The following is a 56593-nucleotide window of genomic DNA, read 5'->3' on the forward strand; positions in this document are numbered from 1 at the left end:
ACTCGTCCGTGTAGTTCTTCCTAGCCATCCCTTGAATTCTCGCTTCCCCAGCAACGTGCTGGAATCAGCGTGCCCAAGATCAGGGGTCAAGCGCCAGGTGGTCGTTTGCGCCACTTGTTTGCGCGCTGGGTGGAATAAGTGTCGCGATCGACGGCTTCGGGCGGGGTGAGGTGGTCGTTTGCGCCACCTGTCTCGCGAGGCCTCAACCGGGCCAGCCGTGGCGCCGCAGCGCGTCGGCGATGATCTGCGGGGCACGGGGCCGCGGCCCGCGGACCTGTGTGCTCACGAGTCTGATCACCTCATACCCGAGCCGGACGTATGCCGCGTGCTTCTGCAGGTCGCGGAGCCACTGCCGTCGGCTGACCCGGTGATGGTCGCCCTCGATCTCCACGAGCGTCCGGTACCCCGGGTGGGCCGCGTCGGCGATGCCGACGAGCGCGCCGTCGGGCGTCCGGATCTCGACGTCGAGGTCGGGCTCCGGGAGTCCGGCGTCCTGGCACGTCAGCCGGAAGTCCGTCTCGACGGCCGATCCACTTCCGACGCGGATGTCGCTCAGGGCGGCCAGCAGACGCCCACGATGGCGTCTTCCACGCGCCATCGCCGCGGACCGCAGCTGCTCGATCGTGGCGTGCTGCGCGTCCGGCATCGGTCGTCCCCGCTCGTTGCGCGGGATGCGCACGATCGCATCGCCCAGGATCACCAGCTCGCGATGCGTCAACTCTCCGCCGAGCATCGCCCAGATCGACGCCGGGCTCGCGACGCGCACGCCGTCGATCTCACGCGTGCTCACCAGCTGCGGGGCGATCTTCGTTCCACGGATACCACGGCCACGCGGAGCGCGCTGCGGCGCGACCACGCCGACGCAGAGTTCCTCCGCGGCGGGGCACGGCAGCATCAGGAGCGCGGCGGCCGACCGCCCCGCAACGAAGGCGTGCGCCGGCGCTACCTGGAAGTACGCCTGCGCGTCGGACAGGACTCGGGCGTGCTCGGCTCGATCCGCCGCGAGGGGGTCCGCGTCATGGGCCGATTCGGATGCCGGCGGCGCAGGAGCCGGCATCCGCCTGCGCACCCCGTGGTAGGGACGCTCGAGGTCGTGCGCGCGGAGCCGGCTGGTGGTGTGGCCCTGTGCGAGCGCGTCGGCGACGGTGAAACTCGCTCCGAGGCGGGCGCTGAGCGGTCGAGGTGTGATCGGCATCCTGCGAGGATGACGCCTGCGGCGCGCCTGTGGGGCTCGATCTCCCCGCTCTGTGGATGACCCGCAGACATCGCGGCCTGGGGAGAGGGCGGCGGCGCGCGCCGCCGCACTCCAGAAAAGGGGGCGCGATCTGCGGGCTCACCGAGGTTCAGGTGGTCGATTGCGCCACCGAAACCCCGACCGAGCGCGAGACCCCGCCCGAGCGCGAAAACCCCGACTCAGGATGTCGGGGTCTCGGGCCGTGCCGGCAGGCGCACCTCGAACACCGTCGCGCCGGGCTCGCTGTCGACGGTGATGGCGCCGTGGTGGGCCGTCACGATCGCCTTCGCGATCGACAGACCGAGCCCGGTGCCACCGGTCTGACGCGCCCGGGAGGTGTCGGCGCGCGCGAAGCGCTCGAACAGCTCGTCGGCGATGGCGGGGTCGATGCCCGGCCCGTTGTCGGCGATCCGCACGACGGCCTCGCCGTCGGCGACCTCGACGCTCGCGATGATGCGGGTGCCCGCGGGCGTGTGCACTCGCGCATTCGTCAGCAGGTTCGCGACGACCTGGTGCAGCCGCACCGCGTCGCCCGCGACGACAACGGGCTCCTCCCCGGCATCCAGCTCCCACTCGTGCTCGGGGCCGGCGGCCTGCGCGTCCGCGACGGCGTCGACGACGACGCGGGTGAGATCCACGGCGCCGTAGACGAGCTCCTTGCCCTCGTCCAGGCGTGCCAGCAGCAGCAGATCATGCACGAGCGTCGTCATCCGAAGGGATGCCGCTTGGATGCGCTCCAGTCCCTGCTGCGACTGGTCCGCGGTCGCTGCGAGCTGCGCCGTCGTCGCGCGGTCGCCGGCGTCGCGCGACAGCTTCAGCGAGCGCAGCGACAGCTCCGAGTAGCCGCGGATCGCGGCGAGCGGCGTGCGGAGCTCGTGACTCGCGTCGGCGACGAACGCCCGCATCCGCTCCTCGTTGCGCTGGCGGGCGGCGAGGGAGGTGTCGACGTGATCGAGCAGCGTGTTCAGCGCCGCGCCGACCCGGCCGATCTCGTCGGAGGCGTCGGCTTCGGAGGCCGGCACCCGCTCGGTGATGGTGACATCGCCCGAGTCGAGACGCTGCGCGGCGACCCGCGCCGCCGTGTCGGCGACCGAGCGCAGCGGCTTCAGGGACTGTCGGATGACCAGGGCGAGGAGCGCGGCGAGCACCAGCAGGCCGCCGACGGTCAACAGGGCCACGGTCGTGAGGATCTGCGCGACCGTCGAGGTCAGTTCCGAGGTCGGCATGCCGACGAGGTAGAACACCCCGCCCGCCGTGCCCTGGAACTTGACGCGATACTCTCCGACGTCCGCGACCGGCAGTGTTCCCCAGCCCTGCTCGTCGACGCCTTGCGGCATGAGGGCGGAGATCTCGCTCTGCGTCAGCTCCACGACGTTGCCGTCGTGGTCGACGTACGCGCCGGAGAGCCCGCTGAAGGTCTGGAGCACGAGCAGGGTGCCGTTCTCCTGGCGGCCCGCGCTCAGCACGTCCACCGCCGTGCTGCCGGGCTGGATCATGCGCTGGACGATGTTGGAGGCCTCCGACACCTGCGCGTTCAGGTTCTCGGCCATGATCGAGCGCAGGATGGTCCCCGTCGCGAACCCGACCCCCACGAGGATCAGCGCGACGAAGGAGACGACCGTGACGATGAGGCGGGTCTGCAGGCTCCAGCGATGCCGGGCGCGCGGGGCGTCCCGCGCGTCGGTCACGGCCGGGGCGGTGCTCACTGCGGCGCTTTGATCATGTAGCCGACGCCGCGCACCGTGTGGATGATCGGCTCACGGCCGGCGTCGATCTTCTTGCGCAGGTACGAGATGTAGAGCTCCACGACCGAGGAGCGCCCGCCGAAGTCGTAGTTCCAGACGCGGTCGAGGATCTGCGCTTTCGATACGACGCGGCGCTGGTTGCGCATGAGAAAGCGCAGCAGCTCGAACTCCGTCGCCGTCAGCTCGATCTCGGTGCCCGAGCGCTCGACTTCGTGCGAGTCCTCGTTGAGGGTCAGGTCGCCCACCCGCAGGATCGGGTCGGCGCCCTCCGCCATCGCCGTCCCGGCGCGGCGCATGAGCCCCCGCAGTCGCGCCACGACCTCCTCGAGGCTGAACGGCTTCGTGACGTAGTCGTCGCCGCCGGCGGTGAGTCCGGCGACGCGGTCCGCCACGGCATCCTTCGCGGTGAGGAAGAGCACCGGCACATCGTTGCCCGCGTGGCGCAGCCGTTGCAGGACGGACATGCCGTCGAGGTCGGGCATCATGATGTCGAGCACCATCGCGTCGGGGTCGAACTCGCGCGCCTGGGCCAGGGCGTCGAACCCTGAGCCGGCGCTGCGGACCTCCCACCCCTCCATGCGCAGGGCCATCGACAGCAGGTCGGTGAGCATCTGCTCGTCGTCGACGACGAGCACGCGCAGCGGCGAGCCGTCGGAGCGGTGAAGGGCGGCAGTGGGGGCGGGAGCGGTCATGTCCTCCATTCTCATGACGTCTCTGTGGAATGGCTATGGCTACGGCTATGGGAAACCTATGGATCAGGCGAGGATGCCGCCCCGCACCCGGCACGCGAGGCGGGCGCAGGCCATAGGTTCCGCATAACCGCGACCGAGGATCCGCATCACGAGCGTTCCTACCGTCGATGCGTCGGCGCCCTCTCGATCAGTCGGGGCGCCAGAAGGAGACCCATGTACTGGACGTACCTGCGCCGCGAGCTGTCGGGGCGCAAGAAGCAGACCGCGATCGTGGCGATCGGACTCGCCATCGCCATCGCGCTCGTCATCATCGTCAACTCGCTGTCCGCCGGCATCCGCGATGCCCAGGCGCAGGCGCTCGAATCCGTCTACGGCGTCGGCACCGACCTCACCGTCACCGGCGCCCAGACCGAGCCGGGCGCCGACGGCGGCGGACGGCCGCAGTTCGACTTCGACGAGGACGGGGGCAGCACGTCCGACGACGGCACGACGACCCTCAGTCAGTCGCGACTGACGACCGACTTCCGGCGCGGCACGCTCGACGCCTCGACGCTCGACACGGTAAGCGCGATCGACGGCGTCGCGGCGGCATCCGGCGCCCTCAGCCTCACCAACACGACCTTCTCCGGCGAACTGCCGCAGGCGCCCAGCGAGAGCGGGACCACCGACGGCCAGACCGGGGGAGAGGCCCCGCAGGAGGGCCAGGGCGGACCCGGCGGCGGCTTCGGCGGCGGATCGTTCGGCGTCGACTCGTTCACGGTGCTGGGCATCGACCCCGACGCCGACGCCGTCGGACCGATGTCGGCCGTCACCGTCAGTGACGGCCGCGCGCTCGAGGCCTCCGACGCCGGAGCCGACGTCGCCGTGCTCGACGCCACGTACGCGACGAGCGCCGGCCTCGCCGTCGGCGACACCATGGACATCGGCGGGACGAGCTTCGAGGTCGTCGGCATCGTGACCTCGGCCTCGTCGAGCGCCGACACCGCCTCGAACGTCTACATCCCGCTGGACGTTGCGCAGACCCTCTCCGGCGCCGGCGACGTGCTGTCGACGGTGTACGTGCAGGCCGCCTCCAGCGACGACATCTCCGCGGTGCAGACGGCGCTGCAGGATGCCCTGCCCGACGCGACCGTCAGCTCACAGTCCGACCTCGCCTCGACGGTCTCCGGCTCCCTCTCCAGCGCGAGCTCACTCATCACAAGCCTCGGCAGGTGGCTGTCGATCATCGTGCTCGCTGTGGCGGTCGCCCTCGCGGTGCTGTTCACGATCTCGGGCATCTCCCGGCGCACGCGGGAGCTCGGCACCCTCAAGGCGATCGGTTGGTCGAACTCGCGCGTCGTCGGACAGGTGGCCGGGGAGTCCGTCGTCCAGGCCCTCATCGGCGGTGCGGCCGGGGTCGTGCTGGGGCTTGTGGGTGTGCTCGTGATCAACCTCGTCTCCCCGACGATCTCATCGGCCCCGGCGACGACGGCCGGACAGGGCGGCCCGGGCGGCGCAGGCGGCACGGGCAACGGCGGCGGGATGGGCGGCGGGGGCTTCGGCGCCCAGTTCACCCAGACCGCGACCGACATCGTGCTGCACGCGCCGCTGTCGCTGTGGATCGTCGTGGCGGCCCTGCTGCTCGCCGTCGCGGGCGGCCTCGTCGCCGGCTCGTTCGGCGGCTGGCGCGCCGCGAAGCTCAGCCCCGCCGAAGCCCTGCGAGCGGTCGCGTGAGCGCGGCATCCCCCTTCCGCCCCGTGCGCACACCCCGACCGAGGAGACAGAGATGACCATGATCGACCAGACCGTGACGGATGCCGCGGCCACCCCCACCGTGCCGGCCTATCGGCTCGCCGGGGTCACGAAGACCTACCAGCAGAAGGGACGCGTCGTGCAGGCACTGAAGGGGGTGGACGTCGAGATCGCCGCCGGAGATTTCGTCACGATCCAGGGCCCCACCGGCGGCGGCAAGTCGACGCTGCTGCAGCTGCTGGGGGCGCTGGACACCCCAACCGCCGGACACGTCATGATCGGGGAGACCGACCTCGCCACGGCGTCCGCGAAGGATCTCGAGCACGTGCGGGCGCAAGAGGTGGGGTTTGTGTTCCAGGCATTCAACCTCATCCCCACCCTGACGGCGGCCGAGAACGTGTCGATGGGCCTGGAGCCGCTGGGCCTTGCTCCCGCGGAGCGGGCCGAGCGCGTCGCCGACGCCCTCGCACGCGTCGACCTGTCCGACCGCGGCGATCACCGTCCCGGTGAGCTCTCCGGGGGACAGCAACAGCGCGTCGCGATCGCCCGGGCCATCGCGAAGCGGCCCCGGGTGCTGCTGGCGGACGAGCCCACCGGCAACCTCGACGAGTACATGCGCGACGAGATCCTCGCGGTGCTCGAGCACCTGAACGCCGAGGGTCTCACCCTCGTCGTGGTGACCCACGACTCCGCGGTCGCCCGTCGCGCGCGGCGCCGGCTGCGGCTGGACAAGGGGACGATCAAGGACATCACCCGCTGACGCGGGCCGGTTCCTCACCGTGCCGACGTGCGGCTGGGCCTAGGGTGTGACTCATGGCCCAGCCGCACTGCGTCGTCTACCGCGACGGGACTGCCCACCCCACCGACGCCCCGCTGGACGCGGCGCTCGGCGATGCCCGACGAGACGGCGGGATGCTGTGGGTCGCCCTGACCGCGCCGAGTCCCGACGAGGTCCGGGAGGTCGCCGCGACGCTGGGCCTGGAGCGCCTGGGCGTCGCCACGGCGCTGCGCACCCACCAGCGCTCGAAGCTCGACCGCATCGGCGAGCACCTGTTCGTCGTGGCGCAGCCGGCGCTGTACGACGACGCGGCCGAGACGGTACAGTGCCGCGAGGTGGACGTGTTCGTCGGCCCCGACTTCTTCGTCGCCATCTCCCCGGACGGCGAGGTCGATCTGGAGCGGATGCGGCGGCTGCTCGACGAGCATCCCGAGATCGCCCAGCGCGGCCCGATGGGCGTGCTGTGGGGCATGTTCGAGTTCGTGACCCGCGGATACCGCGATGTGCTCGACGGCATCGAGCACGACATCGACGAGATCGAGAAGGAGCTCTTCGACGAGGGCACCGGTGTCTCGCGCCGCATCTTCGCGCTGCAGCGGGAGGTCATCGATCTGCAGCACGCGACGTCGCCGCTGGCCGACATGATGGACCGGCTGCAGCGGGTCGTCGGCGCGGGCTCACCCGACGCCGAGGCGCCCGGCTTCCGCGAGATCGCCGACCGGGCCCGCTACATCGATGCGCGCGTCGGTGCCTTCCGTCACACGCTCGATGACGCACTGACGATCCACGCGACGATCATCGACCAGCGCCGCAACGATCAGATGAGCGAGATGACGCGCACGAGCATCCAGCAGAACGACCAGGTCAAGAAGATCTCCTCCTGGGCGGCGATCGGCTTCGCGCCGACGCTCGTCGCGGGAATCTACGGCATGAACTTCCGCATCATGCCGGAGCTCGACTGGACGTTCGGCTACCCGTTCGCGCTCGGACTCATGGTCGCCGTCAGCGCCGGCCTGTACCTCGTCTTCAAGCGCAACGACTGGCTGTAGCCGCGCCGAGGGCGCCGGAGTCGCCATTGGCGCCGAGCGGCCCCCTTTCGTCGAGCGGGCCGGTTGCGTACCGTCCGCAACCGGCCCGCTCGCACGCAAACGGCGCTTTCGGCGAGACCCGTCAGTGGGTGTCTTCGGCCTCGACCTCGGTACGGTCGCCCGACCACAGGGTGTGGAAGGTGCCCGGCTTGTCGATGCGCTGGTAGGTGTGCGCGCCGAAGAAGTCGCGCTGACCCTGGATGAGCGCGGCAGGCAGGCGCTCGGCGCGCAGGCCGTCGTAGTACGCCAGCGACGACGAGAACGCGGGGGCGGGGATGCCGGAGGCCGCCGCCAGGGCGACGATGCTCCGCCACGAATCCTGTGCGCGGGTGAGCGCATCGACGAAGTACGGCGCGGTCAGCAGCACGGGAAGGTCCGGCGTGGCGGCGTACGCGTCGGCGATGCGGTTGAGGAACTGCGCGCGGATGATGCAGCCGCCGCGCCAGATCTTCGACACCGCCCCGAGGTCGATGTTCCAGCCGTATTGGGCGGCGCCGGCGCGGATCTCGTCGAAGCCCTGCGAGTAGGCGACGATCTTCGAGGCGTAGAGGGCGAGGCGCACCTGCTCGACGAACGCGTCGGCGTCGTCGACGGTGAAGGCGTCCTCGGCGGGGCCGGGAAGGCCGCCGGAGACCGCGCGCTGCTCGCGGCGGCTCGACAGCGACCGGGCGAACGTCGCCTCGGCGATGCCGGAGACCGGGACGCCGAGGTCGAGGGCGGTCTGCACCGTCCAGGCGCCGGTGCCCTTCGCGCCGGCCGAGTCGAGGATGACGTCGACGAGGGGCTTGCCAGTCTCGGCATCCACCTGGCGGAGCACCTCGGCGGTGATCTCGATGAGGTACGACTCGAGCTCGCCGGTGTTCCAGTCGGCGAAGATGTCGGCGATCTCGGCGGGGGTCTTGCCGGTGCCGCGGCGGATGAGGTCGTACGCCTCCGCGATGAGCTGCATGTCGGCGTACTCGATGCCGTTGTGCACCATCTTCACGAAGTGACCGGCGCCGTCGTGGCCGACGTGCGTGACGCACGGCTCGCCGTCGGGGGCGACGGCCGCGATCGACCGGAGGATCGGGCCGAGGGTGACCCACGCCTCGTCGGGGCCGCCCGGCATGAGCGAGGGGCCGTGCAGGGCACCCTCCTCGCCGCCCGAGACGCCCATGCCGACGAAGTTGAATCCGCGCTCGCGCACGGCCTTCTCGCGGCGGATCGTGTCGGTGAACAGCGAATTTCCGCCGTCGATGATGATGTCGCCGGGCTCGAAGACCTCCATCAGCGACTCGATGACGGCGTCGGTCGGGGCGCCGGCCTTCACCATGATGATCGCGGTGCGCGGCTTCTGCAGGCTCGCCGCGAACTCCTCGTAGCTGAAAGCCGGGACGAAACCCGCCTCAGGGTGCTCGGCGACCAGCTCGTCGGTCTTGGAGCGGCTGCGGTTGAACACCGCGACGGTGTTGCCCTCACGGCTGGCGAGGTTGCGTGCGAGGTTCGAGCCCATGACGGCCAGGCCGACGACTCCGATGTTGGCGGTGGGCTCACCGGCGGAGGCGGGCGCGGCGGTGCTCGCGGTGTCGGGTGTCTCGCGGGGCACGTCCTCGGGGGCGGGTGCCCCCTCGTGACGGGTGGTCGCCTCGTGCGGGGCTTGATCCTGATCGTGCGAGATCTTGGTCTCGGCCTGGTCGCCGCTGGGGGAAGAGTCGTTCGAAGACACACGCGCTCCTGTTGTCGGTCGGTGTCTCCAGCGTAGTCCCGTGCGGCAGGCGCGCCCCGCCGTGTGACGTCGCGCGGCGTGACACGATGGCGGCATGCGCATCGTCGTCATGGGCCCCAGCGGATCGGGCAAGTCGCTCGTCGGCGCCGCGGTGGCGGCGGCGCTGCGCGCGGAGTTCATCGACGGCGACGACCTGCATCCGCGGGCCAACATCGCCAAGATGTCTGCCGGTGTCGCGCTGACCGACGCCGACCGTGCCCCGTGGCTGGATGCCGTGGCCGCCGCGCTGCACCGTCCCCGCATCGTCGTCGCCTGCTCGGCGCTGCGCCGCGCCTACCGCGACCGCATCCGCTCGCTCGCGCCGGGCACGGTGTTCGTGGAACTGGTGGTGCCGCCGGCGCAGCTGCGCACGCGCGTGTCGCGGCGCGACCACTTCATGCCGGCGACCCTGATCGACTCGCAACTGGCCACGCTCGAGCCGCTCGCGAGCGACGAGGCGGGCTTCCGGGTCGCGAACGATGCCGACCTGCCGGCGGTCGTCGCGCGGATCACCGCGCTGGTGACGGGTCAGTCCTTGCGGTAGCCGGAGCGGCCCATCGACCAGAGGGCGCCGATGACGCCGACGGTGGCGCCCACCGTCATGAGTCCGACCAGCCACAGGAGTGCGTGCGACATCCAGCCGTAGTCCATGGGTACTCCTCGCGAGTGGGGAAGGGGTCGTCCTCATCGTACCGGGGTCACTGGTAGACTCGTGCCGTACTTCGGCGAGGGATGCCGCCCGCGAGGGCGCCGGCATCCGTGATCGACGCGGTGAGGCCTTGCGGGGCGTTCCTCACGCGCGTGCGTTCGAGTCGAGACCCAGACCCCAGATCAGGGCGGATCAGCCGCCCGCAAGGAGAATCATCATGTCGACCGAGACCGACACCAAGGTCATCGCCGAGGTCCGCGAGAACTTCGGCAAGGGATACGCCCGTCGCCTGCGCGCGGCCGGCCAGATCCCCGCCGTCATCTACGGCCACGGCACCGAGCCGGTGCACGTGTCGCTGCCGGGCCACCAGGTCTCGCTGCTCATCCGTCGCGCCAACGCGGTGCTCGAGCTCGAGGTCGCCGGCAAGCAGCAGCTGACCCTCGTCAAGGACGTGCAGAAGGACCCGGTGCACCAGATCATCGAGCACATCGACCTGCTCGTGGTGAAGAAGGGCGAGAAGATCCAGGTCGACGTGCCCGTCGTCGTCCTGGGCGAGCCCTTCGCCGGCACGATCGCGAACCTCGACAACGCGACCGTCACGCTCGAGGTCGAGGCCACCCACATCCCCGAGACCATCGAGGTCGACGTCGAGGGCCTGGAGGACGGCACGCACATCACCGCCGCCGACCTGACCCTCCCCAAGGGTGCGGCGCTCGTGACCGAGCCCGAGACGCTCGTCGTCGCGATCTCGGTGCCCGCCGCGACCATCGCCGAGTCGGACGAGATCGAGGCCGCCGACGAGGCTGCCGCCGAAGAGCAGTCCGAGGCCGCCGAGTAATCGGGAACGCAACGTCCGGAGCCCGCCGCCACCGATACTGGTGGGGCGGGCTCCGTCGTTCCCGTGTGCACCGCGAGTCGTGGGAGAGGACGCAGATGGCTGAGACCTGGCTGGTCGTGGGGCTCGGGAACCCGGGTCCCCGCTACGAGAACACGCGCCACAATGTCGGCCAGATGGTCATCGCGGAACTCGCCGCCCGCCGCAGCGAGACCCTGCGGGCGCACAAGGCGAACGCCCGGGTCGCCGAGACCTGGCTGCAGCCGGGCGCGGCCAAGCTCGTGCTGGCGACGCCGAACTCGTTCATGAACACGTCGGGCGGACCGGTGTCGCAGCTCGCGCGGTTCTACGACGTCCCGGCGGAGCGCGTCGTGCTCGTGCACGACGAGCTCGACATCCCCTTCGACTCCCTCAAGCTGAAGGTCGGCGGCGGACACGGCGGGCACAACGGCATCCGCGACGTCGCCAAGGCGCTCGGGACGGCCGACTTCCCCCGGGTGCGCGTCGGGATCGGCCGGCCGCCGGGCCGGCAGGATCCGGCGGACTGGGTGCTCGACCCGTTCTCCTCCGCCGAGCGCACGCAGCTGCCGCTCGTGCTGGACGAGGCGGCGGATGCCGTGGAGCAGCTCATCGGCGAGGGCCTGCTCGCCGCGCAGCAGCGGCATCACGCGCCGCGCGCGTAGCTGCGGCCCCGGTCAGCCCGATGCGCTGGTCAGCCCGACGCGCCGGCGGCGACGCCGAGGGTCACGGCGATCCCGACGGCGACGCCGTACGCGATCGGACCGAGGGCCGCGATCACGACGGCGGCGATGCCCTGCCCCCGGCCGCGGCGGGTGGCGATCGCGACGATGCCCTGGATGAGGGCCCAGATGCCCAGGACGGTCCCGGCCCAGAACCCGATCTCGGCCCACAGCACGAGTGTGCGCACGGGGCTCAGCAGCGCCAGCAGCGGCGTTTCGCTGAGGTTCTCCAGGCCCTCGGGCGAGATCCCGATGGCGTGGCGCATGGCGCGCTGGGCGGCGGTGAAGCCGGTGAGCGCGCTCAGCAGCGTCGCCCCGACGACGGCGAGGAGCGCGATGCCCAGTGCGCTCGCGCCGAGCGTCGCCCGCCCGGCCGCGGGCGGCTCCGCCGACGGGTACGGCGCACCGTATCCGACGGGCGCCGCGTACACGGGCGGAGCACCGGGGGCCGGCTGCACGTATCCCCACTGCGGCGGGGCCGGGGTCGGGGGCGGGTTCTCGGTCACGACCTCATCCTAGGGTCGGCCTCGCGCGGCCCACGGTCGGCTTCGCCTGGCCCACGGTCGGCCTCGCGGCGCCGGGGGTCGGCCAGCGCGGCGCCCGGGGCAGCGCGGCGGACCCCGGCGGCGGCCGTCGTGTCGGCCACGCGCCGTACACTCGTCCGGTGACAGTTTCCGGGATCGTGCGCGCCCTCTTGCAGGACGACGGCGAGGCGAGCGGGGTCCGCACCGCCGTCGACGCCGCCCTCGTCGACACCGACTTCTCGATGGTCACCGGCCTCGACGCGCCGATGCTGGCCGCGCTCCTCGAGCGTCGCCGGGCGAGCGGCGCTCCGGCGGCGCTGCTGGCGATCGCCCCCACCGGCCGCCGCGCCGAAGGGCTCGGTGCGGCGCTGCAGAGTCTCGTGCCCGACGCGCAGGTGCTGCATTTCCCCGCGTGGGAGACGCTGCCGCATGAGCGGCTGAGCCCGTCGACCGAGACCGTCGGCCGGCGGCTGGCCGTCCTGCGCGCCGCCGCGGCCTGGGAGGCGGCGGGCGGCACGACGCCGCTGATCATCACGGCATCCGTCCGGGGCGCGCTGCAGCCACTTGCCGCGGGTCTCACCGACGCGGGCGTGGTCGAGCTCGCCGTGGGCGCGCGCGGCGCCGGACTGGACACCGTCGTGCGTCGTCTCGTCGACCTCGCCTACCATCGCGTCGACATGGTGTCCCGCCGCGGCGAGTTCGCGGTGCGCGGCGGTATCCTCGATGTCTTCCCCCCGGTGGCCGACCACCCGTATCGCGTCGAGTTCTTCGGCGACGAGGTGGACCAGATCCGCGCGTTCTCGGTCGCCGACCAGCGTTCGCTGCCCGGAGAGGTCACCGCCGTCACCCTGCTGCCCAGCCGCGAACTGCTGCTGACGCCGCCGGTGCGCGCTCGCGCGGCGGACCTGCAGGACCGGTTCCCGGGGCTGCGCACCATGCTCGAGAAGATGAGCGAGGGCATCCCCGTCGAGGGCATGGAATCGCTCCTGCCGGCGGTCGCCGACGCCGTGGTCCCGCTCGTGGACTACCTGCCTCGCGGCACCGCGGCATCCCTCGTCGACCCCGAACGCGCCGTCGGGCGCGCCATGACGCTGGGCGAGACGAACCGGGAGTTCCTCGAGGCGGCGTGGAGCGCCGCCGTCGCCGGCGCCGACACCCCGGTCGACCTCGGCGCGGGCGACTTCCTCACCCTCCCCGAACTGCGGGCCGCGACCGCCGAGCGGGGCGGCGTGTGGTGGACCTTCAGCGGCTTCGACTCCGGCGCCGCCGCGGCGGAGGCGGACCTGCGACAGGCGGCGGACGCGGGTGCCTCCCCCCAGGTCCCGGATGCCGCGGCCGGGGTCGTGCGCGTCGCCGCGAACCCGGTGCCGTCCTTCCAGGGCAACGTGGAGGGGGCGACAGCGCACGTCGGCGACCTGGTGGCGGGCGGCTGGCGGGTCGTGATCGCGGCATCCGGCACCGGCCTCGTAGACCGCGCCCGCGACGTCCTCGCCGACCGCGGCATCGCCGCCCGCACCGCCGACGGCCTCGACGAGGCGCCCGAGCCCGGGGTCGCCGTCGCCGTGCTCGGGCAGCTCGAGAGCGGCTTCGAGCTGCCCGAGACGAAGCTCGCCGTGCTCACCGAAGCGGAGTTCTACGGCCGCACCATCGGCGCCGACGGCCGGGTCGTGAAGAAGCTCGCGTCGCGTCGGCGCAACGTCGTCGATCCGCTGCAGCTGAAGGCCGGCGACGTCGTCGTGCACTCCACGCACGGCATCGGCCGGTTCGTCGAACTCGTCCAGCGCGAGGTCTCCTCGGGCGGGCGCAACGCGGTCAAGACGACGCGCGAATACCTCGTGCTCGAGTACGCGCCGTCCAAGCGCGGGCATCCCGGCGACAAGCTGTTCGTGCCGACCGACCAGCTCGATCTGCTCAGCAAGTACGTCGGCGGCGACGCGCCGACGCTGTCGAAGATGGGCGGCAGCGACTGGGCCGCCGCGAAGGGCAAGGCGCGCAAGGCCGTGCGCGACATCGCCGTCGAGCTCGTCAAGCTGTACTCCGCGCGGATGTCGGCGAAGGGGTACGCGTTCGGCCCCGACACCCCCTGGCAGCGCGAGCTCGAAGAGGCGTTCCCCTTCGCCGAGACCCCCGACCAGCTGCAGACGATCGACGAGATCAAGGCCGACATGGAGCGGCCCATCCCGATGGATCGCCTACTGTCGGGCGACGTCGGGTTCGGCAAGACCGAGGTCGCCGTCCGCGCTGCGTTCAAGGCGATCCAGGACGGCAAGCAGGTCGCGATGCTCGTGCCGACGACGCTCCTCGTGAAGCAGCACCTCGAGACGTTCACAGAGCGCTTCGCCGGGTTCCCGGTGAAGGTGCGCGCGCTCTCGCGCTTCCAGACCGACAAGGAGGCGCGGGACACCCTCGCCGGCCTCACCGACGGCACCGTCGACATGGTCATCGGCACGCACCGCATCCTCACCGAGAAGGTGATCTTCAAAGACGTCGGGCTCCTCATCATCGACGAGGAGCAGCGCTTCGGTGTCGAGCACAAGGATGCCTTGAAGAAGCTCAAGACCAACGTCGACATCCTCGCGATGAGCGCGACCCCCATCCCGCGGACGCTCGAGATGGCGGTCACGGGCATCCGTGAGATGTCGTCGCTGCAGACGCCACCCGAAGACCGGCATCCGATCCTCTCCTACGTCGGCGCGCGCAGCGACAAGCAGATCGCCGCGGCGATCCGCCGCGAGCTGCTGCGCGAGGGGCAGGTGTTCTACGTGCACAACCGGGTGCAGTCGATCCAGCGGGTCGCGGCGCATCTCGCCGAGCTCGTGCCGGAGGCGCGCATCGCCGTCGCCCACGGGCAGATGGGCGAGCACGCGCTCGAGGAGGTCGTCGACGGGTTCTGGGAGCGCAAGTACGACGTGCTCGTCTCGACGACGATCGTCGAGACCGGGCTCGACATCTCGAACGCCAACACGATCATCATCGACCGCGCCGACAAGTACGGTCTCAGCCAGCTGCACCAGCTGCGCGGACGCGTCGGGCGCGGGCGTGAGCGCGCGTACGCCTACTTCCTCTACGACGACCTGAAGCCGCTGTCGGAGGCCGCCGCCGACCGACTCGAGACGATCGCGGTCAACAACGACCTCGGATCGGGCATGCAGGTGGCGCTGAAGGACCTCGAGATCCGCGGCGCCGGCAACCTGCTCGGCGCCGAGCAGGCCGGCCACATCGCCGGCGTCGGGTTCGACCTGTACCTCCGGATGATCGGCGAGGCGGTCGCGACGTTCCGCGGCGACGAGGTCGACGGACCCGCCGAGCTTCGCCTCGAGCTCCCGGTCGACGCGCGCCTGCCCGAGACCTACATCGACAGCGAGCGCCTGCGGCTCGAGGCCTACCAGAAGCTCTCCGCCGCGGCATCCCTCACCGCTGCGCCCGACGCGATCGACCTCGTACGCGAGGAGCTCGAAGACCGGTACGGTCAGGCGCCGGCCGAGGTCGACGGGCTGTTCCGCATCGCGCGGCTCCGCCGCCGCGCCGCGCAGTCGGAGCTCACCGACGTCGTGGCGATGGGGCCGAACCTGCGCGTGGCGCCCGCGCCCGCGGCGGACTCCCTGCGCGTGCGCCTGCAGCGGCTCTACCCCAAGTCGAAGGTGCTCGCGGGCGGCGAGGCGATGGTCGTGCCGCTGCCCGCCGCCGACGGCGCGCCGCTCGCCGACGCCGACCTGATCGCCTGGGTCGAGCAGCTGCTCGACCAGCTCTTCCCCCTGCCCGAACCCGCCGCCGAGGCCTGATCCACCGAGGCCTGATCCGCCGCGGCGGCCCCAGTCAGACGATCAGACGGTCAGACGGTCAGCGCGCCGGTCGCGATCATCGTCACGGCGGCGACGGCGCCGGTCAGTGCGGCGGCGAAGACGAGCCACTCCCAGGCCGCGAAGACTCGGCGCCGGGCGGCGCGCCGAGCGATGACGAACAAGGCCGTTCCCGGCACGAGGATCAGCATCGCCAGCAGCACGTACTCGCCGCCGGCCGCGTACAGCAGGAAGGCCGTGTACCCGGTCGCGAGCAGCGCGACGACGGTGTCGGCGATCCGCCGGGCCCGGCGCTGCGTGGCATCCGCTCTGTCGGCCAGCGCGACCCGCAGTCCGTACGCCGCGGTGAGGAAGTAGGGGATGAGGGCGAGCGCGCTCGTGAGGTTCAGCGCGACGTCGAACGCGTTGTTCGCGACCAGCACGACGAGCAGCAGCACCTGCACGAGCATGGTCGACATCGTGAGCGCGCCCACCGGCACGTCTTTGTCGTTCGTGCGGGCGAACGCGGGCGGCAGGTCGCCGTCGCGCGCCGCGACGAGGAGCACCTCGGCGGCCATCAGCGTCCACGACAGGTAGGCGCCGAGCACCGCGACGATGAGCGCGACGCCGATGAAGCCCGCGCCCCACGGGCCCACGACTTCGGCGAGCACGCCCGCCATCGACGGCTGCTGCAGCCGGGCGATCTCGTCGCGCGGCAGCACACCGAACGAGACGATCGTCACCGACAGGAAGATCGCGAGCACGCTGAGAAAGCCCCAGACGGTCGCGCGGCCGACGTCACGGCGGCGCCGCGCGTGACGCGAGAACGAACTCGCCCCCTCGACGCCGATAAAAGCGAACACGGTGAGCAGGAGCGTGCCGCGCACCTGTTCGAACAGCGGGATGCCTCCGTCGGCGGTGAGGTTCGCGGCGAAGACTGCCGGGTCGAACGCGAACACGCACAGGGCGATGAACACGACGATCGGCAGTACCTTCGCGACGCTGACGATGCGGTTGACCGCCGCCGCCTCGCGCGTGCCGCGGCGCACGAGCACGAAGAAGACCCAAAGCCCGGCGGAGGAGAGCGCCACCGCGAGCGGAGTGCTGCCGTCGCCGAGCGCGGGCACGACGGCGCCGATGGTCGACATGATGAACACCCAGTAGAAGACGTTGCCGGCGCACGCGCTCGCCCAGTATCCGAGTGCGGAGAGGAATCCGAGGTAGCGTCCGAATCCGGCACGCGCGTAGGAGTACACGCCGGCGTCGAGGTCGGGGCGGCGCTGCGCGAGGTGATGGAACACGAGCGCCAGCATCATGGTGCCGGTCCCCGCGAGAAGCCATGCCAGCGCGGACCCCGTGACGCCCGTCTGCTCGGCGAACGTGCCGGGCAGGGAGAACACGCCTGCGCCGACCATCGATCCGACGACGAGTGTCGACAGCGTGAAGGTCGACACCGTCGTACGGGTGGGGGAGTCGCGCGTGGGGGCCATGTGCCTATCGGGTGGAGGTCTCGGGTCGCCGGAGCCGAAGAATCCACTGTAGCCGCGTGCGTGCGCGCTGGGATGCCCGGGTCACGGCCTGCTCGACGCCGCGGGCGCCATGGCCATACGCTGGCGGATACCGGAGCGCTGCCCGAGACGGAGGAGGAACGGATGCGATTCGAGCACCTCGGGGCCGAGCCCCGCATCCACCCCGGCGCCGTCGTGGCGCCGACGGCCGTGATCTCCGGCGACGTGACGATCGGCGACGGATGCCAGGTGCTGCACGGCGCCGTCCTCACCGCCGAGGGCTCGCCCATCGTGATCGGCGAGCACGTCATCGTGATGGAGAACGCCCTCATCCGCGCGAGCGCCGTCCACCCTGTGCGCATCGGATCGCACGTGCTGGTCGGGCCCATGGCATCCATCTCGGGCGCGACGATCGACGACGACGTCTACCTCGCGACGGGCAGCCGCGTCGTCAACGGCGCTCGGATCGGTGTGGGGAGCCTCGTGCGCATGGGCGCCGTCGTGCACCTGAAGACGACGCTGCCGCAGGGAACCGTCGTGCCGCTCGGCTGGGTCGCGATCGGCGATCCGATGCAGCTGCTCCCCGCCGCCGAGGCCGAGGCGATCTCAGCGGCGCGCGAGGAGCTCGACTTCCCCGGGTTCGTGTTCGGTCTGGAGCGCTCGGCGCCCGACTACATGGCGCAGCTCACCGAGCGCTACGGCGCCGCCCTCGCCCGGCACGCCGGCGACCGCCGTCTCGACTGACGCGCGCCGCGGGCGCCGCTTCTGACGCCCGGCTTGAGCGCCGCTGGCCGCATCACGGGCGCAGGAGAAATCACCGAGGCAGGATGCCACGGGGCCGATTCGTCCTGCCTCCGTGAGATCTCCTGCGTCGGTGACGTGCCACCAGACGCCAGCCCGACGCGCTACCGACGCCTGCCCCGCCCGACGCCGGCCTCACCCCGTGTTCTGGAGCCCCGCCGAGACGCCGGAGACCGACAGCAGCAGCAGCCGCTGCCACCCGGGCAGCTCCGCCTCGGACACCTCCCCGGTGCGGAGCGTGCGGAGCGCGCGCAACTGCAAGAGGGAGAGCGCGTCGACGTACGGGCTGCGCATCTTCACGGCGCGCTGGAGCACGGGCTTGTTCGCGAGCAGGTCGTCGCCGCCGGCGATCTCGACCACCCATCGCCGGGTGAGGGCCATCTCGTCGGCGGCGAGGTCGGCGAGGTCGGCGCGGTCGCCGAGGTCGAGGTAGCGGCGCGCGATGCGCTGATCGGCCTTCGCGAGGCTCATCCCGACGTTGTCGATCACGGTGCGGAAAAGGGGCCACTCGTCGTAAGCGCGGCGCAGCAACTCGACGTCGCCGACCGCGTCGAGCGCGGTCCCCAGACCGAACCAGCCGGCGAGGTTGATGCGAGCCTGCGACCACGCGAACACCCACGGGATCGCCCGCAGGTCTTCGAGCGACTCGACCGACAGGCCGCGCCGAGCGGGCCGCGAGCCGAGGGCGAGCATCCCGATCTCCTCCATCGGCGTCACTGTCGCGAACCACGGCGCGAAGCCGTCGGCCTTCACGAGCGAGAAGAACCGCTCGCGAGAGGCGCGGTCCATCGTCGCCGCGACGTCGGCGTACCGGTCCGCGGCCTCGCGGTTGTGCTGCTCGATCGAGGGCGCCGAGGCCAGCAGCACGGCCGCCGCGACCTGGTCGATGTGACGCATCGCGATGTTCGGGTCGCCGTAGCGCGCGAAGATCACCTCGCCCTGCTCGGTCAGCTTGAACCGCCCGTCGACCGAGTGCGGCGGTTGCGCGAGGATCGCCGAGTTCGCGGGGCCGCCGCCGCGACCGAGGGCGCCGCCGCGACCGTGGAAGAGGGTGAGCTGGATGCCTTCGTCCTGCGCCCACGCGGCGATGAGGGCCTGCGCCTCGTAGAGCGCCAGATTGGCCGCGACAGGACCGACGTCCTTCGACGAGTCGGAGTAGCCCAGCATGACCTCGAGGCGGCGGCCCGTGGCATCCAGCCGTTTCGCGAATTCGGGATGCTGAATGATCTCGGCCATGATCTCCGGCGCGGCCTGCAGGTCGGCGAAGGTCTCGAAGAGCGGGATCACATCGAGCACCGGGGGAGTGCCGCCGGGGCCCGCGGCGAAGCGGGCGAGCTCGTGCACGGTGGCGAGGTCGTGCGCCGACTGGGTGAACGAGACGATGTACCGGCCCGCCGCGCCGGGGCCGTAGCGGTGCTGGATCTGGGCGATGGCGCGGAACACGTCGAGCACCTCTTCGGCCTGCGTGCTGAGAGCCGCCCCCTCGTCGCGCGCGGCGACGCACTCGGCGAGCACCTTCGCGTGCACGGCCGAGTGCTGGCGCACCTCGAGCTCGGCGAGGTGGAACCCGAAGGTCTCGACCTGCCAGATGAGCTGCTGCAGGTGGCCGTAGGCTTGCCGGGGTGCGCCGGCCGCCACGAGCGAATCCTGCACGATGCGGAGGTCGGCCAGCAGGTGCGCGGGGTCGCGGTAGGCGAGGTCGGCGTCGCGGCGGCGGGTCGCGGTGATGCGCCGGGTGATGAGCAGCATGACGCGCTTGTGCGGCTCGACTTTGGCGCGCTTGGCGGCGTCTGCGGCACCGTCCTCATCGGCCGAGGACAGGCGCTGCAGGAGCGCGTCGAGCTCGGCGGCGGGCGGAGTCGTCTCGGCCGAGAGCGTGAGGGTCTTCGTGATGCGGTTCGCGGAGTTCTCGAGGCCGAGCAGGATGTGCTCCGACGCGATGCCGGCGGCCTTCTTCGTGATCGACGCGGTGACGAACGGGTTGCCGTCGCGGTCGCCGCCGACCCAGGTGCCCAGGCGCACGAAGGGGCGGACGATCGGCGCGCGGCCGCCCGCGGCGGGGCCCTGCAGGGCGTCGTCGACCCGCCGGTAGACGTGCGGCACGGCGGTGTAGAGGGTCTCGTCGAAGACAGCCATGATGGCGCGCACCTCGTCGACGGGCGTCGGCTTCTCGGCGCGCAGCGGCGCGGTGCGCCAGAGGGTGTCGATCTCTTCGAGCATGCGGCGCTGGGCGCGCCGCTCGTCGGCACCGCCGCGCAGCGACGCGTCGTACTCTCCGAGCAGGGTGACCAGGCGACGGATGCTGTTGGACACGGCGCGGCGCCGCGCCTCGGTCGGGTGCGCAGTGAAGACGGGGTGGAAGCGCAGGGCCTGCAGACGCTGCAGCGCGGTGTCGTCGCCGACCTCGGCGGCCAGGCGCACGAAGGCGGCGGCGACCGAGTCGGCGGCATCCTCCTTCTCGGGCCGGCCGTCGCGCTCGCGCAGCACCCGCACCCGCTGGTGCTCTTCGGCGAGATTCACGAGGTGGAAGTAGACCGTGAAGGCGCGGGCGACCTCGTCGGCGCGCTCGATCGAGAACGAGTCCGCGATCGCGGCGGCCCGCTCGAAGGCCTCGGGCGACTCGTCGGTGTAGGCGGCGATGGTCGCGAGGCGCAGACGTTCGACGTCGTCGTAGAGGCCGGGCGAGCCGCTTTCGCGCAGCACCCGCCCGAGGAGCGCCCCGAGCATGCGCACGTCGGCGCGCATCTTCTCGGGCAGCTCCTGCTCGGCTTCGCCACGGCCGACGAGGTCGATGGCTTCGGTGCGAGTGAGTTCGTGCATCCCCCCACGCTAATGGCCCGGTGTTTCCGTCGTGTCACGCGGTAGGATCGGCGGAGGTGTGCCGGGAAGTCTGGTCGGCGGCGGGATCCCCGTCTCGTCCGACCCGACCCGTGAGGATTCCATGCCCCTGCTGCACTCCGCCGCCCTGCTCCGCTCCCGCGAGCTGCTCCGCTCCGCCCGCGTTCCCGCGATCATGCTGCTCGCGGCTGCGGCCCTCGGCCTCATCGCGGCCAACAGCCCCGCCGGGCCGGCGCTCGGCGCGTTCCTGCACACGGAGATCGCGATCCCCGGGGTATTCGAGCTGAGCGTCGAGCATGTCATCAAGGACGGTCTGCTCGCCGTCTTCTTCTTCGTCGTCGCGGTCGAGCTGCAGTTCGAACTCACCTCGGGCGATCTGAACTCCGCGCGGAAGGCCATCCAGCCCGCGATCGCGGCCGCGGGCGGCGTGCTCGTGCCGATCGCGATCTATCTGGCGCTCGCCTGGGGCACGCCGAGTGCCGGGGGATGGCCCGTGCCGACGGCGACCGACATCGCGTTCGCGCTCGGCGTGCTCGCGGTGTTCGGCAAGGGGCTGCCCTCGGCGCTCCGCGTCTTCCTGCTGGCGCTGGCGATCCTCGACGACATCGTCGGGATCGTCTTCATCGCGGTGCTGTTCACGACCGGGGTCAATGTCGGCATGCTCGCCGCGGCGGGCGTCGGGGTGGTGGTCTTCGGCATCCTGAGCCGGCAGCTCGACTCGCGGCACCGCACGGCGATCGCGGGCGTCATGGTCATCGTCGCCCTGCTCACCTGGGGATTCGTCTACGTGTCGGGAGTGCACGCGACCATCGCGGGCGTCGCCCTCGGGCTCGCGATGTCGCAGCACCCGGCGCTCCGCGTGCGGCACGCGCTCGAGCCGTGGGTGAACGGGCTCATCCTGCCGCTGTTCGCGTTCACGGCGTCGCTCGTGGTGATCCCGGCGGTGACCCCGGCGCAGCTGCAGCCGGCGTTCTGGGGCGTGGCGATCGCGCTGCCGGTGGGCAAGGTCCTCGGCATCTCGGTGTTCGGCTGGTTCTCGCAGCGGGTCGGTCGCGGCCGGGCTGCCGAACCGCCCCTGCCGTTCGCTGATCTGCTCGCCGCCGGCGCTCTCGGCGGCATCGGATTCACGGTCTCGCTGCTGCTGTCGGACCTCGCCTTCGCCGGTGACGCGCTGCTGCGCGACGAGGCGGTGCTGGGCGTGCTGACCGGGTCGCTCATCTCGATCGCGCTCGCCGCCGTCCTGGTCTCGGCGCGGGCGCGGCACTATCGTCGGATGGTGCGAAGCGAGGACGTATGACGACGTCGGATGCCCCGGAGCCCGGCCGTTCCGGCGGCGCCGGGCCGACCGGCGCCGCCGGCGCTGGCCCCGCCGCGTCGTCCGGGGGAGACCCACTGCGGGAGGCGGCGGAGACGATGCGCGCGGTGCGCGAGCGGTGTGTCTGGTCGCAGCAGATCACGCACGACGACCTCGTGCCGTACCTCGTCGAGGAGTCGGCCGAGCTCATCGACGCCGTCGAGCAGGGTTCGCGCGCCGACCTCCGCGAGGAGCTCGGCGATCTGCTCTGGCAGGTGCTGTTCCATGCCGCGGTCGCCGCGGAGGACCCCGACGACCCGTTCACGATCGATGACGTGGCATCCGGCCTGGTCGAGAAGATGGTGCGGCGACACCCGCACGTGTTCGCCGGCGCCGTGGCGCGGACGCCCGAGGAAGTGCTCGTGCACTGGCACGCCGCCAAAGCCGCGGAGAAGCGCGAGCGCCGCTCGGTGCTCGACGGCGTCTCGCCGCACATGCCCTCGCTCGCGCTGGCCCAGAAGCTCCTCGGCCGCGCCGCGCAGGTCGGCGTCGGGGCGCCCGCGCCGGAGGTCGCGCCCGCCGCGGCGGTCACGCGTCCCCCGGAGTCGGAGGCGGAGCTGGGCGCGTCGCTGCTCGGGCTCGTCGCGCTCGCGCGCGAGCGCGGGTGGGACGCCGATCGCGCCCTCCGCGGCACGATCCGCGCCCTCGAAGCGGACGTGCGCGCCGCCGAAGGCGACGTGCGGGCCGCCGAAGGCGCGTAACCGGGGGTCCGCGCCGCCCGGTCCCACCACCCGTGCGTTCACAACGTCGGAGTTTCGGGCCGCGAACGCCCCGACGGGCCCTATTCCCGCCACGGCGCGCAGATTCTCCGACGTTGTGAACACGGCGCCCCCGAGACCGCCGCCGGACACCTCTCCCGTCGCCCCACATCGGCGCCGATCCCGACCTGGAATACTGGATCGGTGCCCTCCGTGAACCCGCCGCGCGGCATGCGCGACCTCCTCCCCGCCGACAAGGCCCGTCGCGAGCGCGTGCTCGCCACGATCCGCGAGCGCTACCGTGCGCACGGTTTCGACGAGATCGAGACCCCCGTCATGGAGGATTACGCGCGACTGCACGCCGGGATCGGCGGCGACAACGAGAAGCTCTCCTTCAGTGTGCTCAAGCGCGGGCTGGATGCCGAGGCCATCGCCGCGGCGGCCGATGACCCCGCCCGGCTCGCCGACCTCGGGCTGCGCTACGACCTGACGGTGCCGCTCGCGCGCTTCTACGCGTCGCATCGGGCCGAGCTGCCGACGGTGTTCCGTTCGATCCAGGTCGCACCGGTCTGGCGGGCGGAGCGCCCGCAGAAGGGGCGCTACCGGCAGTTCGTGCAGTGCGACATTGACATCATCGGCGACCCGTCGGCGCGTGCCGAGGCGGAGCTGCTCGCCGCGACGCTCGACGCCGTCGACGCGCTCGGCCTCGAAGGAGCGGTGGTGCGCATCAACGACCGGCGCCTCCTCGACTGGATGCTCGGGCACTTCGGCTTCAGCGCCGACGAGCGCCCGGGCGTGCTGATCACGATCGACAAGCTCGACAAGATCGGCGTTGACGGTGTCGTCGCCGAGCTCCGCGAGCGCGGCGTGACGCCCACCGCTGTCGACGCGTTCGACGCCTTCCTGCACCGTCCGCAGACCCTCGAACTCCGCGCCTTCGGCGAGGGCTCGATCCGCAAGGCGCTGCCCGAGGACGCCCCCGATGATGTCGTCGCCGACCTCGTCGCGCTCGGCGACGCCGTCGGCCGCGCCCGAGGCATCCCTGCGCCGTACTTCACGCTGCCCGTGCAGTTCGACCCGTTCCTCGTGCGCGGCATGGGGTATTACACCGGCACGATCTTCGAGCTCGCGCACCCGAGCGTCGACTACTCGCTCGGCGGCGGTGGGCGCTACGACGGCATGATCGGGCGGTTCCTCGGCCAGGACGTGCCCGCGGTCGGCTTCTCGATCGGTTTCGAGCGGATCGTCGACCTGCTGGATGCCGAGGCGGATGCCGCGGCCGAGGCGATCGTCCTCGTGCACGACCGCGACCTGCCGCCCGCCGACCTCGTGAGCCTGAAAGCGGCGCTCGTCGCGCAGGGGACGCGGGTGCGACTCGAGCAGCGGACGAGGAACCTCAAGGCGCTGCTCGAACGCGCCGCCGCCGACGGATACACCTCCTTCGCGACGGTCACGGCAGGTCAGACCGCCGCAGACCTCGAGGTCAAGCCGCTCAGCTGAACCGCGCCCTGAACGGCGCCCTCGTGCCCGTGCCCGTGCCGGAGCATCGCGCGCGAGAACCTCGTGCGCGCCGCGCCCGCGTGGGGCAGAATGCGGCCATGACTCTGCACGTGCACACCACCCTCGCCGCGCACGGCCCCGCGACGGCCATCGAACTCACCGATGAACAGGTCGAGGAGCTGGGCGGGGGGAAGCGCGCCGCCGTGCGCGTGCGGATCGGCGACCGCGAGGCACGACTGCGTCTGGGTGTCATGGGCGGAAGGAACCTCGTGGGGCTCTCCAAAGCAGCGCGCACCGAACTCGGCGTCGAGATCGGTGACACCGTCGACGCGACGATCGATCTCGACGGCGATGATCGCGTCACCGAGGTGCCCGCCGTCCTGGCAGCAGCCCTCGACGCCGCAGATGTTCGCGATGCCTTCGATGCGCTCGCGCCGTCCCGCCGCAAGGAGATCGTGCGCGGGGTCGTCGAGGCGAAGAAGTCGGAGACGCGCGAGCGCCGCATCCCGGCCGCCGTCGACGGTCTCACCTGACCGCCGACGGTGTCGGGGGCCCCGGCCGGCAGGCCAGTGACCCGGGCTACGCGCCCGCGCTCGTGACGCGCTTCTTCTCGCGGACGTAGACCTCGCGCCGCACCCGCGCGACGACCTCGCCTCCGGCATCCGTGATCTCGGTCTCGAACCACTCGAGCACCTTGGCTCCGCCGCGGGCGCGCGCGCGGATCGACTCGGCCGCCTCGCGCGGCACGTGGAAGTGCGCGGTCAGCACTCCGCGCCCCGGCGTGAGGAACTCGATCTCGCCGCGCGTGTCCCAGACGACGTAGTCGCGGCCGAGCTGATGCATCACGAGCATGAAGAAGTACGGATCGGTCATCGCCGACATCGAGCCGCCGAACGCGGTCCCGACGTAGTTGCGGGTGATCGCGTTGACGTGCAGTTCGGCCGCGCTGATGGCCGTGCTGAGCACCGGCACCGTCCTCGGGCAGGTCGGGCTGGGCTCGGCGCAGGACGCGCCCTCCATCGCCCTCCCGGTGCTGGTCGCGCTCGCCGCGGCGATCGTCGCCGGCGTGGCCGGCTGGATGCTGCAGCCCCATCAGCCGTACCGGCCGACGCTCGTCGCCGGGAAGGATGTTCACCTGGCCGCGGGGGAGCGGGCCGTCTGGCTCCAGCGCGTGCAGCTCGCCCGGGGCGGCGCGATCACCCTCGGCGTGGCGCTCGTCCTTCTCCTGGCGACGACCCTCGTGACCGGCTTCGCCGGTGCTCCCGCCGGCGTCCTCGCGATCACCATCGCCGTCACGCTGGTGCTGGCGCTCCTGGTCGCCACCACCGTGGCCTTCCACGTCCGCGTCGACGAGACGGGTCTCACGGTCAACTCCGTGGTCGGGATCCCGCGCGTGCACGTTCCGCTCTCCGACATCGACCGCGTCGAGGCGGTGCAGGTCAACCCGATGGGCGAGTTCGGCGGATGGGGGTTGCGCTGGGCTCCCGGTGGCGGGTTCGGCGTCGTGCTGCGGTCACGCGCCTCGCCGAGCCGCCACGCCACGGCCGAGCCGCCGCGCCCCGGACAGTCCACGGCGTAGCGGCTCGCACGGGGCGTAGCGGCTCGCGGGTCGGGTCGGTTGACGCGGTGAGGAGGGGCGGGGTTGGGTGGGGGGATGAGGGAAGTGACCCCCGAGGGGGCGCGGGCGGTGGATCGGTATCTCGTCGAGACGCTGATCGGGGCGGATGCGGCGCTGGATGTCGCGGTCGCGGACCAGCGCGCGGCAGGACTGCCCGACATCGAGGTCGCGCCCACGGGCGGCAAGCTGCTGCACCTGCTCGCCCGTGCGATCGGGGCGCGGCGGGTGCTCGAGATCGGCACCCTCGGCGGCTACTCGACCATCTGGCTCGCCCGCGCCCTGCCGACCGGCGGCCGCGTCGTCACGATCGAGGCCGAGCCGCGCAACGCCGACATCGCCCGCGCGAGCATCGACCGCGCCGGCATCGGCGACAGGGTCGAGATCCGCGTCGGCCGCGCCGCGGACGTCCTGCCCGACCTCGCCGGCGACGAGCCGTTCGACTTCGTCTTCATCGACGCCGACAAGGAGTCGAACACCGTCTACCTCGACTGGGCGGCGCGGCTCGGGCGCCCGGGCGCACTCGTCATCGTGGACAACGTCGTGCGTTCCGGACGCGTCGCCGACCCCGCCGATGACAGCGCGCAGGTCGCGGGCGTCCGTGCCGGACTCGCGATGCTCGCCGACGATCCGCGGTTCGAGGCGACGGCCCTGCAGACCCTGGATGCCAAGGGCTGGGACGGCATCGCCCTCGCTGTCCTCGTCTGACCTTGATCCGCCGTCCTCGCGGGACGCGCATCCGCCGTCCTCGCGGGACGCGCACCGGCCTTCCGCGCGAGACGCGGATCCGCGTCCTCGTGTGACCTTAGATCCGGGGGAGGGGCCTGTGGCCGCGGCATCCAGGTCACTATGCTCGAAGACGGACCGACGACGCTCCGAGATTCATCCTCCACAAGCAAGGAGTCCCCTGTGGCACTGATCGAGGCTGTAGGCGCACGCGAGATCCTGGATTCGCGTGGCAACCCGACTGTCGAAGTGGAGGTGCTCCTCGACGACGGCATCGTCCAGCGGGCGGCCGTCCCCTCCGGCGCATCCACCGGCGCGTTCGAAGCGTACGAGCTGCGCGACGGCGACAAGAGCCGGTACGGCGGCAAGGGCGTGCTGAAGGCCGTGGCCGCCGTCATCGACGAGCTCGGCCCGGCGATCGAGGGCGTGGATGCCAGTGAGCAGCGCGTCATCGATGAGATCCTCATCGCCACCGACGGCACCGAGAACAAGTCGCGCACCGGCGCGAACGCCATCCTCGGCGTCTCGCTCGCGGTCGCGAAGGCGGCTGCCGACGCGGCCGACCTGCCCCTGTTCCGCTACGTCGGCGGGCCGAACGCGCACGTGCTTCCCGTGCCGCTGTTCAACGTGATCAACGGCGGCGAGCACGCCGACAACGGCATCGACTTCCAGGAGTTCTTCCTCGCGCCCTACGGTGCCGAGACGTTCTCCGAGGCGCTGCGCTGGGGCACCGAGATCTACCACGTGCTCAAGAGCGAGCTGAAGGCCGCCGGCTACGCGACGGGCCTCGGCGACGAGGGCGGGTTCGCGCCCGACCTGCCGAGCAACCGCGCCGGACTCGAGTTCCTCATCGACGCGATCTCGAAGGCCGGCTTCACCCCCGGCAAGGACGTCGGTGTCGGTCTCGACGTCGCGGCGAGCGAGTTCTACAACGACGGCGTCTACCACATGGACGGCAAGGATTGGACGCCCGACCAGCTCATCGACTACTACGCCGACCTCGTCGACTCGTTCCCCGTCGTGACGATCGAAGACGCGCTCGACGAAGAGGACTGGGAAAACTGGCAGAAGCTCACCGAGCGCCTCGGCAGCAAGGTGCAGCTCGTCGGCGACGACCTGTTCGTGACCAACCCGGAGCGCCTCGCGAAGGGCATCGACCTCGGCGTCGCGAACTCGCTGCTCGTCAAGGTCAACCAGATCGGCACGCTGTCCGAGACCCTTGACGCCGTCGACCTCGCGCACCGCTCGGGCTACACGACGATGTTCTCGCACCGTTCGGGCGAGACCGAGGACACCACGATCGCCGACCTCGTCGTCGCGGTGAACTCGGGCCAGATCAAGAGCGGCGCGCCCGCTCGGTCGGAGCGCGTCGCGAAGTACAATCAGCTTCTGCGCATCGAAGAAGAACTGGGCGATGCGACGACCTTCGCCGGTCGCGCCGCCTTCCGCCGCTACAAGGGCTGATGCGCCGCTGAGACGCTGAGACGAGAGGGGGAGCCGTGAGAAGACCTGCGGCTCCCCCTTCTCGTACCCCGAACTCGCAGATCACGGATGCCTCGCGCGAGCGCCGCGCCGTCGACGTGCGCGAGTGGGCCGGAGGCATCCGGTTCTCGGCCTTCACGGCGATCATGCTGGGCCTCGTCGTGCTCGCGGTGTTCGTGCTCGTGCCGACCGTGGGCACCTACCTGTCGCAGCAGCAGCAGATCACGGCACTGGAGCATTCGGTGCAGCTGACGACCGACGAGGTCGCCGCTCTCGAGCAGCAGAAGCAGCGCTGGGCCGACCCCGCCTACGTCACCTCGCAGGCCCGTGCGCGGCTGTACTACATGCTGCCCGGCGAGGTCGTCTACCTCGTCGACGACGACCTGCCGCCCGCCTCCATCCCGCTCGACCAGCAGCCCGTCAGCGACGACGTGCAGGAGACCCGGTCGGACTGGATGGCGCAGCTCGTGCGCTCGGTGACCGCAGCCGGGCTCACCCAGACCGCGGTCGCGCCGGACGGCACCGGCGGCACCGCACCCTGACCCCGCGCCCGATCAGCGGTTCGTCAGGCCGTCCCGCTACCCTGGACGGATGCCCCACCCCACGCTCAGCCCCGCGACCGACGCCGATCTCGAGGTCATGCGCGCGCAGCTCGGCCGCCCGATGCGCGGCGTCGTGGGGGTCGCCGCGCGGTGCGTGTGCGGCAATCCGACGGTCGTCGCCACGGAGCCGCGCCTGCCCGACGGCACGCCCTTCCCGACCTTCTACTATCTGACCCACCCCGGCGCCACCGCCGCCATGTCGGCGCTCGAGGCGGGACAGGTCATGCGCGAGTTCAGCGACCTGCTCGACGAGGATGCTGAGGTCGCGAGCGCCTACCGCGCCGCGCACGAGGCGTACCTGTCCGACCGAGAGGTCTACGGCGACGTGGCCGAGATCGAGGGCATCTCCGCCGGCGGCATGCCGACGCGGGTGAAGTGCCTGCACGCCCTCGCCGGGCACGCCCTCGCGGCCGGCCCGGGCGTCAACCCGATCGGCGACCTCGCGCTCGCGCGCGGTGACTGGTCGCCGCTGCGCTGCACGTGTGCGGAGCCTCGGGAGACCCAGTGAACGCCCGGCGAGCGGGGCGGGTCGCGGTCAGCGCCGCGGCGATCGCGATGACGGTCGCGCTCGGCGGTGCGAGCATCGCCCCGGCCGTTGACGAGGCGCCGCCGGGTGCGACCGCACCCGTTGCGGCGCCGGTCCCGTCACCCGGGGTCCCGTCTCCCAGAGTGTCGTCGCCGGGGGTGGGCGCCGGCGCGGAAGACCCTGCGCGTGCCGCGGAGTACTGGCTCGACGAGTACGGCATCCGCACCGCGTGGCAGACGACGCGCGGCAAGGGATCGACGATCGCGATCATTGACACGGGCATCGGGCGCTCCCCGGTCGAGTTCGCCGGGGCCGTCGCCGGCGGCGCCGACTTCTCCGGCGTCGGCGCGTCCGACGGGCGCATGCCGGTCGGCGCGGTCGACGCGAACCACGGCAGCTGGGTCGCCTCGCTCGCGGCGTCCCGGGGCACGGGCGCCGGAACCGGCATGATCGGCGTGGCGCCCGAGGCGCAGCTGCTGTCGATCTCGATCGGCTTCGGAGTGTCGTCGTCGGTGCCGTTCGTGCAGCAGGTGGCCGACGCGATGCGGTGGGCGGTCGACCACGACGCCGACATCATCAACCTGTCGTTCACCACCAACACGCTCTCCTGGGATCCGCTGTGGGACGACGCCTTCCAGTACGCGTTCGACCACGATGTCGTGGTCATCGTCGCGGCGGGCAACAAGGGGAGCGGCACCGACGAGGTCGGAGCGCCGGCGACGATCCCGGGCGTGCTCACCGTGGGCGGAGTCAACCGTGCCGGCGCGGCGAGCGAAGAGGCATCCACGCAGGGCATCACCATCGGGATCTCGGCTCCCAGCGAGGAGCTGCTGGGTGTGTCGGCCGACGGTCAGCTGGTCGTCCGGAACGGCACGAGCGGTGCGGCGCCGATCGTCGCGGGGATCGCCGCGCTCGTGCGTTCCGCGCACCCCGAGCTCGACGCCGACAACGTCATCAACCGCATCATCCGCACGGCGAAGCCCGCGGCGGGTGCGACGCGGACGCCCGATCCGAACTACGGCTACGGACTGGTGGATGCCGCAGCGGCGGTGACGGCAAACGTGGCATCCGTGTCGTCGAGTCCGCTCGGCATGACCCTCACGGAATGGGTGCGCCTGTACCGCCGCGCCGACGTCGCCCCGGCGCCGCAGCCGACGGCGACGGCGAGCGTGCCCGACCTGCCCGCGGCCGATCGCGCCGACGTGCGTTCGCCGCTGCTGCCGAACGCCGACAGCCTGCGCTACGGCACCGTGCCGCTCATGGCCGGGACCTTGGCGGCTATACTGGTGGCGCTCGGTGTCACTGCTGCTGCCCGGCGCATCAGATCGGAGCGCGCACCTCGTACTCCGAGTCGCCCATCCAAGGAGTACTTCCACCTGTGACTCACACAGCGTCCAGCACTGCCGATCGCGCGGTCGGCGCCACGGTTCCCAAGATCCTCGTCGTCGGCGGTGGCTACGCCGGTTTCTACACCGCATGGAAGCTCGAGAAGCACCTGCGCAAGGGCGAGGCAGAGGTCACGATCGTCGACCCGCTGCCCTACATGACGTATCAGCCGTTCCTTCCCGAGGTCGCCGCCGGTGAGATCGAGGCGCGCCACGCGGTCGTGGGGTTGCGTCGTCACCTGAAGAAGACGCGCGTGATCACGGCGAAGGTCACGGGCATCGACCACGCCCACCGCACCGCGACCATCACGCCGCAGGTCGGCGAGCCGTGGCAGGAGAGCTACGACCAGATCGTCGTGACCGCCGGTGCCGTCTCGCGCACGTTCCCGATCCCCGGCATCGCCGACAACGCCATCGGGCTGAAGACGATCGAAGAGGCCGTCGCGATCCGCGACCGCATCCTGTCGAACTTCGACCGTGCGGCGAACCTGCCCGCCGGTCCCGAGCGCGACCGACTGCTGACCGTCGTGGTCGTCGGTGGCGGCTTCGCCGGCATCGAGGTGTTCGCCGAGATGCGCGCCCTGGCATCCTCGCTGCTGAAGAACTACCCGCAGCTGCGCTTCGAGGACACGCACTTCCACCTGATCGAGGCGATGAGCCGGATCATGCCCGAGGTGTCGCTGAAGACGAGCGAGTGGGTGCTGAAGGACCTCGCCAAGCGGGGCGCGAACGTGCACCTCGACACGCAGGTGACCGGCGCCATCGACGGCAACGTCGAGCTCTCGACCGGCGAGGTCATCCCGACCGACCTGATCGTGTGGACCGCCGGCGTCATGGCGAACCCGACCGTCGTGCGCGGGGGAGACCTGCCCGTCGAGGAGCGCGGCCGCATCCGCACCCGCGCCGACCTGCGGGTCGGTTCCGAAGAAGAGGCCGTGGCGGATGCCTGGGCCGCGGGCGACGTCGCCGCCGTTCCCGACCTCACCGGCAAGGGCGTCGGCGGGTACTGCGTGCCGAACGCGCAGCACGCCGTCCGCCAGGCGAAGCTGCTCGCGAAGAACATCGTCGCCGACCTGCGGGGCGAGCTGCCGCACCAGTACATCCACCACAACCAGGGCGCCGTCGCGGGTCTGGGGCTGTACAAGGGTGTGTTCCAGTCGGGCAAGATCGCGCTCAAGGGCTTTATCGCCTGGTGCGCGCACCGCGGCTACCACGGCCTGGCGATGCCGTCGTGGGAGCGCAAGTGGCGCGTGATCGGCGACTGGTGGCACAACTTCTGGCTGCACCGCGACAACGTGTCGCTGGAGGCCGTGCAGAACCCTCGCCGCGTCTTCCAGGAGTTCGCGGCGCGCCCGCGTCCGGCCGCGCCCGAGGCGGCGCCTGCCGCGCCGGTTGCCGCGGCGCCGGCTGCTGCGTCGCCGGCGATCGACCCGAAGTCGGTCGTGGGCGAGAACGCTCCCGTCGCCGGCGAGAAGGCGGATGACGCCGCTCCCGTCGAGACCGAGACCCCCGCGAAGAAGGCTCCGGCGAAGAAGGTGCCTGCGAAGAAGGCTCCGGCCAAGGCGAAGTCGCAGGCCTGACCGACCCGCCACCCTCGTGCGTTCGATGAGCCCCCGTCCTGTCGCAGGATGGGGGCTCATCGCATCGGCGCACTAGCCTGGACGCGGGCCCCCGTAGCCCAATGGCAGAGGCAGGCGACTTAAAATCGCTTCAGTCTGGGTTCGAGTCCCAGCGGGGGCACGTCCGTTCCGTTGGGTGGAACAGTCCCGTCGCGGACCGGGTAGATCGGCGCTTATCGTGCACCCACGACGGTCTGCCTCCTCGTAGCGAAAGGACACCACGTCGATCGGCGAGCGTCACTTCCTCGACTTCTTGAAGAATACGGGTGGCCCGAGGGGTTGGTACCTCGACCCGCAGTGAGTGCTCCCCGCGCGGGGGCATCCATGTCGGTGGCGCAGAGCAGACTGGATGCCATGGCCACAACGACCTCGACGCGATCCGATGCCCTCGACGTCCTGCGCACGCTGGTCGGGCGCGACGACGCCCGCTTCCACGACGGCCAGTTCGAGGCGATCGACGCCCTCGTCGCCGATCACAGGCGCGCGCTCGTCGTGCAGCGCACCGGGTGGGGCAAGTCGGCGGTGTACTTCGTCGCGACACTGCTGTTGCGTCGCCGAGGAGCCGGACCGACGGTGCTCGTCTCGCCGCTGCTGGCTCTCATGCGCGATCAGATCGCGGCGGCAGAGCGCGCCGGCGTCCGCGCCGTGGCGATCAACTCCACCAACCCGCACGAATGGCGGGACGTCATCGACGCCCTCGACCGCGACGAGGTCGACGTGCTGCTCGTCTCACCCGAACGCCTCAACAACCCCTCCTTCCGCGACGAGCAGCTGCCGCAGCTCGTCTCCCGCATCGGGCTGCTGGTGGTCGATGAAGCGCACTGCATCAGCGATTGGGGCCACGATTTCCGCCCGGACTATCGGCGCCTCCGCGATCTCATCGCGCGCATCCCCGCTGGCGTTCCGGTGCTCGCCACCACGGCGACCGCCAACAGCCGCGTCGTCGCCGACGTCGCCGAGCAGCTCGACGCGCAAGGCCCCGCGGGAGAGAGCGCCGAGGTGCTCGTCATCCGCGGACCCCTCGCGCGCAGCTCGCTACGCCTCGGCGTGCTGAAGCTGCCCACCGCCCACGCCCGCCTCGCGTGGCTGCTCACCCACCTCGGCGACCTGGCCGGGTCCGGCATCATCTACACCCTCACCGTCGCCGCCGCGAACGACACCGCGCGCCTCCTCCGTGAGCGCGGGTACGACGTGCGCGCCTACACGGGGCAGACCGACGCCGACGAGCGCGAGGAGTCCGAATCGCTCCTGAAGGACAACCGCGTCAAGGCCCTCGTCGCCACGAGCGCGCTCGGCATGGGCTTCGACAAGCCCGACCTCGGCTTCGTCGTGCACCTCGGCGCACCGTCGTCCCCGGTGGCCTACTACCAGCAGGTCGGTCGCGCGGGGCGCGCCACCGCGTCTGCCGACGTGCTCCTGCTGCCGGGCGACGAGGACCGTGAGATCTGGCACTACTTCGCCACCGCCTCGATGCCCGACCGCGCCCGCGCCGATCGCGTGCTCGCCGCGCTCTCGGCCGCCCCGTCGCCGATGTCCACCGCCGCCCTCGAGGCGGTCGTCGACATCCGCCGCACGCCGCTCGAGCTGCTGCTGAAGGTGCTCGACGTCGACGGTGCGGTCGACCGCGTGCAAGGCGGCTGGCGCGCGACCGGCGAGCCCTGGATGTACGACGAGCACCGCTACGCGAGCATCGCGGCCGAGCGCGTCGCCGAGCAGCAGCACATGCTCGACTACGAGCAGACGGATGCCTGCCGCATGGAGTTCCTCCAGCGCACCCTCGACGACGACACCGCCGTGCCGTGCGGGCGCTGCGACACCTGCGCGGGGGCGTGGTATCCCGCCGGGGTGACCGAGGATGCCACGCAGATCGCGGTCTCGGCGCTCGATCGCGTCGGGGTGTCGATCGAACCGCGCCGGCAGTGGCCGACGGGCGCCGACCGCCTCGGCGTGCCGGTGCGCGGTCGCATGGCCGCCGACGAGCAGTACACCGAGGGTCGCGCGCTCGCGCGCCTCACCGACCTCGGCTGGGGCGGGGTGCTGCGCGGCGTGTTCGCGGCGGGAGCGTCCGACGCGGCCGCGGCCCCGAACGTGCTCGCCGCCTGCGTCCGCGTGCTCGCCGACTGGGGGTGGGAGGAGCGCCCCGTCGCGGTGGTTGCGATGCCGTCGCGCTCCCGCCCGATGCTCGTCGACTCGCTCGCCCGCCATCTCGCCGACGTCGGTCGGCTGCCGCTCGTCGGCACGCTCGACCTCGTCGACGGCGGCTCGACGAACGGTCCGGGCGGCAACAGCGCCTTCCGGCTGGCGGGGGTGTGGGAGCGGGTCAGTGCGGCGCACCTCGACGTGCCGCCCGGTCCGGTCCTCCTCGTCGACGACCTCGTCGACAGCCGCTGGACGATCACCGCCGCCGCACGCGAGCTCCGCCGTGCCGGCGCGACCGCGGTGCTCCCGTTCGCGCTCGCCCTGCGCGGCTGACGCGGCGGCGCCCGGTCGGTCGGTTACCCTTCCGATATGGCGAATGAGGCTGCGATCGAAGACGTGTCGATCGGCGGCGATGGCATCCGACTCGGTCAGTTCATGAAGTTCGCGAGTCTTCTCGACTCGGGCGGCGACGTCAAAGAGGCGATCATCGACGGGCTCGTTACCGTCAACGGCGAGGTCGATCGCCGGCGCGGGCGCCAGCTGCAGGTCGGTGACGTGGTCGGCTACGAGAACCGACTCGCGCGCGTCTGCCCCTGAGCGACTGCTCTGCGGGCCTGCGGGCCTGCGGGCCCGCGGGCGGAGCGACGCGGTCAGACATTCGACGCGCCTCGGATGCGGGGAAAAGACGATGTCGGAGCTATCCGTAAGATGAGAACTGTCTCATGTTAAGCACTCGCGATCACCGGCCGCGCCGGGACGGTCCGTTTCGCCTCTGAGAGACAAACCCCCGTGAAAGCACCTCTGGAGACCCATGTCCTATCCCCCCTCGCCCACCGACAACACTCCGCAGCAGCCCTACGCCGCGCCTCCGGCGTACGCGCCTCAGGGCACCCCGACGGAGAAGCCCGCCCGGAATACCCTCGGTCTCGTCGCGATGATCATCGCCATCGTCGGGTTCATCTTCGCGTGCATCCCCGGAGCGCTCATCGTCGGATGGCTCCTGCTGCCGATCGCCTTCATCCTCGGCATCGTCGCGGTCTTCCTGAAGGGGACGAAGTGGCAGGCGATCACTGCGATCGTCGTCTCCGTGGTGGGGACGATCGTGGGAGCGATCGTGTTCTTCGCGGTCGTCGCAAGCTCGTTCAACAACGCCTTCTCAAGCGGTGACACCACCGTGAAAGACAGCTCGGTCAGCGACGAGCAGGCAACGGACGAGGCGACCTCGTCCGAGGAGTCCGCCACGGTCGGCACTCGTGACAACCCGGCGCCGATCGGCACCGAGATCGCCAACGACGAGTGGAAGGTGACGATCAACTCCGTCACCACCGGCGCGGCCGCCGCCGACGCCATCTCAGCCAACCAGTTCAACGAACCGGCCGACGCCGGCTCCGAGTACATCATCGTCAACTACACGGTCACCTACATCGGCGACGACGCCGATGGTCAGATCCCCGCCATGGTCGGTGTGGATTACGTCACCGGCGGCGGCGCCACGGTCGGCCTCGGTTCCAAGGTCGTGGTCGCGCCCGAGTCGATCGACGTCCTGAGCACGCTGTACAACGGGGGCACGACGACCGGGAACACGGCGATGCAGGTCCCGTCTCCGGTCGACGGCGTGATCGTCGTGCGACCCGGCATGGTCGCGGACAAGGTGTTCGTCGCCGTGCAGTGACGCCCGACCTCGGCGTGGCTGCTCGGCACTGAGCCTCGCGACCGAAAGAGCCCGCCCGATCTGCCGGGCGGGCTCTTTCCGGTGGAGGAGTCGACGGTGCTCGCCGCGACGACGCCCGAACGACGCGCGGCATCGCCGTAGGCTGGATGCCGCTGCCCGACCCTCCCCGCAGAAGGCCCCGTCCTCACATTCGCGCTCCTGATGAGCCTGCCGCTGTGGCGGAAGGTCAACTCCGTCGTTCCGCCCGATTCGGTCGCGAGCGGGGTCGCGAGCGAAGTCGCCGGAGCGGATGCCGGGGCGGCGACCGGCACGGAAGCGGGGGAGGATGCCGCGGGCCCGCCCCGCACCCACGTGTCGCTCGCGACCGCGCTGCGCATCCCCGGCGTCGTCCTGGTCATCATCGCCTTCTTCGCCTACTGCGCGCTGGAGAGCACCGTCATCCTCTGGGCGGCGACCTACCTCGTCGGCGATCGCGGGGTCGACGCCGCGACGGCCGCCGCGTTCGCCTCGCTCTTCCTCATCGGCATCACCGGCGGACGCTTCCTCGCCGGTTTCTTCGCCGACCGCGTCGGCGACCGGGCGCTCATCCGCGGCGGGTTCGTGATGGTCGGCGTCGGCGTCATGATGCTCGCCCTGCCGCTCTTGCTCGCCGTGCTCGTCGCCCTCGGACTCGTGATGTCCGAGCGTCTGGGCCGCGTCGTCGACGCGGCCCGCTGAACCGCGGGCGCCGCGAGCCGCAGTCCGGCACGGGGCGGCACCGCGTCTCGCCCTATGCTGAGACCACCCGCGCGAAGGAGCCGCCCCATGAGCATCGATCTGCTCGCCGACCCACCCGGCGCACCGGCCGCCGCCGCCCCGTCGGCGAACCCCGAGCCGTGGACGAACCCCGCATCGTACTGGCGCGCGCGGAGCGCCGCGGTGGCGGACGTCTCCGCCCCTGTGGCATCCATCGACCTCGCCGCGCTCCGCTACAACGCGCTCGACCTCGTCGTGCGTTCGAGCGGCGTGCCGATCCGCGTCGCGAGCAAGTCGATCCGGGTGCGCGAGGTGCTGGATGCCGCGCTCGCGCTTCCCGGCTACCGTGGCATCCTCGCCTTCACGCTGCCCGAGGCGCTCTGGCTCGCGAACACCCACGACGACATCGTGCTCGGCTACCCGAGCGTCGACCGCGCCGCCCTCGCCGCCCTCGCCGCCGACGAGCAGAAGGCCGCCCGCATCACGCTGATGGTCGACGACCTCGCCCAGCTCGACGCCGTCGACGCGGTCGCCGCGCCGGGCTCACGCGCCGAGATCCGCGTGGCGATCGACGCGGATGCCTCGTGGCGCTCGCCCGTGCTCGGCCACATCGGGGTGCGCCGTTCGCCCGTGCACGAGCCCGCCGAGGTCGCGCGCCTCGCGCAGGCGATCGTCGCTCGACCGGGCTTCCGCCTCGTCGGACTCATGATGTACGAGGCGCAGATCGCCGGTCAGCCCGATGACGCCGGCTCGGGCGACGGCGTCATCCGCTGGATGCAGCGCCGGTCCACCGACGAACTGCGTGAGCGCCGCGGCCGGATCGTCGCCGCGGTGCGCGCCGTCGCCGACCTCGAGTTCGTGAACGGGGGAGGGACGGGTTCGCTCGAATCGACGGCGTCCGACCCCGCCGTCACCGAGACCACCGCCGGCAGCGGCCTGCTCGCCGGACACCTGTTCGACCTCTACCGGCATTTCTCGCTCGCACCGGCCGCCGCCTTCGCGCTGGATGTCGTGCGCCGGCCCGTTCCCGACATCGTGACGGTGCTCGGCGGCGGCTGGATCGCCTCCGGGCCGCCGGTCGCGTCGCGCCAGCCGCTACCGGTGTGGCCGCAGGGCTTGCGCCCTCTCGCCCGCGAGGGCGCCGGAGAGGTGCAGACGCCGCTCCAGGGCGAGGCGGCGCGGCGTCTGTCGATCGGCGACCGGGTCTGGTTCCGGCACGCCAAGAGCGGCGAGCTCGCCGAGCGGGTCGACCGCTACCTGCTGACCGCGGGCGACCGGCTCGTCGGCGAGAGCCCCACCTACCGCGGCGAGGGAAAGAGCTTCCTGTGACACGACCCGGCGGCACCTGGCAGAACTGGGCGCGCACCGAGCGGGTGCGCCCGCTCACCGTCGAGTACCCGTCCACGATCGAGGCGGTGCGCCGCTCCGTGCGCTCGGCCGCGGCGCGCGGACGCCCGATCAAGGCCGTGGGCACGGGGCACAGCTTCACCGGTATCGCCGTCGCCCCGGGCACGCTGCTCGAGCTCACCGAGCTGTCGGGCCTCGTCTCGGTCGACCGCGAGCGACGGCACGCCCGCCTCCTCGCCGGCACGCGCCTGCACCGGATCCCCGCGCTCCTCGCCCCGTACGGCCTCGCGATGACGAACCTCGGCGACATCGACCGGCAGTCGCTGTCCGGCGCGATCTCGACCGGCACGCACGGCACCGGGGCGCGCTTCGGCGGCATCGCCAGCCAGGTCGTCGCCGCGACCCTCGTCACGGCCGACGGCGACCTGCTGACGGTCTCCGAGACCGAGAACGCCGAAATGCTCCCCGCCGTCGCGCTCGGGCTCGGCGCCCTCGGCATCCTCGTCGACATCACGATCCAGTGCGTCCCTGCCTTCGTGCTCGAGGCGGTCGAGCGCCCCGAGCCGCTCGACGCCGTCGTCGACGATCTCGAGACGCGTGCCGATGCCGTCGACCACTTCGAGTTCTACTGGTTCCCGCACACGGCCACCGCGCTCACCAAGACCAACACGCGCCTGCCCGCCGGCACCGCGACGCGGCCCCTCACCGCCACCTCGCGCCTCGTCGACGACGTGCTCGTCGGAAACGTCGTGCATCAGTCGGTGTGCAGCGCCGGGCGCGCGGCGCCGGGTCTCGTGCCGGGCATCAACCGCCTGTCGGCGCGGGTCTGGGGCGACCGCACGTTCTCCGACGCGTCGCACCGCGTGTTCGCCACGAGCCGCGGCGTGCGCTTCCGCGAGATGGAATACGCCGTGCCGCTCGAGAACCTGGCATCCGCCTTCCGCGGGGTGCAGCGCGTGATCGACGAGAACGGCTGGCACGTCGAATTCCCGATCGAGGTGCGCGTCGCCGCCGCCGACGACCTCTGGCTCTCAACCGCGACGGGTCGCGCGACCGGCTACCTCGCCGTGCACCGGTACTGGAAGGTCGACCCGACCGCCTACTTCGCCGCCGTCGAAGAGGTCATGCTCGCGCACGGCGGGCGCCCGCACTGGGGCAAGATGCACACCCTGGATGCCACGCCGCTGCGCGCCCGGTATCCGCGCTTCGACGACTTCACCGCCCTCCGCGACCGCCTCGATCCGCACCGCGCGTTCCGCAACCCGTACCTCGACCGCGTGCTCGGTGGGTAACCGCTGAGAAGTGCGCGGGAGGCACACGGATGCCCCGGCGCGCGCGGATAGGATGATCACAGCATCGAGGGGAGTCCTATGGACATGGCGTGGCTGATCCCGGTTCTGATCGTGGTCGCGCTGGTCGTGATCGTCGGGATCTACCTGTGGGCGACCTACAACTCGCTCGTGGCGCTGAACGTCCGCGTCGACGAGGCGTGGAGCGACATCACGGTGCAGTTGAAGCGCCGCGCCGACCTGTTGCCGAACCTCATCGAGACGGTGAAGGGCTACGCCGCGCACGAGAAGGCCGTGTTCGAGAACGTCACGCGCGCCCGTGCCGAGACGATCGGCGCCCAGACGCCCGCCGAGGCGGGGGTCGCCGAGGGCCACATGCAGCAGGCGCTCAAGTCGCTGTTCGCCGTCGCCGAGGCCTACCCGCAACTGCAGGCGAGCCAGAACTTCCTGCAGCTGCAGAGCCAGATCGTCGACACCGAAGACAAGATCCAGGCCTCGCGCCGGTTCTACAACGGGGGCGTCCGTGAACTGAACACCAAGATCAAGGTGTTCCCGAACAACCTGTTCGCGCGAAACCTCGGCTTCCACGAGCGCGAGTTCTTCGAGGTCACCGGGGGAGCGGCGATCGCCGAACCCCCGCGCATCCAGTTCTGACCCGGCAGTGCGCGTCGAGCGGTTTCGCGTGACGGAGCCCGCATATTCCGAGTCCTAGACTGAGCGGATGAGCGGCGCGGATGAGACCGGCGGGGAGCGCAAGCCCCGGCCGTCGTTGCTGGAATCCCTGCGGAACCCCGAGCGGACCGTGACCACGGAGATCTCCGCGGGGCTGCCCCACGGCCTCAAGGTCACCACCGCCTACGCGTGGCGGTTCGTCGTGATCGCGGTGGCGGCAGGCATCCTCATCTGGATCGTCATCCAGCTGAAGCTGCTGGTCGTGCCGCTCCTCGTCGCGATCCTCGTGGCGGCGCTGATCTGGCCCGGATTCACCTGGCTGCTGCGCCACCGGGTGCCGCGGTGGCTCGCGATCGTCGTGTCGGTGATCGGCACCTTCGCCGTGATCGGCGGCCTGCTGTGGCTCGCCGTCTGGCAGATCAGCCGCGAGTGGGGCTCCGTGCGCGCCCGCACCCTCGAGTCGGTGCAGCAGCTGCGGCAGTACCTCGTCGAGGGCCCCCTGCACCTCACCGAAGCCCAGATCGACAGCGTGCTCTGGCAGGCATGGACCTTCCTGCAGCAGCAGGCGGAGCTCCTCTGGTCCGGCGCGCTCGCGATCGGATCGACCGTCGGGCACGTCGCGACCGGCGCCGTGCTGTCGCTGTTCATCCTGCTCTGCATCCTCGCCGACGGCGCCGGCATCTGGCGCTGGGTGGTGCGCCTGTTCCCCCGCCGCGCGCGCGCGGACGTCGACGGCGCCGGCCGCGCGGGCTGGGCGACGGTCGTCACCTACGCGCGCACGCAGCTGCTGGTCGCCACGATCGATGCGATCGGCATCGGGCTCGGCGCCTTCCTCCTCGGCGTGCCGCTCGCGATCCCCATCGGGGTGCTCGTCTTCCTCGGCGCCTTCGTGCCCTTCGTGGGCGCGATCGTCACCGGCACGCTCGCGGTGTTCCTCGCGCTCGTCTACAACGGGCCCTGGATCGCGTTCTGGATGATCATCGTCGTGCTCGGCGTGCAGCAGCTCGAGGGCCACGTGCTGCAGCCGCTCCTCATGGGAGCGGCCGTCAAGGTGCATCCGCTCGCCGTCGTGCTCGTCGTCGCCGGCGGCGCGATGATCGCGGGCATCCCCGGCGCCCTGTTCGCGGTGCCGATCGCGGCCTTCATCAACGTCGTCGCGGTCTACCTCTCCCACCGGCACCACGGGGGGTCGGCGCCGCCGTCCGAGGCCGATCTGATCTGGAGTACCGTGCCGCGAAGCAGGGGGACGACCGCGTGACCATCCCGACCCTGGCGGAGTTCGAAGACGCCGCCGCCGTGCTGCGCCCCGTCATCGTGCAGACCCCGTTCGACGAGTCGGAGTACCTCTCCGACGTGCTCGGCGCGCCCGTGCATCTGAAGCTCGAGAATCTGCAGCGCACCGGCTCCTTCAAGATCCGCGGCGCGACCTACCGGCTCTCCCGGCTGAGCGCGGAAGAACGCGCGCGGGGTGTCGTTGCGGCATCCGCCGGCAACCACGCGCAGGGCGTCGCGCTCGCGGCGCAGAAGCTCGGCATCCACGCCACGATCTTCATGCCGCTCGGTGTGCCCGTGCCGAAGCTCCTCGCGACGCGCGGGTACGGCGCCGAGGTGATCCTCGAGGGCGCGACCGTCGAGACGCCGCTGCGCCTCGCCGCGGAGTACGCCGAGCGCACCGGGGCGGTGCTCATCCACCCGTTTGACCACCGTGACGTGATCGTCGGGCAGGGAACGCTCGGACTCGAGCTGTGGGACGCGGTCGAGGACCTCGAGACGGTCATCGTCGGCATCGGCGGCGGGGGGCTCATCGCCGGTGTCGCCGCCGCCGTCAAGGCGCGTGCGGCGGCCGAGGGGCGCACCGTACGGGTCATCGGCGTGCAGGCGGAGAACTCGGCCGCCTACCCCGCCTCGCTCGCGGCCGGCGAGCCGCTCACGGTCGAGACCACGCCGACGATCGCCGACGGCATCGCCGTGGCGCGCCCGGGGGAGCTGACCTTCGAGGTCATCAGCGAGCTCGTCGATGAGGTCGTGACGGTCAGCGACGACGATATCGCCCGTGCGCTCTTGAACCTCCTCGAGCGCGCCAAGCAGGTCGTCGAGCCCGCCGGTGCGGTCGGGGTCGCCGCGATCCTCGCCGGCAAGGTGCGGGCCAGCGGCCCGAGCGCGGTCATCCTCTCCGGCGGCAACATCGACCCGCTGCTGCTCCAGCGCGTCGTGGCACACGGCCTCGCGGCATCCGGGCGCTACATGACGCTGCAGATCCCGCTGCCCGACCGTCCGGGCCAGCTCGCCCGCGTGTCGGAGCTGCTCTCGATCGCCGGCGCCAACGTCATCGAGGTGCTGCACACACGGCACGGCCAGGGGCTGCAGATCAGCGAGGTGATCCTGCAGCTGAGCGTCGAAACGCGCGGCGAGGAGCACCGCGCGCACGTGATCAGCGTGCTGGATGCCGCGGGCTTCCACCCGCGCGTCGTCGAGGACTGACCGCGTCGGGGCATCCGTCGCCGTCCGCGTGCGTCACCGACACAGGCGAAATCACCGAGGCAGGACGAAACCCGCGGGTTCCGTCCTGCCTCGGTGATTTGTCCTGCCTTCGTGAGGCGCAGGATGCCTGGGCGCGGCCTACTGGCCGGTGTAGGTGTCGACCTTGACGATCTCGACGGGGATCTCGCGCCCCGTCGGCGCCGTGTACGAGGTCTTGGCGCCCACGGCGAGGCCGAGGATCGCCGCGCCGAGCGGGGACGCCTCGCTGTAGACGTCGAGCTCGGAACCGGCGGCGATCTCGCGGCTGCCGAGGAGGAACACCTCTTCGCCGCCGGCGACGATCGCGGTGACGACCGTGCCGCCGCGGACGATGCCGTCGGCCTCGGGAGCCTCGCCGACCACGGCCTCCTTCAGCAACTGCTGCAGCGTGCGGATGCGCGCCTCCTGCTTGCCCTGCTCGTCCTTCGCGGCGTGGTAGCCGCCGTTCTCCTTGAGGTCGCCTTCTTCGCGGGCGGCCTCGATGCGCGCCGCGATCTCGGTGCGTCCCGTCGTCGACAGGTGCTCGAGCTCTGCGGCGAGCCGGTCGTAGGCGTCCTGGGTGAGGAAGGTCTCCGTGTTCTCGGCCACGCGTCTCTCCTTGCATCGGGGGAACGTGCGGCTCTGCCGCACGGGTGCGTCGTGCTGGGTTCGCCCGGCCCTGCCGGGGTAAACCGAACGCCCCGGCAGGCAGCCGGGGCGCGTCGTGTCGCCTCAGACTACGGGATCCAGCAGGAGGTCGCCAAACCCGTCGTCGCCTCGGCGACGGTCGGGATCGTCTCGGTGAAGCTGCGGCTGTGCGCGTCGCTGGCCGGATACTCGACGATCCGCCACCCCACGACGCCGTGGTCGGTGTCCTGCGCCTCGACCGCGCACGTGACCGCCGCGCCGCGCCGGAGGGTCACCTGGAACTCGATCGTCACCGAGTGCGCGTCGACCGAGTGGAAGGCGGTGTTGTCGACGTCGACGGAGTCCATCGACTGTGCGACTGTCGTCCAGCCGAAGTACCCGATGAGGGCGACCGCGACCACGCCGACCGCGATCCAGAGGCCTCGGCGACGCCCGCGCGTGCGGCCGTAGCGATCGTCGAGCTCGGCACGGACCTCGGGCGACAGCGTCGCGGTGTCGTCGTGCGCGGTGACGTCGGGGGTGGAGGGCATCGTGGGTCTTCGCGGTGGAGGTGGGCGATCTAGACTGGAGTTCCAGGCTACGCCGTGCGCGCGCCGCCGAGGAACGACGAAGCGAGGAACGATGCTGACACTTCCCTCCGCGACCGAGTGGATCGCCGCCTCCGCGCGGCACGCGGGGCTCGCGACGCCCTCGCCCTCGATGACGGTCGACCCCGACTCGGTCACTCCCGGGTTCGTCGGGTTCGTCGCGATCGCGCTCATCGCGGTCGTCGTGGTGTTCCTCATCATCGACATGCTGCGACGCATCCGTCGTGCCGGCTACCGCGCCGACGTCAACGAGCAGCTGGATGCCGAGGCGCAGGCCGAGGCTCAGGGCGAGTCCGCCGAGCGCGCGACCGACGTCGACGACCAGGACATCGACCCCCGCGGCGGCGCAGGGCGCTGACCGTGCGGCGAATGCCCGCGCCGGATCAGGCGGGCGCGCCGAGCGAGGGCACCACCGGGTCGAGCGCGATCAGCAGACACGCCGTCCAGTGGCACAGGAAGGCGAGCACCGTGCACACGTGGAAGATCTCGTGGAAGCCGAAGCGCCCCGGCCAGGGGTTCGGCTTCTTCAGCGCGTAGCAGACGGCGCCGCCGGTGTAGAGGAGGCCGCCGATGATGACGAGCACCATCATCGCGACGTTCGCCTCGAGCAGGTCGACGAGGTACATGACCGCCGCCCAGCCGAGCAGCAGATACAGCGCGACGTACAGCCAGCGCGGCGCGTTGATCCAGAACACGCGGAAGAGGATGCCGAGGAGAGCCCCCGTCCATACGAGCACGAGCAGCACCGTGCCCTTCTGCGGGGGAAGGGCCAGCACGGCGATGGGCGTGTAGGTGCCCGCGATCAGCAGCATGATGTTCGCGTGGTCGATGCGCTTGAGCACCGCCTTGGTGCGCGGGCCCCAGTTGAAGCGGTGGTAGAGCGCGGAGTTCCCGAACAGCAGCACCGAGGTCGCCATGAAGATCGCGCAGGCCCACTTGGCCGCGGCGCCGTCGGCGAGCGCGATCAGCACGATGCCCGCGGCGATCGCCACGGGGAAGGTGCCGGCGTGGATCCATCCGCGCCACGTGGGCTTGATCTCGGAGTTCGCGCTGACCTCGGCCGCCTCGATCAGAGGCAGCTGGGGCATGTCGACGCCCTCATCGGGTGTGGGTTCGGGCACGGTCCGAGCCTAGGGCGCGGCGTATGCCGTCGCGCACATACGCGGACACGCGGGCTCACGCCCGGGCACGGTAGCGTAGGGGGGTGACAGCGTCGGCGCCGGGTGAGGGGAGAGGGTTCCTCTATCGGCTGTACAGTTCGCGACTCCGGCGCCTGCTCACCCCCGAGACCGTCCCGCACCACGTCGCGATGATGATCGACGGCAATCGGCGCTGGGCGCGCCAGTCGGGCTACGCGACGGTCGCGGAGGGCCACCGGGCCGGTGCGGCCAAGATGCACGAGTTCCTCCGCTGGTGCGATGAGCTCGGCATCCGTGTCGTCTCGCTGTACCTGCTCTCGAACGACAACCTCCGCAAGCGCGACTCGCAGGAGCTGTCGGATCTCATCGAGATCATCGCGGAACTCGCCGACGAGCTCTCCCAGGAGCCCGGCTGGCGGGTGCAGCACGTCGGCCGCGCCGACGGCCTGCCCGCCGATCTCGCCCGCGTGCTGAAGACGGCCGAGGAGCGCACCGCCGGCAACACCGGACTGCACGTGAACCTCGCCGTCGGCTACGGCGGTCGCGGCGAGATCGTCGACGCGGTGCGGAGCATCATCGCCCAGCACCAGCGGGTCGGCGGCTCGCTCGAAGAGCTCGCCGCGAGTCTCACCCCCGAGCAGATCGGCGAGCACCTCTACACCGGCGGTCAGGCCGACCCCGACCTCGTCATCCGGACGTCGGGGGAGCAGCGCCTGAGCGACTTCCTGCTCTGGCAGTCGGCGCACTCCGAGTTCTACTTCGTCGAGGCGCTCGGCCCCGATCTGCGCGAGGTCGACTTTCTGCGGGCGATCCGCGATTACGCGACCCGCGACCGCCGCTTCGGGGGCTGATCGGTACGCGCGACCGGCGCGTGAGACAATGGCAGACGTGAACGATGTGGACACTCTGATCGACTCGTTCGACGTCGAACCGGGATATCTCGACTGGGCCCGCTTCGGCCCCCTCTCCCCGAGTGTGCGCGCGGAGATGAGCGCCGACGCCGAACTGCTCGGCACCGGACGGCGCGCCGGGATCGACCTCGTCGGCGCTCGCGCCGCGGAAGCGCGCACGCTCGTCGCGAAGCTGCTCGACGTGCCCGGCGACGAGATCGTGCTGCAGCCCTCGACGACCCACGGTCTGCTGCACGCCATGTTCGGCCTCGAGGGCACCGTCGTCGTTCCCGCGCAGGACTTCCCGGCGGTGCGGCTCTCCGCGGCACGGGCGGCCGCGGCGCGCGGACTGCTCGCCGTTCGCGAGATCGACCCGCCCGAGGGCATCGTGACGACGGATGCCATCGTCGACGCCCTCGACGACGACGTGACCGCGGTGGCGCTGAGTCTCGTCGACTACCGCACCGGGGCCCTCGTCGACCTCCCCGCCATCCGGGAGGCGATCGGCGACCGTCTGCTCATCGTCGATGCCATCCAGGCCTTCGGCGTCGTCGACGTCGACTGGCGCGCGGCCGATGTCATCACCGGCAATGGCTACAAATGGCTGCGCTCCGGGCGGGGGACCGGCTTCGCGCGGTTCTCACCGGCGGCGCGCGACCGCATCGAAGCGGTGCTGTCGGGGATCTCCGGCATGCTCGGCGACGCCGGCACCCTCGGCGTCCCCGGGGTGCTGCCGGGAGCGGCCGCCTACTCCGTGGCGCCCTCCGACCCGCTGGCGGCCTCGCGGCTCGCCGCGGCGCTGCGGGACATCGACGACGTCGGCGTCGCGCCCATCGCTGCGGCCGTCCGCGCTCGCGCGCAGGAGGTCATGCACCTCGCCGATCGTTACGAGGTGCCCGTGATGACGCCGCGTGAAGCCCACGCCGGCATCGTCACGCTCCTGCCTGCGGCGGCCGACGCCTCGGCGCTGGCCGCGGCCCTCGCCAACCACGGCGTCACCGTCACGGCCCGGGGAGCGAGCATCCGCGTGTCGGCGCACGTCGGCACCGGCGCCGACAGCCTGCTGCTCCTCGGCGACGCCCTCGCCGATGCGGCCAGCCGCCGCGTCAGCGCGGTCGACTTCGGCGGCGACCCCGGCGGGGAGATCAGCGCGGCCGAGATCATCACGATCGAGGTGATCGACGCGCCGCCGGCGCCCGAGACGCGCCCGGAAGGCGACGCGTGGGCCGAACCCGCGACGGGCGCCGTCCCCGGGGCGGAGACCGTGTCGGAGATCGAGGCGGTGCCCGACGACGCGCTCGACGCCGAGGCCGCCGTCGACGACGCGGTCGACGCCGCCGATGACGAGATCGTGATCGCCACCATCGACGACGCCGCGCCGGACAACGACGGCCGCACCGAGAATTAACACCACGGCAACCTGAGCGCGGCGTGTCGCGCCTGCGGTGGCATCCACGGCGGCCGTACGTTCATCACATCGGGCAAGGCGCCCGGTCGGGTCGGCCTCACCACGACTCGTGGCCCTGGTCGACTCGAGACTGCCGGGTGATCCTCACCCGGGGCGGGAGTGGGTCGTGACCACACGAGTTCCAGAGCAGCAGCACCTCGACACCGCGGCGGAGGTGGACCAGGACCTCCGCACCTACGTGCTCGACACGTCGGTGCTGCTGAGCGATCCGCGGGCCTTCTTCCGGTTCGCCGAACATTCGGTCGTCGTGCCGGTGGTCGTGATCACCGAGCTCGAGGCCAAGCGACACGATCCCGAACTCGGCTACTTCGCCCGCCAGGCGCTGCGCCACCTCGACGAGCTGCGCGTCGAACACGGACGCCTCGACTTCCCGGTTCCGGTCGGCGCGGGCGGCACGCTGCGCGTCGAGCTCGCCAACACGGATGCCTCGGTGCTGCCGGCCGGCCTCCGCCTGAGCGACAACGACACCCGCATCCTGTCGGTCGCGACGCACCTCGCCCAGGACGGACAGGAGGTCACGATCGTCTCGAAAGACCTGCCGATGCGCGTTAAAGCCGCTTCGCTCGGCCTGCACGCCGAGGAGTACCTCGCCGAGCAGGCCGTCGACAGCGGCTGGACCGGCATCGCCGACCTGAACGTCTCGGGCGACGACATCAGCGACCTCTACGAGAGCGAGGTCGCCTCGAGCGACGAGGTGCGCGGACTGCCGGTGAACACGGGCCTCGTCATCCACTCCGAGCGCGGCTCGGCGCTCGGCCGGGTGACCGGTGACGGCGCGTACAAGCTCGTGCGTGGCGACCGCGACGTGTTCGGGCTGCACGGGCGCTCCGCCGAGCAGCGGATCGCGATCGACCTGCTGCTCGACCCGGAGGTCGGGATCGTCTCGCTCGGCGGCCGCGCCGGCACCGGCAAGTCGGCCCTCGCCCTGTGCGCGGGTCTCGAGGCGGTGCTCGAGCGTCAGCAGCAGAAGAAGGTCATCGTGTTCCGGCCCCTCTTCGCCGTCGGCGGTCAGGAGCTCGGCTACCTGCCCGGCGATCAGGCCGAGAAGATGAACCCGTGGGGGCAGGCCGTGTTCGACACGCTCGGCTCCGTCGTCTCGGGCAACGTCCTCGAAGAGGTCGTCGCGCGGGGCATGCTCGAGGTCATGCCGCTCACCCACATCCGTGGCCGCTCCCTGCACGACGCCTTCGTGATCGTCGACGAGGCGCAGTCGCTCGAGCGGAACGTGCTGCTCACGGTGCTGAGCCGGATGGGGCAGAACTCCAAGGTCGTGCTCACGCACGACGTCGGCCAGCGCGACAACCTGCGGGTCGGCCGGCACGACGGGGTCGCGTCGGTCATCGAGACCCTCAAGGGCCACGAGCTGTTCGGCCACGTCACGCTGACTCGCTCGGAGCGCTCCGCCATCGCCGCGCTCGTGACCGACCTGCTGGAGCAGGGCGAGCTCAGCTGACCGCCGCGGTCGAGGCGCGGCCGCGGGGCCGGGGCGGGGCCCGACGGGTCTACTCCCAGCGGTAGCCCTCGCCGCGCACGGTCACGATGTGGTCGGCGCCGAGCTTCGCGCGCAGGTAGCGCACGTACACATCGACGACGTTGGAGCCCGGGTCGAAGTCCATGCCCCAGATGCGGCTCAGCAGCACCTCGCGGGTGAGCACCGCGCCGGGGTGGCGCAGGAACTGCTCCGCGAGCGCGAACTCGCGCGCCGACAGGTCGACCTCGCGCCCCGCGACGGTCGTCCGCCGCGCCAGGATGTCGAGGGTCACATCGCCCTGCGAGAGCACCATCGTCACCGCGCCGGTGCGCTCCCGCAGCCGCGACCGCACACGCGCCATCAGCTCGGCGACCGAGAACGGCTTCGGCACGTAATCGCTCGCTCCGGCATCCAGCCCGTCGACCGCGTCGCTCGTCGACGACCGCGCGGTGAGCATGATCACGGGCATTCGCTCGCCACCGGCGCGGAGCGCCCGCAGCACCTCGAAGCCGTCGAGGCTCGGCAACCCCACGTCGAGGATGACGAGGTCGATATCGCCCTCGAGCGCGCGATCGAGGGCCGCCTGACCGTCCTCGGCGACGACGGTCTCGTGCCCGTCGGCATGCAGCGCCCGGGTGACCAGGGCGAGGATGTGGGGTTCGTCATCGACGACGAGGATGCGGGTCATCCGGAGGCCTCTCGCTGGAGTACGACGTCGCCGGCGCGCACCGGCATGGGAAGGGATGCGCGGGTACCGATGGGGATCCCGAGGGTCAGCGTGGCGCCGCCGCCGGGCGTCTCGGCGACGGTGCAGCGGCCGCCGTGCGCCTTCGCGATGGCGTCGACGATCGCGAGCCCGAGGCCCGATCCGCCGACCGAGCGCTTGCCGGCGCCGCGGTCGAAGCGGCGGAACACGCGGTGACGCATGGCGGGCGGGATGCCGGGGCCGTGATCGCGCACCCAGAGCTGCGCGCCCGACGGATGCACGGCGCTGCCGATCTCGATCGGGCTGCCTTCGGGGGTGTACTTGGCGGCGTTGTCGGCCAGCTGCAGCCACGCCTGCAGCAGCCGGTCGCGATCGCCGCGGACGATCGCCTGCGCCTCCTGCTCGACCCGCCAGGTGTGGCCGGCGATCACCCCGACGAGGTCGGCGACGCGGCGGGTGAGCTCCGCGAGATCGACGTCGCCCATCGAGAAGCTGTCGGCCTCGACGGCGGCGAGCAGATCGATGTCGCCGATGAGGCGCGTCATGCGGTCGAGCTCCGCGATGCCGAGCTCCCGCGTCGCCGCGGTGTCGACGGGATCGTTCGGATCCATCAGCTCCAGGTGCCCGCGCACGATCGTGATCGGCGTCTTCAACTCATGGCGCACGTCGTCGAGCAGGCGCCGCTGCGCGTCGAACGAGGCCTCCGCGCCGTCGGTGGATGCCGCGGCGGGCGCCTCAGCGAGGAGCGCCCACCCGACGATCGCGGTCACCCCGAGGGTCGCCACCGCGCCCACGCCGAACACCGCCACCGCGGGCCAGGACACCTCCGCCGAGGTCGCGACGAGCGCGATGAGCACGCCGATCGCGGTGACCGCGAACCCCGCCGCCACCGTCGCGAGAACCAGGCCGAGCGTGCGGGGGCGGCGGGCGGTGCTCACCCGTGCGGCGCCGGCGGTGCGGTTCACACTGACGATTATCAACCAGGGTGGGTCATCGACAGCAGATCGAGTTTCGCGTCGAGTTGCTCTTCGGTCAGCTCGCCCCGCTCGACGTACCCGAGATCGATGACGGCCTCGCGCACGGTGATGCCTTCGGCGACCGCGTGCTTGGCGATCTTCGCCGCCGCCTCGTAGCCGATCAGCTTGTTCAGGGGCGTGACGATCGAGGGGGACATGCCGGCGTAGGCGGCGGCGCGCTCGAGGTTCGCCTCGAGGCCGTCGATGGTCTTGTCGGCGAGCACGCGCAGCGCGTTGGAGAGTAGTCGGATCGACTCGAGCAGGGCCGTGCCCATGACCGGGATCGCGACGTTGAGCTCGAATGAGCCGGACGCCCCGGCCCAGGCGACGGTCGCGTCGTTGCCGATGACGCGGGCGCAGACCATCAGGGTCGCCTCGGGGACGACGGGGTTCACCTTGCCGGGCATGATCGACGAACCCGGCTGCAGGTCGGGGATGTGCAGCTCGGCGAGCCCGGTGTTCGGGCCCGAGCCCATCCAGCGGATGTCGTTGTTGATCTTGGTCAGCGACACCGCGATCGTGCGGAGGGCGCCGGATGCCTCGACGAGGCCGTCACGGTTGGCCTGCGCCTCGAAGTGGTCCTTCGCCTCGGTGATCGGCAGCTCGGTCTCGGCGGCGAGGAGCTCGATGACCTTCTGCGGGAAGCCGGTGGGCGTGTTGATGCCGGTGCCGACGGCCGTGCCGCCGAGCGGCACCTCGCCGACGCGGGGGAGCACGGCCTGCACGCGGTCGATGCCCAGGCGCATCTGGCGGGCGTAGCCGCCGAACTCCTGGCCGAGGGTGACCGGCGTGGCATCCATGAGGTGCGTGCGGCCCGACTTCACGGCATCCTTCCACAGCTCCGCCTTCGCCTCGAGGGCGACGGCGAGGTGGTCGAGCGCCGGGATCAGGTCGTCGATGAGCGCCTGCGTGACGGCGATGTGCACCGAGGTGGGGAAGACGTCGTTGGACGACTGCGACGCGTTGACGTGGTCGTTCGGGTGCACCGGCGCCCCGAGGTGCCGGGTGGCGAGGGTCGCGAGCACCTCGTTCATGTTCATGTTCGACGACGTGCCCGAGCCGGTCTGGTAGGTGTCGACGGGGAACTGGTCGTCGTAGCGGCCGCTGATGACCTCATCGGCGGCCGCGGCGATCGCGTCGGCGATGTCGCCGTCGAGGGTGCCGAGCTGCTTGTTGGCGAGGGCGGCCGCCTTCTTGATGCGGGCGAGCGCGGCGATCTGGGTCGACTCGAGCCCCGAGCCGGAGATCGGGAAGTTCTCCACGGCGCGCTGGGTCTGCGCGGCGTAGAGGGCGTTCTTCGGAACGCGCACCTCTCCCATCGTGTCGTGCTCGATGCGGTACTCGGTGCTCTCGGTCATGGGTATCACGTCCTCGTGGTGGGGGTGTTCGGGTGTCCGGAAGGTAGGTCGGCGCTTCGCGTCGCCGTCAGGAGCCGATGCCGACGGCCACGTGCGGCACCGCGGTGCCCTCGCTGAGTCGGTAGTTCGCGCCGACGATGCCGACGCGGCCTTCGGCGACGGCGTCGGCGATGAGGCGCGACGAGGCCAGCAGGTCGTCGATCGTGTTGTGCAGGTGCGCGATGCCGACGTCTTCGGCGTCGAGCTCGCGCGGGTCGATGCCGCCGCTCGCGCGGAGCACGGTGCGCGCCGCCGGCACGATCTTGGCGATCAGGCGCCAGATGTGCGGGGGGAGTTCGGGGGAGTCGAGCGCGGTCGAGTCGATCGCGGCCCGCACCGCGCCGCACGCGTCGTGGGCGAGCACGATGATGAGTGACACGTCGAGGGCGGCGACCGCGTACTCGAGGCTCGCGACGGCCGAGTCCGACGCGACCTGCCCGGCGTTGCGCACGACGAACAGGTCGCCGAGGCCCTGATCGAAGATGATCTCCGCCGCCAGGCGCGAGTCGGCGCAGCCGAACAGGGCCGCGCGGGGGGTCTGCGCCGCGGCGAGCACGTGCCGGCGCTCCACGTCCTGACGGGGGTGGCGGGGTTCGCCCGCGACGAAGCGGGCGTTGCCCTCGCGCATCTCGGCCCAGACATCCGCCGGCGTCGGTCGTGCGGTGACAGCGGCATCCATCATGGCGTCTCCTCGCGCAGGGTGCGGATCTGGTCGGTCACGCCCTCGGCCGCGATCGCGGCGGTGGCGGCGTCGGTCGCACCGTAGACGAGCACGGTGTCGGTGCCGACGGGCGTCGACAGTGCGTAGGAGATCGAGTCGGTGCGCCCCGCGCTCGGGATGCGGTACTCGTCCCACGTGATGCCGTCGATCGTGACGGTGCCGGTCGGGGCGTAGCCGCCGATCTCGCGGCTCGCCCAGTCGTCGGGGGCGTCGAGGCCCTGGGCGACGCGGACGAACCCGCTCGCGGGGGCGTAGACGACGCGCCACATGCCGCCCTCGAGACGGGCCGAGTTGGCTCGCCAATCTTCGGGGACCTCGGGGACGAGGACGGGTCTGCCGACGGATGCCTCGGCCGCCGCCGCGGCGGCGGGGACATCGGCCGGCTCGGGCTCGGCGAGCGAGCCGCGGGGCACGCCCAGGTAGACGACGGCGACGACGGCGATCGTGATCAGAAGCGCCGCGACGAGGTTTCGGAACGTCTTGCTCGACCGGTACCTGGCGGAGGAGGCGGCCTTGCGGTCGGCCGTCTCCTGCGGAGTCTCGGGGCGGCCGAGCTCGGCGACGATGCGCGGACCGGCCATCAGCACGTCCCCCGCATCAGGCGTCTCCGGTGGAGGGCCGGGCGGCGTCGAGAAGACGCTTGGCGCCCAGCAGCCACTCCTCGCAGCGGGCCGCGAGCGCCTCGCCGCGGGTCCACAGGCTCAGCGACTGCTCGAGGGTCGGTGCGCCCTGTTCGAGCTCGGCGACCACCCGCACGAGCTCATCGCGGGCCTGCTCGAACGAGAGGCTCGCGACGTCGGCAGCGGGGTCGGCGGTCATACTCTCATCTTAGGGTCGCCTCCGACACCGCTTCGCCCCGTTCGGGGCGGGAGCGTCAGGAGACATCCGCCTCGGCGACGGGGCCGTCGGAGCGTGCCGCGAAGGATCCCTCGGCGACGGTGACGACCACCGCGGCGCCGGCGGGCGCCTGGGTCGCCTCGCGCACGATGACGCCGCCCTCGAGGTGCGCGATCGCGTAGCCCCGGGCGAGGGTCGCGCCGGGGGAGAGGGCGGCGAGCGAGGCCTGCAGCTGCGCGACGCGCCGCTCGCCCTCGTGCACCTGTCGGGTCACGACGTCGCGCCCGCGCGAGGTGAGCGCGAACAGCTCGTGCGAGCGCGCGACGAGCATGCCCTCGGGCGCGCGCAGCACGGGGCGCGTGCGCAGCTGCTCGAGCTGGGCGACATCGTGCGCGATCCGCTGCGTGAGGCGGGTGCGCGCGCGGGCGCGCAGCTGCTGCACGAGGGCCCGCTGCTCGGCGACGTCGGGGACGACCTTCTTCGCGGCATCCGTCGGCGTCGAGGTGCGGAGATCGGCGACGTCGTCGAGCAGCGGATGGTCGTTCTCATGACCGATCGCCGAGACGATCGGGGTGGATGCCGCGGCCACCGCTCGCAGCAGCCGCTCGTCGCTGAAACCGAGGAGCGTCTGCGGGTCGCCGCCGCCGCGGGCGATGACGATGACGTCGACCTCGGGGTCGGCGTCGAGGGTCGCGAGCGCGGCGAGCGTCTCCGGCACGCACCGCTCGCCCTGCACGGCGACGTGCGCGGTGCGGAAGCGCACCTGCGGCCAGCGCAGCTCGGCGTTCCTGTGCACGTCCTTCTCGGCGTCGCTGCGCTCCCCGGTGATGAGTCCGATCACGTGCGGCAGGAACGGCAGGCGCTTCTTGCGCGACTCGTCGAACAGGCCCTCGCGTCGCAGCTGCGCGCGCAGCTGCTCGAGACGGGCGAGCTGGTCGCCGAGGCCGGTGTGCCGCATCGCCGAGACGGTGAAGGTGAAGTCTCCCGACTTCATGAAGTAGTCGCTCTTCACGCACGCGACGACCCGGTTGCCCACGCGCAGGTCGTCGGGCAGCCGCTGCAGCGTCGACGACCACAGCCGGAAGGAGATGAGGGCGTCGCCCGTGGCATCCTTCAACCGTCCGAACACGTGGCCGCCGCGGAGGTTCCAGGCGGTGATCTCGCCCTCGACCCATACCGAACCCCAGTTCGAGACGAACCCGCGGATCGTCTCGTTGAGCCGTGAGATCGAGGTGGGGGCCTCCGGCGACGACTCCCGCGGGTGCACCGAATCGGGCGGCGGAGTCTGGCCGGATGCCGGGGCGAAGGCGGTCATCGGGGCTCCCTGTCGTGTCCGGACGTGTGCGGTGATGTCGTGTCGGGCGCGCGTGCGGCCCGCGCCCAGCGTGGCATCCGTAGAATCACAAGGGTGAGCAGCACAGCCGTCCGTCTTCCCTCGCCCCGCATACCGGGGCCGCGTGGACGGCTTCAGGATAACCCGGTGGTCGGACACAAGCGCGTGCTGCTGGCCTCGCCCCGCGGCTACTGCGCCGGCGTCGACCGCGCCGTGATCGCCGTCGAGAAGGCGCTCGAGCGCTTCGGCGCCCCGGTCTACGTCCGCAAGCAGATCGTGCACAACATCCACGTGGTCACCGAGCTCGAGGCGCAGGGGGCGATCTTCGTCGACGAGGTCGACGAGGTTCCCGAGGGCGCGCACGTCGTCTTCAGCGCGCACGGTGTCTCGCCCGCGGTCGTCAGCGCCGCCGAGAACCGCGGCCTGCAGGCGATCGACGCGACCTGCCCGCTCGTGACGAAGGTGCACCGCGAGGCGGTGCGGTTCGCGCGCGACGACTACGAGATCCTGCTGATCGGCCACGACGGTCACGAAGAGGTCGAGGGCACCGCCGGCGAGGCGCCCGACCATGTCACCGTCGTGAACTCGCCGGAGGACGCCGACACGGTCGTCGTGAAGGACCCGTCGAAGGTGGTGTGGCTCTCGCAGACGACGCTCTCGGTCGACGAGACCATGGAGACCGTGCGGCGACTGCGCGAGCGCTTTCCCGAGCTGAACGATCCGCCGTCCGATGACATCTGCTACGCCACCCAGAACCGGCAGGTCGCGATCAAGAAGGTTGCGCAGGACGCCGACCTCGTGATCGTCGTCGGCTCGGCCAACTCGTCGAACTCGGTGCGCCTCGTCGAGGTCGCCCTGGAGTACGGGGCGAAGGCGGCCTACCGCGTCGACTACGCCCACGAGATCGAGCAGTCGTGGCTCGACGGCGTCGAGACCGTCGGTGTCACGAGCGGCGCGTCGGTTCCCGAGGTGCTCGTGCAGGAGGTGCTCGACGAGCTCTCCGGTGCCGGCTACCGCGACGTGGAGCAGGTGCGCACCGCGGAGGAGGACCTCATGTTCTCGCTGCCGAAAGAGTTGCGCCAGGATGCCTCGGGCCGCCGCGACGGGCGGGCGCTCGGCGGACGGCAGTCGGGGGGACGGGCCGGCGCGTGAGCGAGCCGGAGCGCGCGCGACCGCAGTACGGCGAGTACGCGACGCCCGAGGAGCAGCGCGCGGCGATCCGGGTGCCCGCGCCGGGCGCGGGTGCCGGGTCTGAGCCGGGTTCGGCGTCGGTGTCGGGCTCGGCGTCCGCGGGGCGCACGGCGCCGGCGGCGGACGCTTCGCCGTCGCGCCGGCACGGGGCATCCGGCGATCGTCACCTTCCACCGCCCCGGCCGACGACCAGCGCGGCGCGGCCGAGCCGCACCGCCGACCGGGTCATCACGCTGATCCTGCTCGCCTACGGGCTCGTCACCGTCGCGAGCGCGATCCCGCAGCTGTGGCACTTCGCGGCGTTCGCGGGGTCGTGGATGGACCTCGCCGGCATCGACGGTACCTTCACGAACACCGCGCAGGGCGACCTGTGGGGCCGGATCGGCGTCGGCGTGTTCGTCGTCGGCTGGCTCGTGACCGCCGCGCTGTCGGTGCGCGCGATCGCGCGGGGAAAGCTCGCGTGGTGGATTCCGCTGGTCGGGGCGATCGTCACGTTCATCGTGGTGAGCGTGTGCCTGACCGTGCCGCTCCTCGGCGACCCGGCGATCGTCGCGCACTTCGGCGCCTGACGCCACGAGCGTCCGTGTGCGCTTCCGGCGACGCCGCCGGGCCGCACAGCGAGACGCCCCGCCCTCGGAAGAGG

General features: G+C 71.6%; 53 protein-coding genes and 1 tRNA gene. 35 read left to right on the top strand and 19 right to left on the bottom strand.

The window, feature by feature from the left end; genetic code table 11:
- Positions 1–202: 202 nt before the first annotated feature.
- The 3 genes from LOK55_RS06975 to LOK55_RS06985 all read right to left on the bottom strand — a co-directional run bounded on the left by LOK55_RS06975 (position 203) and on the right by LOK55_RS06985 (position 3671).
- Positions 203–1195: a hypothetical protein gene (locus LOK55_RS06975; RefSeq protein WP_229934802.1), complete on the bottom strand. Its 993-nt coding sequence runs from the start codon at positions 1193–1195 to the stop codon at positions 203–205.
- A 218-nt stretch (positions 1196–1413) separates the two neighbouring features.
- On the bottom strand, positions 1414–2940 hold the full coding sequence (locus tag LOK55_RS06980) for a HAMP domain-containing sensor histidine kinase (RefSeq protein ID WP_308066646.1): 1527 nt from the start codon (positions 2938–2940) through the stop codon (positions 1414–1416).
- Positions 2937–3671 carry a response regulator transcription factor gene (locus LOK55_RS06985; protein WP_229934803.1) on the bottom strand — a complete coding sequence of 245 codons (735 nt, stop codon included), beginning with the start codon at positions 3669–3671 and terminating at the stop codon, positions 2937–2939. The genes LOK55_RS06980 and LOK55_RS06985 overlap by 4 nt, the downstream gene beginning before the upstream one ends.
- A gap of 213 nt (positions 3672–3884) precedes the next feature.
- Between LOK55_RS06985 and LOK55_RS06990 the strand changes: the two genes are divergently transcribed.
- From LOK55_RS06990 to LOK55_RS07000, 3 genes are read left to right on the top strand one after another with little or no spacing between them, the layout of a single operon-like run.
- Positions 3885–5384, top strand: a complete 1500-nt coding sequence (locus LOK55_RS06990) for an ABC transporter permease (protein WP_229934804.1) — start codon at positions 3885–3887, stop codon at positions 5382–5384.
- A gap of 52 nt (positions 5385–5436) precedes the next feature.
- Positions 5437–6162 carry an ABC transporter ATP-binding protein gene (locus LOK55_RS06995; RefSeq protein WP_229934805.1) on the top strand — a complete coding sequence of 242 codons (726 nt, stop codon included), beginning with the start codon at positions 5437–5439 and terminating at the stop codon, positions 6160–6162.
- Between the two features lie 53 nt (positions 6163–6215).
- Positions 6216–7229, top strand: a complete 1014-nt coding sequence (locus LOK55_RS07000; RefSeq protein WP_229934806.1) for a magnesium and cobalt transport protein CorA — start codon at positions 6216–6218, stop codon at positions 7227–7229.
- 121 nt (positions 7230–7350) lie between these two features.
- Here the strand turns inward: LOK55_RS07000 and gndA are convergent, their stop codons facing one another.
- Positions 7351–8853 (bottom strand): NADP-dependent phosphogluconate dehydrogenase, encoded by a 1503-nt coding sequence (gndA, locus tag LOK55_RS07005; protein WP_374107630.1) that lies wholly within the window; start codon positions 8851–8853, stop codon positions 7351–7353.
- A gap of 214 nt (positions 8854–9067) precedes the next feature.
- Here gndA and LOK55_RS07010 point away from each other — a divergent pair, with 214 nt between their 5' ends.
- Positions 9068–9556 (top strand): gluconokinase, encoded by a 489-nt coding sequence (locus LOK55_RS07010; protein WP_076690327.1) that lies wholly within the window; start codon positions 9068–9070, stop codon positions 9554–9556.
- Here the strand turns inward: LOK55_RS07010 and LOK55_RS14065 are convergent.
- The gene (locus tag LOK55_RS14065) at positions 9541–9663 is read right to left on the bottom strand and encodes a hypothetical protein (protein ID WP_268252388.1); all 123 of its coding nucleotides are present in this window, start codon (positions 9661–9663) and stop codon (positions 9541–9543) included. The genes LOK55_RS07010 and LOK55_RS14065 overlap by 16 nt on opposite strands.
- A gap of 215 nt (positions 9664–9878) precedes the next feature.
- On the opposite strand from LOK55_RS14065, the gene LOK55_RS07015 reads away from it, so the two are divergent.
- Complete coding sequence (locus LOK55_RS07015; RefSeq protein WP_229934807.1) at positions 9879–10499, top strand: 50S ribosomal protein L25/general stress protein Ctc; 621 nt, start codon at positions 9879–9881, stop codon at positions 10497–10499.
- 95 nt (positions 10500–10594) lie between these two features.
- Entirely contained in the window at positions 10595–11179 is a 585-nt protein-coding gene (gene pth / locus LOK55_RS07020; protein WP_229934808.1) for an aminoacyl-tRNA hydrolase, read from the top strand.
- Positions 11180–11208: 29 nt separating this feature from the next.
- On the opposite strand, the gene LOK55_RS07025 is transcribed toward pth, so the two are convergent.
- Positions 11209–11742, bottom strand: a complete 534-nt coding sequence (locus LOK55_RS07025) for a hypothetical protein (protein ID WP_229934809.1) — start codon at positions 11740–11742, stop codon at positions 11209–11211.
- 158 nt (positions 11743–11900) lie between these two features.
- On the opposite strand from LOK55_RS07025, the gene mfd reads away from it, so the two are divergent.
- Positions 11901–15542 (top strand): transcription-repair coupling factor, encoded by a 3642-nt coding sequence (mfd, locus tag LOK55_RS07030; protein WP_374107628.1) that lies wholly within the window; start codon positions 11901–11903, stop codon positions 15540–15542.
- Between the two features lie 50 nt (positions 15543–15592).
- Here mfd and LOK55_RS07035 read toward each other — a convergent pair whose 3' ends face one another.
- Complete coding sequence (locus LOK55_RS07035; RefSeq protein WP_229934810.1) at positions 15593–17029, bottom strand: basic amino acid/polyamine antiporter; 1437 nt, start codon at positions 17027–17029, stop codon at positions 15593–15595.
- Positions 17030–17191: 162 nt separating this feature from the next.
- Here LOK55_RS07035 and LOK55_RS07040 point away from each other — a divergent pair, with 162 nt between their 5' ends.
- Entirely contained in the window at positions 17192–17791 is a 600-nt protein-coding gene (locus LOK55_RS07040; protein WP_229934811.1) for a gamma carbonic anhydrase family protein, read from the top strand.
- A 192-nt stretch (positions 17792–17983) separates the two neighbouring features.
- Here the strand turns inward: LOK55_RS07040 and LOK55_RS07045 are convergent, their stop codons facing one another.
- Positions 17984–20668 (bottom strand): phosphoenolpyruvate carboxylase, encoded by a 2685-nt coding sequence (locus LOK55_RS07045; RefSeq protein ID WP_229934812.1) that lies wholly within the window; start codon positions 20666–20668, stop codon positions 17984–17986.
- 121 nt (positions 20669–20789) lie between these two features.
- Between LOK55_RS07045 and LOK55_RS07050 the strand changes: the two genes are divergently transcribed.
- The 4 genes from LOK55_RS07050 to LOK55_RS07065 all read left to right on the top strand — a co-directional run bounded on the left by LOK55_RS07050 (position 20790) and on the right by LOK55_RS07065 (position 24771).
- Positions 20790–21983, top strand: a complete 1194-nt coding sequence (locus tag LOK55_RS07050) for a Na+/H+ antiporter NhaA (protein WP_229934896.1) — start codon at positions 20790–20792, stop codon at positions 21981–21983.
- Positions 21984–22099: 116 nt separating this feature from the next.
- Entirely contained in the window at positions 22100–22741 is a 642-nt protein-coding gene (locus LOK55_RS07055; RefSeq protein ID WP_229661473.1) for a MazG family protein, read from the top strand.
- Positions 22742–22969: 228 nt separating this feature from the next.
- Entirely contained in the window at positions 22970–24238 is a 1269-nt protein-coding gene (gene hisS / locus LOK55_RS07060; RefSeq protein WP_229934897.1) for a histidine--tRNA ligase, read from the top strand.
- A 98-nt stretch (positions 24239–24336) separates the two neighbouring features.
- Positions 24337–24771: a YdeI/OmpD-associated family protein gene (locus LOK55_RS07065; protein ID WP_229934813.1), complete on the top strand. Its 435-nt coding sequence runs from the start codon at positions 24337–24339 to the stop codon at positions 24769–24771.
- A gap of 46 nt (positions 24772–24817) precedes the next feature.
- Here LOK55_RS07065 and LOK55_RS07070 read toward each other — a convergent pair whose 3' ends face one another.
- Positions 24818–25204, bottom strand: coding sequence for a DUF4442 domain-containing protein (locus LOK55_RS07070; protein WP_229934814.1), 387 nt, complete (start codon positions 25202–25204; stop codon positions 24818–24820).
- Between LOK55_RS07070 and LOK55_RS07075 the strand changes: the two genes are divergently transcribed.
- The 17 genes from LOK55_RS07075 to ilvA all read left to right on the top strand — a co-directional run bounded on the left by LOK55_RS07075 (position 25188) and on the right by ilvA (position 42528).
- Positions 25188–25817, top strand: a complete 630-nt coding sequence (locus tag LOK55_RS07075) for a hypothetical protein (protein ID WP_229934815.1) — start codon at positions 25188–25190, stop codon at positions 25815–25817. The genes LOK55_RS07070 and LOK55_RS07075 overlap by 17 nt on opposite strands.
- Positions 25818–25892: 75 nt before the next feature.
- Positions 25893–26561: an O-methyltransferase gene (locus tag LOK55_RS07080; protein WP_196324988.1), complete on the top strand. Its 669-nt coding sequence runs from the start codon at positions 25893–25895 to the stop codon at positions 26559–26561.
- A gap of 201 nt (positions 26562–26762) precedes the next feature.
- The gene (gene eno, locus LOK55_RS07085; protein ID WP_229934816.1) at positions 26763–28043 is read left to right on the top strand and encodes a phosphopyruvate hydratase; all 1281 of its coding nucleotides are present in this window, start codon (positions 26763–26765) and stop codon (positions 28041–28043) included.
- Between the two features lie 35 nt (positions 28044–28078).
- Positions 28079–28603: a septum formation initiator family protein gene (locus LOK55_RS07090; RefSeq protein WP_229661468.1), complete on the top strand. Its 525-nt coding sequence runs from the start codon at positions 28079–28081 to the stop codon at positions 28601–28603.
- A gap of 49 nt (positions 28604–28652) precedes the next feature.
- Positions 28653–29171: a DUF501 domain-containing protein gene (locus tag LOK55_RS07095; protein WP_229934817.1), complete on the top strand. Its 519-nt coding sequence runs from the start codon at positions 28653–28655 to the stop codon at positions 29169–29171.
- The gene (locus LOK55_RS07100) at positions 29168–30571 is read left to right on the top strand and encodes a S8 family serine peptidase (RefSeq protein WP_229934818.1); all 1404 of its coding nucleotides are present in this window, start codon (positions 29168–29170) and stop codon (positions 30569–30571) included. Before LOK55_RS07095 ends, LOK55_RS07100 begins: the two co-directional genes overlap by 4 nt.
- Positions 30568–32154, top strand: coding sequence for an FAD-dependent oxidoreductase (locus LOK55_RS07105; RefSeq protein WP_229934819.1), 1587 nt, complete (start codon positions 30568–30570; stop codon positions 32152–32154). Before LOK55_RS07100 ends, LOK55_RS07105 begins: the two co-directional genes overlap by 4 nt.
- Before the next feature lie 87 nt (positions 32155–32241).
- A tRNA-Leu gene (locus LOK55_RS07110) sits at positions 32242–32314 on the top strand.
- Between the two features lie 233 nt (positions 32315–32547).
- Complete coding sequence (locus LOK55_RS07115; protein ID WP_229934820.1) at positions 32548–34665, top strand: RecQ family ATP-dependent DNA helicase; 2118 nt, start codon at positions 32548–32550, stop codon at positions 34663–34665.
- Positions 34666–34701: 36 nt separating this feature from the next.
- Positions 34702–34929, top strand: a complete 228-nt coding sequence (locus LOK55_RS07120; protein WP_229934821.1) for an RNA-binding S4 domain-containing protein — start codon at positions 34702–34704, stop codon at positions 34927–34929.
- A 214-nt stretch (positions 34930–35143) separates the two neighbouring features.
- Complete coding sequence (locus LOK55_RS07125; RefSeq protein ID WP_229934822.1) at positions 35144–36004, top strand: hypothetical protein; 861 nt, start codon at positions 35144–35146, stop codon at positions 36002–36004.
- A 201-nt stretch (positions 36005–36205) separates the two neighbouring features.
- Positions 36206–36721: a sugar MFS transporter gene (locus LOK55_RS07130; protein ID WP_229934823.1), complete on the top strand. Its 516-nt coding sequence runs from the start codon at positions 36206–36208 to the stop codon at positions 36719–36721.
- A gap of 87 nt (positions 36722–36808) precedes the next feature.
- Positions 36809–38068 (top strand): alanine racemase, encoded by a 1260-nt coding sequence (locus LOK55_RS07135; RefSeq protein WP_229934824.1) that lies wholly within the window; start codon positions 36809–36811, stop codon positions 38066–38068.
- Positions 38065–39378, top strand: coding sequence for a D-arabinono-1,4-lactone oxidase (locus LOK55_RS07140; protein ID WP_229934825.1), 1314 nt, complete (start codon positions 38065–38067; stop codon positions 39376–39378). Before LOK55_RS07135 ends, LOK55_RS07140 begins: the two co-directional genes overlap by 4 nt.
- Before the next feature lie 84 nt (positions 39379–39462).
- Positions 39463–40029: a LemA family protein gene (locus tag LOK55_RS07145; RefSeq protein ID WP_196324060.1), complete on the top strand. Its 567-nt coding sequence runs from the start codon at positions 39463–39465 to the stop codon at positions 40027–40029.
- Positions 40030–40096: 67 nt separating this feature from the next.
- Positions 40097–41305, top strand: coding sequence for an AI-2E family transporter (locus LOK55_RS07150; RefSeq protein WP_229934826.1), 1209 nt, complete (start codon positions 40097–40099; stop codon positions 41303–41305).
- Positions 41302–42528, top strand: a complete 1227-nt coding sequence (gene ilvA, locus LOK55_RS07155) for a threonine ammonia-lyase (RefSeq protein ID WP_229934827.1) — start codon at positions 41302–41304, stop codon at positions 42526–42528. Before LOK55_RS07150 ends, ilvA begins: the two co-directional genes overlap by 4 nt.
- A 138-nt stretch (positions 42529–42666) precedes the next feature.
- On the opposite strand, the gene greA is transcribed toward ilvA, so the two are convergent.
- Positions 42667–43155, bottom strand: coding sequence for a transcription elongation factor GreA (gene greA, locus LOK55_RS07160; protein WP_141379618.1), 489 nt, complete (start codon positions 43153–43155; stop codon positions 42667–42669).
- A gap of 128 nt (positions 43156–43283) precedes the next feature.
- Complete coding sequence (locus LOK55_RS07165; protein WP_229934828.1) at positions 43284–43724, bottom strand: DUF4307 domain-containing protein; 441 nt, start codon at positions 43722–43724, stop codon at positions 43284–43286.
- A 91-nt stretch (positions 43725–43815) separates the two neighbouring features.
- Here LOK55_RS07165 and LOK55_RS07170 point away from each other — a divergent pair, with 91 nt between their 5' ends.
- Entirely contained in the window at positions 43816–44139 is a 324-nt protein-coding gene (locus LOK55_RS07170; protein ID WP_229934829.1) for a hypothetical protein, read from the top strand.
- A gap of 25 nt (positions 44140–44164) precedes the next feature.
- Here the strand turns inward: LOK55_RS07170 and LOK55_RS07175 are convergent, their stop codons facing one another.
- Positions 44165–44869: a hemolysin III family protein gene (locus LOK55_RS07175; protein WP_229934898.1), complete on the bottom strand. Its 705-nt coding sequence runs from the start codon at positions 44867–44869 to the stop codon at positions 44165–44167.
- Between the two features lie 116 nt (positions 44870–44985).
- Here LOK55_RS07175 and LOK55_RS07180 point away from each other — a divergent pair, with 116 nt between their 5' ends.
- The 3 genes from LOK55_RS07180 (at position 44986) to LOK55_RS07190 (ending at position 48731) form a co-directional block, all read left to right on the top strand.
- On the top strand, positions 44986–45771 hold the full coding sequence (locus tag LOK55_RS07180; RefSeq protein ID WP_141379622.1) for an isoprenyl transferase: 786 nt from the start codon (positions 44986–44988) through the stop codon (positions 45769–45771).
- A 28-nt stretch (positions 45772–45799) separates the two neighbouring features.
- Positions 45800–47218: an aminotransferase class V-fold PLP-dependent enzyme gene (locus LOK55_RS07185; protein ID WP_229934830.1), complete on the top strand. Its 1419-nt coding sequence runs from the start codon at positions 45800–45802 to the stop codon at positions 47216–47218.
- A 166-nt stretch (positions 47219–47384) separates the two neighbouring features.
- Positions 47385–48731, top strand: coding sequence for a PhoH family protein (locus LOK55_RS07190; RefSeq protein ID WP_229934831.1), 1347 nt, complete (start codon positions 47385–47387; stop codon positions 48729–48731).
- A gap of 49 nt (positions 48732–48780) precedes the next feature.
- On the opposite strand, the gene LOK55_RS07195 is transcribed toward LOK55_RS07190, so the two are convergent.
- The 7 genes from LOK55_RS07195 to xseA form a co-directional block, all read right to left on the bottom strand.
- Positions 48781–49437, bottom strand: a complete 657-nt coding sequence (locus LOK55_RS07195; RefSeq protein WP_141379624.1) for a response regulator transcription factor — start codon at positions 49435–49437, stop codon at positions 48781–48783.
- Entirely contained in the window at positions 49434–50420 is a 987-nt protein-coding gene (locus LOK55_RS07200) for a cell wall metabolism sensor histidine kinase WalK (RefSeq protein ID WP_229934832.1), read from the bottom strand. The genes LOK55_RS07195 and LOK55_RS07200 overlap by 4 nt, the downstream gene beginning before the upstream one ends.
- Positions 50421–50431: 11 nt before the next feature.
- Entirely contained in the window at positions 50432–51829 is a 1398-nt protein-coding gene (locus LOK55_RS07205) for an aspartate ammonia-lyase (protein ID WP_229934833.1), read from the bottom strand.
- Between the two features lie 67 nt (positions 51830–51896).
- Positions 51897–52550 (bottom strand): carbonic anhydrase, encoded by a 654-nt coding sequence (locus LOK55_RS07210; protein WP_229934834.1) that lies wholly within the window; start codon positions 52548–52550, stop codon positions 51897–51899.
- Positions 52547–53170, bottom strand: coding sequence for a DUF4245 family protein (locus LOK55_RS07215; protein ID WP_229934835.1), 624 nt, complete (start codon positions 53168–53170; stop codon positions 52547–52549). Before LOK55_RS07215 ends, LOK55_RS07210 begins: the two co-directional genes overlap by 4 nt.
- Positions 53171–53186: 16 nt before the next feature.
- On the bottom strand, positions 53187–53408 hold the full coding sequence (locus LOK55_RS07220; RefSeq protein ID WP_196324034.1) for an exodeoxyribonuclease VII small subunit: 222 nt from the start codon (positions 53406–53408) through the stop codon (positions 53187–53189).
- 55 nt (positions 53409–53463) lie between these two features.
- Entirely contained in the window at positions 53464–54741 is a 1278-nt protein-coding gene (gene xseA, locus LOK55_RS07225) for an exodeoxyribonuclease VII large subunit (RefSeq protein WP_229934836.1), read from the bottom strand.
- Between the two features lie 165 nt (positions 54742–54906).
- On the opposite strand from xseA, the gene LOK55_RS07230 reads away from it, so the two are divergent.
- Positions 54907–55911 carry a 4-hydroxy-3-methylbut-2-enyl diphosphate reductase gene (locus LOK55_RS07230; protein ID WP_308066648.1) on the top strand — a complete coding sequence of 335 codons (1005 nt, stop codon included), beginning with the start codon at positions 54907–54909 and terminating at the stop codon, positions 55909–55911.
- Positions 55908–56519, top strand: a complete 612-nt coding sequence (locus tag LOK55_RS07235; protein WP_141379631.1) for a DUF6264 family protein — start codon at positions 55908–55910, stop codon at positions 56517–56519. Before LOK55_RS07230 ends, LOK55_RS07235 begins: the two co-directional genes overlap by 4 nt.
- Positions 56520–56593 lie beyond the last annotated feature (74 nt).

Source organism: Microbacterium sp. F2E, from assembly GCF_020905435.1.
In the GTDB taxonomy this organism is placed as follows: Bacteria; Actinomycetota; Actinomycetes; order Actinomycetales; family Microbacteriaceae; genus Microbacterium; species Microbacterium lacticum.

Excerpts from the sequence above, each read along its gene's own strand:
- LOK55_RS07095 (WP_229934817.1), top strand. The coding sequence starts at position 28,653 with ATGCCCCACCCCACGCTCAGCCCCGCGACCGACGCCGATCTCGAGGTC.
- pth (WP_229934808.1), top strand. The coding sequence starts at position 10,595 with ATGGCTGAGACCTGGCTGGTCGTGGGGCTCGGGAACCCGGGTCCCCGC.
- LOK55_RS07040 (WP_229934811.1), top strand. The coding sequence starts at position 17,192 with ATGCGATTCGAGCACCTCGGGGCCGAGCCCCGCATCCACCCCGGCGCC.
- LOK55_RS07080 (WP_196324988.1), top strand. The coding sequence starts at position 25,893 with ATGAGGGAAGTGACCCCCGAGGGGGCGCGGGCGGTGGATCGGTATCTC.
- LOK55_RS07035 (WP_229934810.1), bottom strand. The coding sequence starts at position 17,029 with ATGGCCCCCACGCGCGACTCCCCCACCCGTACGACGGTGTCGACCTTC.
- LOK55_RS06995 (WP_229934805.1), top strand. The coding sequence starts at position 5,437 with ATGACCATGATCGACCAGACCGTGACGGATGCCGCGGCCACCCCCACC.
- LOK55_RS07145 (WP_196324060.1), top strand. The coding sequence starts at position 39,463 with ATGGCGTGGCTGATCCCGGTTCTGATCGTGGTCGCGCTGGTCGTGATC.
- LOK55_RS07170 (WP_229934829.1), top strand. The coding sequence starts at position 43,816 with ATGCTGACACTTCCCTCCGCGACCGAGTGGATCGCCGCCTCCGCGCGG.
- LOK55_RS07055 (WP_229661473.1), top strand. The coding sequence starts at position 22,100 with ATGCGCGCGGTGCGCGAGCGGTGTGTCTGGTCGCAGCAGATCACGCAC.
- LOK55_RS06990 (WP_229934804.1), top strand. The coding sequence starts at position 3,885 with ATGTACTGGACGTACCTGCGCCGCGAGCTGTCGGGGCGCAAGAAGCAG.
- LOK55_RS07125 (WP_229934822.1), top strand. The coding sequence starts at position 35,144 with ATGTCCTATCCCCCCTCGCCCACCGACAACACTCCGCAGCAGCCCTAC.
- LOK55_RS07000 (WP_229934806.1), top strand. The coding sequence starts at position 6,216 with ATGGCCCAGCCGCACTGCGTCGTCTACCGCGACGGGACTGCCCACCCC.
- hisS (WP_229934897.1), top strand. The coding sequence starts at position 22,970 with ATGCGCGACCTCCTCCCCGCCGACAAGGCCCGTCGCGAGCGCGTGCTC.
- LOK55_RS07210 (WP_229934834.1), bottom strand. The coding sequence starts at position 52,550 with ATGATGGATGCCGCTGTCACCGCACGACCGACGCCGGCGGATGTCTGG.
- LOK55_RS07165 (WP_229934828.1), bottom strand. The coding sequence starts at position 43,724 with ATGCCCTCCACCCCCGACGTCACCGCGCACGACGACACCGCGACGCTG.
- LOK55_RS07215 (WP_229934835.1), bottom strand. The coding sequence starts at position 53,170 with ATGGCCGGTCCGCGCATCGTCGCCGAGCTCGGCCGCCCCGAGACTCCG.
- LOK55_RS07150 (WP_229934826.1), top strand. The coding sequence starts at position 40,097 with ATGAGCGGCGCGGATGAGACCGGCGGGGAGCGCAAGCCCCGGCCGTCG.
- LOK55_RS07010 (WP_076690327.1), top strand. The coding sequence starts at position 9,068 with ATGCGCATCGTCGTCATGGGCCCCAGCGGATCGGGCAAGTCGCTCGTC.
- LOK55_RS07135 (WP_229934824.1), top strand. The coding sequence starts at position 36,809 with ATGAGCATCGATCTGCTCGCCGACCCACCCGGCGCACCGGCCGCCGCC.
- LOK55_RS07195 (WP_141379624.1), bottom strand. The coding sequence starts at position 49,437 with ATGACCCGCATCCTCGTCGTCGATGACGAACCCCACATCCTCGCCCTG.
- LOK55_RS07205 (WP_229934833.1), bottom strand. The coding sequence starts at position 51,829 with ATGACCGAGAGCACCGAGTACCGCATCGAGCACGACACGATGGGAGAG.
- LOK55_RS14065 (WP_268252388.1), bottom strand. The coding sequence starts at position 9,663 with ATGGACTACGGCTGGATGTCGCACGCACTCCTGTGGCTGGTCGGACTC.
- LOK55_RS07220 (WP_196324034.1), bottom strand. The coding sequence starts at position 53,408 with ATGACCGCCGACCCCGCTGCCGACGTCGCGAGCCTCTCGTTCGAGCAG.
- LOK55_RS07015 (WP_229934807.1), top strand. The coding sequence starts at position 9,879 with ATGTCGACCGAGACCGACACCAAGGTCATCGCCGAGGTCCGCGAGAAC.
- LOK55_RS06985 (WP_229934803.1), bottom strand. The coding sequence starts at position 3,671 with ATGACCGCTCCCGCCCCCACTGCCGCCCTTCACCGCTCCGACGGCTCG.
- LOK55_RS07065 (WP_229934813.1), top strand. The coding sequence starts at position 24,337 with ATGACTCTGCACGTGCACACCACCCTCGCCGCGCACGGCCCCGCGACG.
- LOK55_RS07045 (WP_229934812.1), bottom strand. The coding sequence starts at position 20,668 with ATGCACGAACTCACTCGCACCGAAGCCATCGACCTCGTCGGCCGTGGC.
- LOK55_RS07185 (WP_229934830.1), top strand. The coding sequence starts at position 45,800 with ATGGCAGACGTGAACGATGTGGACACTCTGATCGACTCGTTCGACGTC.
- LOK55_RS07120 (WP_229934821.1), top strand. The coding sequence starts at position 34,702 with ATGGCGAATGAGGCTGCGATCGAAGACGTGTCGATCGGCGGCGATGGC.
- xseA (WP_229934836.1), bottom strand. The coding sequence starts at position 54,741 with ATGACCGCCTTCGCCCCGGCATCCGGCCAGACTCCGCCGCCCGATTCG.
- LOK55_RS06975 (WP_229934802.1), bottom strand. The coding sequence starts at position 1,195 with ATGCCGATCACACCTCGACCGCTCAGCGCCCGCCTCGGAGCGAGTTTC.
- LOK55_RS07130 (WP_229934823.1), top strand. The coding sequence starts at position 36,206 with ATGAGCCTGCCGCTGTGGCGGAAGGTCAACTCCGTCGTTCCGCCCGAT.
- LOK55_RS07115 (WP_229934820.1), top strand. The coding sequence starts at position 32,548 with ATGGCCACAACGACCTCGACGCGATCCGATGCCCTCGACGTCCTGCGC.
- LOK55_RS07050 (WP_229934896.1), top strand. The coding sequence starts at position 20,790 with ATGCCCCTGCTGCACTCCGCCGCCCTGCTCCGCTCCCGCGAGCTGCTC.
- LOK55_RS07175 (WP_229934898.1), bottom strand. The coding sequence starts at position 44,869 with ATGCCCCAGCTGCCTCTGATCGAGGCGGCCGAGGTCAGCGCGAACTCC.
- LOK55_RS07075 (WP_229934815.1), top strand. The coding sequence starts at position 25,188 with ATGGCCGTGCTGAGCACCGGCACCGTCCTCGGGCAGGTCGGGCTGGGC.